We start from the raw sequence: 57,172 nt of genomic DNA on the forward strand, positions 1-57,172 counted from the left end.
TATAAATGGTTGATCACAAGGAACGCCTTGGCTAACGATGTGCGGGAGCTATATGGAAGTTAAGCGGCGTACAATATTATTCGAAAAAGCCTGTGCAAATGCGATCACGGCTGTCCAACTCTTTCCCTGCTTCATAGGAGAAGGTGCGCCTTAACCTATTATAGGCAAGCCTTGGACAGGCGTGAGGCTAGCTAAAAACCGCTATCCCCTTGTGCATGATGTAATATCTACTCACCTGCGGCAGTTTCAATCCAGGTTTGAAACGATGCTTTTATTGATATACTGGTTAAAAGATAATTTTCTTCTGCTGTTATTATTTAATAGGTGGTGTTGTCGGATAATATATCTATGCTGCTGTGTATCTTGTTCTTTTTATGTGTATCTTGTTCTTTTTATGTGTATCTTGTTCTTTTTATGTGTATCTTGTTCTTTTTATGTGTATCTTGTTCTTTTTATGTGAATTTTGTTATTTTGTTGGGCGTTTAATATTAGGCCGGAAGATGAGCTTTTGTGGGCGCTTTAAGATCCAAGGTAGCCATATAGCGCAAGGACAGCGTATTAAGGAAGAGCAAATAAGGATATTTGTGGTACACAAGGAAGCATGAACAGGATGTTCGTGGTGTAGGATTATGGAGGAACTAATCATCCCCGGCCAGCAATGGCCGGGGTTTTTTTAATACTCTTTTGAAAAGATTGCTCGCTAATTAAGGTGTGGGTAACAGCAGCGGCATAATAAAATAAACAAACAGCGTAATCGCAATAGCGCTTACGAGGTTCATGGCAAATCCCGCTTTGGCCATTTGTTTAATAGAAATACGCCCTGTGGAAAATACAGCGGCGTTAGGCGGGGTGGATATCGGCAACATAAAGGCGCACGTAGTGGCGAGAGCAACCGCCACCATTAATCCGAGCGGATTGCCGGTCGTGATGGCTGCAGCCATGCCCGCAGTAATGGGCAGTGCCATATTTGCCGTTGCAGTATTAGAAATGATTTCCGTCAAGAACAGCATTAACAGCACCATAATTAGCAGTAGCCAGAAGTAATTGACGCCATCCAGTAACTGCAGTTGCTCGCTGATCCAACCGGTCAAATCGCTGGCGATGAACGCAGCAGCGAGCGTCATACCCCCGCCCCAAAGTATAAACAAGCCCCACGGCAAGCCCTTCATATCGTCCCAAACCAGCAGGGCGCGTTTTTCGTTGTGGGCAGGAATGACAAACAACGCAATGGCGGCGGTTACCGCAATAATCGTATCGTTAATAGGCAGATCAAAAAACGGTGCCAGCCAGCCGCGTAATGCCCAGGCCAGTGCCGTTGCCACAAATACGCCCAAGACACGCTTCTCTTCCTGGCTCATGGGTCCAAGGGCCGCAAGCTCCTGAGCTACAAAATCAATTTCAAGCGGCGTATTGGGTATTTTGGTGTATATCCGCGTGAGATAGACGTACAAAATCGCCAGTAAGATCAGCGTGAGTGGCAGCGCGAAAATCATCCACTGCAAGAAGCTGATTTCTACCCCTTCAAAAAACTGCGGGATCATGGCCACTACGATGGCATTGGGCACTGAGCCGATAATGGTTGCCAGCCCGCCAATCGAGGCTGAATAAGCAACGGTTAGCAGCAAAATACGTGCAAAGCTATCGCGATGATGGCGTTCAAACTGGTCGCGTTCGTCTAATTCATTGGTTAGCGCGACGGCAATAGGCAGCATCATAAGCGCTGTGGCGGCGTTGGATATCCACATGGATAAAAACGCCGAGGCAATCAAAACGCCTAATACGATGCTGCGCAGGCTGTTGCCAATGCGGTTGACGATAGACAGGGCGATGCGTCGGTGCAGGTTCCAGCGCTCAATGGCAATGGCCAGAATAAACCCACCCATGTACATGTAAATAACCGGGTTGGCGTAGCCCACAACGGCTTCGTCCAACACCATCACACCGCTAAGCGGCAGTACCAACATGGGTAGAAAAGAAGTAACAGGGATAGGAACCGGCTCTGTCACCCACCAGGCGCCCATCCATACGGTTAATGCCAGCACCGTGCGGGGGGCTGGATCAATCAGCGTGTCTGGCAGCAGTACCTGTATCAGTACAAAAAGAAGTGGTCCCGCTAACAGTGGTACCCAGTGGCGCCAATTTGACAATGACATTCCCATACTCGTCTCCTGACGCTATTGCATGAATTTATTGATAGTTTGCTAACAATAAGAAGCGGGCATGCTACCACTTTCGTTTATACGCCGTTGGTTGTAGATTTTTAGACTTTGGTATAAGGATGTGGAGTGTCTGCCAGCGTTGCTTTCACTCAGCGTGGTAATCAATAGCAAATTGAGAGGGTGCAAGGGTTGGGGCGTTATTTGGCGGGAAGCATAAAAAGTAACATGTCGTATTGTTAGAGTTATTGGCGTTTAACTTTTTATTTGGCTCTTATTGTGCGTGAAGATTAACTATCTTTAAGTATAAGTAGCGCGTAATGCCGGGGCCTACGTTGGCTATTGGCAACCATCTTTTAGAGATTAAGGGCTTTTAAACTTTTTCTATCTCAGGTTAATGTATTTGACACATTTAAGGTTCAAGGTAGGTAGCACCACACGGAAACGTGGTTAGGAAGAACAAGCAAGGAGTGCTTGTGGTCGCCAGGGATGCACGAACAGGACGTTCGCGAGGAAAGATTACAGAGGAACCGATAAAGCCCCAGGCTGTGATGCCTGGGGCTTTCTTATTGCAACGTGCTAATAAAACGTACTAATGAAAATGAACAGCGCGGTTATTTGTCCTCGTTGTTCTCAGGTTTTGCATGCCCCTGGTGGCTAAGTGCGCTTGCTTGGTCAAGGCGCGGATGGTTATCCAAAAATTCACGCTCAAGGTTGGGCAGTTTGTCCAGCGCTTGTAAGGTATGCGTGAGCGCATGGATAGCGGCCAGTACGTCCTGGGTGTTTCCAGTTTCCGAAATGGTGTGCATATTGCGGATCGGAAAACCGATGGAGGTCGCGGCGCTATCGATAGAGGCCAGCACGCCTGCCATGCCGTCGGTGCCTGTATCGACGCCCACCATATCGCGCTGCATCGGAATATCCTGCTCTTTGGCGGCGCTGGCGATGATGCGGTTTAACTGCTCACTGGCAATCGAACCTACCGACATGGTAAAGCCTTTGCCCATTTCCAGCGGCTGCATGCGTTTATCGCCGATACCCGGCGCGGCTACGTAGTCGTGGTTAACGTCCACGCCAATCAGCGCATCGGGTTTTAGCTCACCAGCCATTACCCGGCTACCAAAGCGGCCAATCTCTTCGTAGCTTGCAATCGCAAACATAATGCGCACGTTGTCAGTGCCGCCTGCCTCGGCGATTAACCGCGCTACTTCAGCCGTTACAAAACAGCCCAGGCCGTTGTCCAGGTAGGCGCCGTAGAAGGTGTCGGGGCTGAAGCCGGGGCGGATAGGGCGGTCAAAAATAATCGAGTCACCCGGACGCACGCCTAAATTAAGCACTTGCTGCTTTTTGTTCTCGCCGTGAATTTGCAGGTCCAGGTAGATCTGCTCTTTCTTAATGCCTTTGTCGCCGGTGCGCGCTGCTGGGTCGGAAAAGTGAATGGCGCCGAGTGCTTCAACGGTGCCACCCTCAATCGAGCGGTAGCTGCCCGGTTTTTCGGGGTCTTCGCTGAACAGCTTCACTTCATGGCCGATCAGCACGGAAGGTAAAAAGGAGTCGGTGTTGATCCAGATTTTACCGTCTTCGCCGATAGAGCGTACCTGCATACGGATCTTGTCCGCATGGCCGATAATCATGACCTTGAACATATCATCGCGGTTAGGGTGGGTATCCAGCACCACGCCTGCGTTGCCCTTGAACTGATGAAGGTGCCAGCTTTTGGGGGCAAATGTCTCAAAGTAGGGCTTTAAGACGCCATAGGTCATGGCCCCTTCAAGGCCAACCGGGCTAGGTGCGGCCAGGATGTCGCGCATCAGCTTGAACTGCGCTTCGGGCATCGGCTGTGTCCAGGGCTTGGCGTTATCGCTCATTAAAACTCTCCATGGGGTTATCTGTGTAACTAGTCTGCCAGATTCATCAGGCTCTTCCACCATTAGACGATGTGGGCCGCGCCGTGTACACGTAATATGCAGGCTAATTAACTAGAAACAACGGTTAAGCCAAAACAGCGACAGGAGAGAGCATGAGTGCGGCATCGCTACGCGTTCAGCGCTATAGAGTATTGTTGGCGGGCGTTTGCAGTCAGCTTTTGTGTGTTGGCATTGCCCGCTTTGCCTATACGCCATTGCTGCCGATCATGCAGCAGCACACCTGGATGGGCGACGCGGATGGTGGCTGGCTAGCGGCGCTTAATTACGCGGGCTATATGCTGGGCGCGGTGCTGGCCGCCTCGATTCGCAGTATTTACATCAAAGACACGCTTTACCGTATTGGCCTGGTGCTGGCGGTGCTGACAACCGTGGGCATGGCTCTTACGGAGAACTTCTGGCTATGGGCGGCGCTGCGTTTTTTGGCGGGGCTTTCCAGCAGTGCGGCCATGCTTTTGGCGTCTGGGCTGATCCTTCACTGGTTGATGAACCATCACCAGCGGGGAGAGCTGGGGATTCATTTTGCGGGGCTGGGGTTAGGCATTGTACTGGCTGCTGTGGCGGTAGAGTTAATGCTGGCGTTCTCGCTTGACTGGCAAAGCCAGTGGTGGATTTTTGGCGTATTGGGCGCGGTGCTGTTGGTACCTGCCTGGCGATGTCTGCCACGCCCGGTAAAGCCGGTTGCAGGTGCGCATCAAAAAGCATTGCCGGCTGCCAAGCCGCCTTCGCGTACCTTTATGCGCTTAATGTTGCCCGCCTATTTTTGTGCCGGGTACGGCTATGTGATTAACGCCACGTTTATTGTCACCATCGTTGAGCGTGAACCGCTGCTTGCGGGCGCGGGTAACTGGACGTTTGCTGTGGTCGGTTTAGCGGCCGCACCTGCCGTTATGCTGTGGGATTTGGTGGCGCGGAGGCTTGGCTATTTGGGGGCGCTGGTGGTGGCCATGTCGATCCAGGCCGTGGGGATTGTATTGCCTGCTATCTCCTCAAACCTGGTGGTTGTGCTGCTCAGCGCGGTGCTATACGGCGGTACTTTTCTAGGCTGCGTGAGTTTGGTGCTGACCATGGCTGGTAGGCTTTACCCGGCAAGCCCTGCGCGCTTAATGGGCCAAATGACGCTGGCGTATGGCGCCGCGCAGATCTTTGCACCCGCCTTAACCGGCGTGCTGGCTGAGGCTTCGGGCCACTATACCGTGGGCCTTTGGCTGGCCGGTGGCTTTGTCATGTTGGGGGCGGTGCTATTGGTGTGGCTGCGATGCGTGGACCAAACTGCTCAGCGGCTGGATGCCGAGGCGAAAGCGCTGTCTGTAATGCGCTAATTGAAGCGCTAAATGATGAGCGAATGGGGCAGGCCAGGAAGAAGCCAGGGGCGTCAGGCGGTCGTTTTCAGAAAAGAGTTAACGAGTTTTGTGCTTTTGAGCCGAAATCCTCTAGGATAAACGCTTTTTTTACACCAGAAGGATAGTCATGGCGTCTTCCGAGCAACCACGCATCCAGTGGCTGGGCCGCTGGGGGTTCGTGCTCGCCGCTACCGGTTCGGCGGTAGGGCTGGGCAACATCTGGAAATTCCCGTATATCACCGGCGAGTATGGCGGTGGCGCGTTTGTGCTTGTCTATCTGGCGTGCATTTTTGCGGTGGGCGTGCCGGTAATGATGAGCGAAATCGCTTTCGGGCGGCGCGGGCGCGGTAGCCCCATTGATGCGATTCGTCGAGTGGTTAACGAGTCCGGTCGCTCATCGGCGTGGTCGCTGCTTGGCTGGATGGCCATGCTGTGCGGCTTTTTGATTCTGTCGTTCTACGTGGTCGTGGCAGGCTGGTCGTTTTCTTATCTGTGGAAGATGTTAACCGGTGGTCTGGTGGGCACCAGCGTTGACGACATGGCCGCCGTGTTTGGGGAAAACAACGCCAACCCGCTCAGCCTAGGCTTCTGGAGCACGCTTGTTACGCTGGTGACCATGATTATTGTGGGCAAAGGCGTTCAGGAGGGGATCGAGAAAAACGTCAGTTGGATGATGCCAGGCCTGGTCATCATGCTGATACTGCTGATTGTGTACGGCGTGTTTTCCGGTGGCTTTGGTGACGCAGTACGCTTTTTGTTCTCCTTTAAGGCGGGGAGCCTCTCGAGTGAAGGGATGTTGGCCGCGCTTGGCCATGCGTTCTTTACCTTATCGCTTGCCTCGGGTGCCATTCTTACCTACGGAAGCTACCTGCCCAAAGGCGCCTCCATTGGGCGCACCACCATTAGCGTCGCCATTGCAGACACGGCCGTTGCCTTGATGGCGGGGCTGGCGATCTTCCCGGTAATTTTTGCCAATGGCATGGACCCAGGTGAAGGCCCCGGGCTTATCTTTATGAGCTTGCCGCTGGCGTTCCAGGCCATGCCGCTGGGTACGCTGTTTGGGATTCTGTTTTTCGCCATGCTCTCCATGGCCGCGCTGACATCGTCCATTTCGATGGTCGAGGCGACCGTTTCCTGGCTCTGCGACAACAAAGGGTTCTCACGCCGCAGTGCTGCGTGGAGCACGGGGATTGTTCTTTGGTTGATTAGTACCGCTGCCATGCTCTCCTTTAACCTGGGCGCTGATTGGACGTTGGCAGGCAAGACCTTCTTTGACTGGCTGGACTACATCACTTCACGCTGGATGATGCCGTTGGGTGGGTTAGGCACCGTCATACTGGCAGGCTTTGTCCTAAAGAGTGAAACGTTCCGCGACGAGCTGGGGCTATCGCCTCTGCCCTATACGCTATGGCTTGCCATGGTGCGTTATGTCAGCCCGCTGGGTATTTTGGTTATTTTCGCTGATGCGTTAGGGCTGTTTACCGTTACTTTTTCAGTTCATTGGCCGTGGTTGTTAGCTATCCTGCTGATCATGATGGCGCTGGGCGAGTGGTTGAGTCCTCGTCTGCGTCAGGCGTTAACGACACGCTAACGGATTCTCCCCAGCCAACGCTGCTGCTGAGCAATGAGTGACGGCTCATCCAGCGGCGTTTGGCAGGTGATTTGAGTCTCTTCCTGAGATCGTAGTTGAAATCACAGCGGTTACTTGCGTAAAGCAGATTGCTTGATAGCACCAGGATGGGTGCCTGCCTTCATCAACTCGTCCCAGCGTGTGGTGTAGCGGCCTGAGCGGTGCCCGCAGCGTAGCTGCCAAGCGGCATCGGCATCCGTTATACCAAAGCTGATGGTGCCTTGCCCCATACGCTGATTGATATTGTCCAGGGTGGCCATTAAGTAAGGGTATCGGTTCCGCGGCGGTTGATGTAGCAACGAGAGCTGGTGCTGCTCGGCATCAACCAGATCCAGCAGCATCACACCTGCCTTCATAAACCGGTAGCCTGGCCGGTAAACCTGTTCAACCCCTTGGTGAACGGCCTCAAGAATTGTGCGCGTATCATCGCTGGGTGAGGGCAGGGGCACCATGGTGTGAGGAAAATACTGGGGTTGGTCTCGGCGGTGGCGGTTGGTGTTTAAAAAAATCATCACGGCTCGCGTTAGGCTGTGCTGCTGACGGAGTTTTTCGGCGCTGCGCTGGGCATGTTGGCGTAACGCGTTATGTACTTCTGTTTTACTGCCGGTTGATTGGCCGAATGAGCGCGACGTCATAATGCGGTGGCGCGGTTGATCCAGCGCATTCATCTGCAGGCAGGGCGTACCGCGCAGCTCCAGCGCCGTGCGGGCCAGCACTACCGAAAAATGTTTGCGCAGTAGCCGAAGGTCAGCCTCACGTAAGTCCCAAGCGGTATTAATATTACTGATCGCTAACCGCTCAGCAATCCGGCGCCCAACGCCCCATACGCTGCCCACCGGTGTCTGTTTAAGCAAGGCGATCGTTGCCGCATCTTTTCCCGTTAGCAGGCACACGCCTTGATAGTGAGTCGCCTGCTTGGCCAGGTGGTTGGCAAGCTTCGCCAGTGTATGCGTAGGGGCCAGCCCGACGCATACCGGCAGGCCTAAATGACGCCGAATCCGCCGACGCAGCCATTCGCCCAGGGTTTGGCACTGCTGGTTGCTGAACGCCTCCAGGTAAATAAACATTTCATCAATGGAGTACGGCGACACGGCTGGGCAGGTATCGCGCAGTAGCTGGCACAGCCTGGCCGACATATCGCCATACAGCTCATAGTTGGATGACTTGAGGTAAATGTCACCACGCTTACGCAGGCTTTCGAGCTTAAACGATGGCATGCCCATGGGGATGTCCATGGCTTTCATCTCGGCAGAGCGGGCGATGATACAGCCGTCGTTGTTCGACATAACGCCCACCGGCTTGCCTTCCAGCGCAGGATCAAACACACGCTCACAACTGACGTAAAAGTTGTTGGCATCGACCAGGCCGATCATCGGACATACTCATGAATGACAGCACGCACTACTCCCCAGAGCTGGCACTCGGTGCCTTCCAAAGGAAGCGGCGGGTAGTGAGGATGCGCAGAGCAGAGATGCGGCGTATTTTGGTAGAGGGCGTAGCGCTTAATCAGCACTTCCTCTTCAAACATGGCAACCAGAATGTGCCCTAGCCGAGGCTTAATGCTGCGGTCAACGACCAGCAGGTCGCCATCAAAAATCCCCCAGCCTTCCATACTGTCACCAGCGGCGGAAAGGTAGAACGTCTGGGTAGGGTTTTTAATTAACCGCGTGTTGAGGTCGAGCGTACGCGGTTCGTAATCCTGCGCTGGTGATGGAAAGCCGCTAAAGCCCGCACGGCCTTGTAACGATGAAAAAGGCAACGGCTGAGACGTTAACGGCAAGGTGGGCACGAGCGTCGATGGAGGCAACGACATCGTCGGCATCCTCACTGAATATAGTGTGTATGTATATACAGTATTTATTCGTGAGGTTTAAATTGCAAGCGTTGAGCGGCGATTAGGCAAGCCTAGCGCGCTAGCCACAACCCCACGACGATGGCACTAACAACAGCAATAAAAAAAACAAGGTTACGGGCGCGTGTATCGCGGCGTGGTTTCATGGCAGCACCATTAGCAAGGGTTGGGGAAAAGCGGCGGAAGAATTGCGCCTGGCATGGTAACGTTTGTTACTGATACCGTCATCCAGACATTGCCTGAAAGCTGAATTCAGGAACATTAAAGGCGTCGCGTTATTTGCCAACGAGATGACCACTTCATCAGGAAAACAATGTATGCGTGAACCGACACTCCAGCACGCGTCTCGACACACTGCGCAACCGCTGGTGCTTGCGCAAGGGCGCTTGGCCGCACTGGGCTGGGGCCGCGTGGATGCACCTGTCTGGCTGGCGCTACACGGCTGGCTGGATAACGCGGCAAGCTTTAGCCGCTTGGCTCCGCTTTTGGCAGATGCGCTGGATATCCGCGTGGTAGCCATTGATTTTCGTGGCCATGGACACTCCCAGCATGCCGCTTTCGGAAGCGACTATGCGTTGTGGGATTACTGCCACGACGTGCTTGATGCGCTGGACGCGCTAGGTATTGAACAGGCTTCTTTACTGGCCCACTCCATGGGCGCGGCGGTTGCCTGCCTACTGGCCGCCGCCATGCCAGAGCGTATTGCCCGGTTAACCTTGATTGACGGGCTGGGGGCGTTGAATACGCCTGCGGAAGAAACTGCCAGCCAGTTGCGCAAAGGGCTTATTGCCCATCGTCGCCCGCTTTCCCGCCCACCACGCTATGCTGATATCGAAAGTGCGGTTGCCGCGCGGGTAGCCGGTGGCGTCACCACGCTGGATAGTGTAGCGGCGATGCCGTTGGTTGAGCGTAATACGCAAGCAACTGCCGATGGCTATCTACAAATGTGTACGGATAGTCGACTGCTAAAACCCTCTCTGGTGCGCTTTACCCCTGAGCAGGTGCTGGCTCTGTTAGCGTGTATTCAGGCGCCGGTACTACTGATTGAAGGCGAGCAGGGTATTTTAGGAAAGCGTGCCTGGGCCGAGCAGGCGCGCTTGGCGGTTAATGATCTGACCCGCCATGTGTTGCCTGGCGGGCATCATCTACATTTAGAATCTAAAGCGGTTGCCGCTGTGGCGGAACTCGCCACCGCCCACTGGGAGGCAGCCGTGTAAAGCGGTTATACGGTCGGCTCAAGAGCAATAGGAATAGCCAATGAATCAACTGACGCACGCGGGTAGCGGGAAAAAAGTGGCTTTGGTGTTGGGCAGTGGCGGGGCGCGCGGTTATGCCCATATCGGTGTCATTGAAGCCCTGGAAGCACGAGGCTTTGAGATTATTTCAGTGGCGGGATGCTCCATGGGCGCGCTGATTGGTGGCATTTACGCTTCTGGCAAACTGCCCGAGTATCGCGAGTGGGTCTGTAATCTCGATTATTTGGACGTACTAAAGCTGGTGGATGTGACCTGGAGCCCGATGGGTGCCATGCGTGCCAATAAGGTGATGAGCAAGTTGGAAGCGTTGGTAGGCGATGTGCTCATTGAGGATTTGCCTATTCCGGTGACAACGGTGGCGACTGACCTAGTTCGCCAGCGCGAAGTGTGGTTTCAAAATGGCCCGTTACTGCGCGCCATTCGTGCCTCTATCGCCATTCCTGGCGTCATTACGCCGGTCAATGTTGGTGATCAGGTGCTGGTCGATGGCGGGCTGCTTAATCCGCTGCCTATCATGCCGGTTATTTCTGCCCACGAAGCAGACCTGGTGATTGCGATTAACGTAACGGCACATAGCCCGCAGCCGGTATCGTTGGAAGAGCTCCTGCCTCGTGAGCACGAGGAAAATGACAGCCGAACGGCGCAAGAGCGTGACCGTGATGAAAAGATTGGCGGCTGGATGAGCGACGTGCGCCAAGCCACCCTGCGTTTATGGGAGGGACTTGGCAGCAGTGAAGAGGACAGCGGCGTGGAAGCTGGCGCTGAAGAGAGCGTTGAGACGCGAGGCAAGCGCGAGTGGAGCAAGCTCGATATGATTTTAGAGTCGTTTGATATTACCCAAGCGGCCCTGGCAAAATACAAAATTGCCGGTTATCCGCCCGATATATTGATCGAGATTCCCAAGACAGTATGCAGTACGTATGAGTTTCATCGCGCCAAAGACTTGATCCGCCTGGGGCGGCACTTGGCCGATGAGGCGCTGGAGCGGCGCATGCCCAGCATTGCCTCGGATGCGACAGAGTGAGGCAGCGAGCCACTGGAAAAGTGCCAGTAGAGCAGTGAAGAGAGCGGTTGAGCGGCGTTACGCCCCGCGCTTACGCAGCAATATATAGACTGCTCCGGTGCCGCCATCAATATCAATGGCCGAGCAAAAGGCCAGCACCCCCGGCCATTCGCGTAACCAGGTATTGGTGTGACTCTTAAGCACCGGAAAATCTGAAGTGGTGCCCCACGCCTTGCCGTGAACCACCAGCACGCAGCGCAGCCCTTGGCTTGATGCATCGCGCAAGAAGCTTTCAAGCTCCGCGCGGGCTTCTTCAAGCGTGTAGCCGTGCAGGTCAAGCCCCGCCTGCCACTCGGTTTGGCCACGCTTTAACTGGCTGAAGGTACGCCAGGGTAAATCGGGCACGCTAAACTCAAGGTACTCAGACGGGCGCACGGCCTCGACCCGGCCATCCGATGTGCGGCCGCTGGCTTGTACTGTGCTGTTTTGAACCGCCGCATTACGCCGCGCCTGTTGGGCTTCATCATTGCGCTTGGGCTTGCCGGGGTCGGCTTGATTATGTGCAATACGGCGTACGCCTGCTGCTTGCAGCGCCTGGCGAAAAGCGCTGATATCGTCATCGTTGGGCAGGTGGCGTCGCGTCATATCAAGCTCAAAGTGTGAAAAGGAAGAAAGAGTAAAACAAGAAAGCATATAAACTGCCGACAGTATAGCGAGCTGAGCGGCGCTGTGAACCGGGCGGCGTCAAAGGTACAATCTTTACAGGTACAATCTTTTCTTTATCAATGAGTGTAGCCGCATGTGGCTGCATGTATGGTTTTCGTTTATCAGGAGTCGCTGTGACCACGCACCTCAATGCTGAGACCTCTCACTCAACCCTTTCGTTGCCGGATACGGCGTTGGTGAGCGATCTTTTTACACTACGCGACTATCTGCGCTGGGTATCCAGCGAGTTCTATCTGGCCGGACTGCACTATGGCCACGGCACCGAGTCTGCCTGGGATGAAGCCGTTGCGCTCTGCCTGGGGGCACTTCATCTGCCCTGGAACGTCGACCCCGCCGTTTTGGAAGCACGGCTTTTGCCTGTTGAGCGCCAGCGTATTATCGCCCTGACCCGGAAGCGGGTAGCCAGCCGCCAGCCATTGCCGTACCTGCTGGGCGAGGCCTTTTTTGCAGGTCACCCCTTCAATGTTGATGAGCGAGTGCTGATTCCGCGTTCGCCGATTGCCGAACTGATCGAAGACGGTTTTTCGGCCTGGTTCCAGGAAGAGCCGCCGGAGAGCGTGCTGGATTTATGCACCGGCTCTGGTTGTATCGGCATTGCAACCGGCCTTTATTTGCCTACCTGCGAAGTGACGCTTGCCGATATTAGCCAGGATGCACTGGCCGTCGCCCGAGAAAACATTACCCGCCATGACGTGGGTGACCGGATACGGGCGGTCGCCTCGGATGTGTTTGACGGGCTGGAAGGCCAGCGCTTTGACCTGATTGTTTCCAACCCGCCCTACGTCGATGCGCGCGATTTGGCTACCATGCCCGCCGAGTTCCGCCATGAGCCCGCACTGGCACTGGGTGCCGGTAAAGATGGCCTGGATATTGTGCGGCGTATTTTGCGCGAGGCGCGCAGCCATTTGAGCGATACAGGTTGGCTGATTGTCGAAGTGGGCAATTCTGACCGCCATGTGGAGGCTGCGTTTCCCGACGTGCCTTTCCTGTGGCTTGACTTCGAGCGCGGCGGCCAAGGCGTATTTGCTTTGAGCGCCGATGAACTCGACGCCCATGCGGCGTCTTTTGCGTAAGGAATGAACGCCCATGTCTGGCAATAGTTTTGGCAAGCTGTTTACCGTTACCACCTTTGGAGAGAGCCATGGCATTGCGCTGGGCGCCATTGTCGATGGTTGCCCGCCGGGGCTTGCGCTGTGTGAAGAGGATTTACAGCGCGACCTGGACCGTCGTCGCCCAGGTAGCTCTCGCCACACCACGCAGCGCAAAGAGCCTGATCAGGTGAGGATTTTATCGGGCGTGTTTGAGGGAAAAACCACCGGCACCTCGATTGGCCTACTGATCGAGAATACCGACCAGCGCTCCAAGGACTACTCGAAAATCAAGGAGCAGTTCCGCCCCGCCCATGCGGACTACACGTACCACCATAAATATGGCCACCGTGACTATCGGGGTGGCGGCCGCTCAAGCGCCCGCGAAACGGCCATGCGGGTAGCCGCGGGTGCTATCGCCAAGAAGTACCTGGCCGCCCAAGGCGTACAAATTCGTGGCTATATGAGCCAGCTGGGCCCCATAAAAATTGAGTTTAAGCAGTGGGAGGCCGTCGAGCAGAATGCGTTTTTCTGCCCCGATCCCGCCAAAGTAGCCGAGCTTGAAGCGTATATGGATCAGCTGCGCCGTGACCAGGATTCCGTCGGTGCCGAGATTACCGTGGTCGCTGAGGGCGTTCCGGTCGGGCTGGGTGAGCCGGTGTTTGATCGCCTGGATGCTGAGCTGGCGCACGGTTTGATGAGTATTAATGCGGTAAAAGGTATTGAGATTGGTGCGGGTTTTGAATCCGTTGCCCAGCGCGGTAGCGAGCACCGAGACGAGATGACGCCGGAAGGCTTCTTGTCCAATCATGCCGGTGGCATATTGGGCGGTATTTCCAGTGGGCAACCGATTGTGGCCAGGCTGGCGCTTAAGCCGACCTCCAGCATTACGACACCTGGGCGTTCCATTGATGTTAACGGCCAGCCGGTCGAGGTGATTACCAAAGGTCGCCACGACCCTTGTGTGGGGATTCGCGCCACGCCGATTGCCGAAGCCATGATGGCGATTACATTGCTTGACCACTGGCTGCGCCAGCGTGGGCAAAACGGTGAGGTTAGCGTTGATACACCCCGTTTAGCACAGCGTTAAAGCGGCGTACGGCTTGGCGTAACGCTGCTACACTCAAGGAAGATGGCTGAGGAGTAACCCATGAAGATTAACGTTGAGTTTGATCTGACCCCGGATGAATTTCGTCAAGCATTGGGGCTTCCTGATGTAGAGGCATTCCAGCAAAGCCTGCTGGAAAATATTCAGCGGCAAATGGAGTCGGGTGCAGAAGGGTATGACCCCATGAGTTTGATGCGCCCCTTTTTGCAGCAGCCCATGATGCAGCAGGGGCTTTCTCAAGGGTTGGCCAACTTTGGAACTTACCAACAGATGATGTTGGATATGTTGCGCCAGGCAGGCAATGCCAGCGGTACCGCCTCTGATGATCAAGCGGCGGACAATGATGCGTCGAGCAGCGGGGGAGCGCCTAATGCCAAAGCAACGGCGTCCTCGCGTTCGCGTGGTAAAGGAAAAACCGAGTAATGTGGCGAGGTGCGTAACGGCCAGTTAATGAGCGCCGTCATCCAGGGCTCTTGAAAACAGTGTTATTGAAAACAGGGTTCTTGAAAACAGGGTTCTTGAAAACAGTGTTATTGCAAAGCACCCGGTCAAGGATTACTCTTTTTGCAGTGCAGCAAATCACTTCGTAGGGGGGGCGCGAAAGCGCCCACACTCTGAAACGGAAGAGGATTAGACACTATGCAAGACGATATGATGGACGCTTTTAACGCCCAGACCCGCCAAATGTTTGAGCCCATGCGCAAGATTAACTCGCTGATGCTCAACAACATGGAAAAAATGACCCAGTATCAACTGGAAGCCATGAAGCGCTATAGCCAAATGGGCACCGAGCGCATCCGCAGTGCCACCAGCATTCAAGATGCAGAAAGCCTGCGTGATTTCGGCACCCAGCAGGCTGAAATCATGAACGAGCTTTCCCAGCAAATGCAGGAAGACGCCCGTGCTATGGGCGAGATGAGCCTGCAGTTCAAAACGGAAATGGAAAAACTCTTCAGTGATGCCGGGCAGCAAATGACCGAGCAGGCGACCGCCGCCGCAAAAGGCCAACAGCCTGGTGCTTCTGGATCCGCCTCGAGCCAGTCTTCACGGAAAAAATAAGAAGTCGGCTAACTCACGGCGCCTCTAGGCGCCGTATTGTTATAAGGGGATTCAGTATGCAGGGGTGGAAACGACCATTGCACGACATGTTTCAGCAGGGAGTGTCTCAAGAAGACATTGAGGCATGGAATACGCAACTGAAAGAGGCCGCTGAGCAGTACCAGGGGCTTATGCAGGATCTGCTGGCACGCATGGCCCCAAGCGAGGCGGCCGACTCGGTATATAGCGATATGCGTAAAAGCTTCGAGGCGGGTGCGCAGGCATTAATGAATAACCCAACCTTGCTGTGGCAAACCCAAGCGCGCCTGCTGCAAGATCAGTGGCTGCTATGGCAGCAAAGCATGCGTGCTTTGTCTGGTGAGCAGGTCACACCGCTGATTACCCCCTCCAAAAGCGACCGGCGCTTTAAAGACGATGCCTGGACGCAAGACCCTCACTATGCGGCGATCATGCAGCAGTACCTGCTGTTTTCGCAGGTAGTAGAAGAACTGATCGAAAGCCTTGAAGGCATGGATGACCTCCAGAAACGAAATCTGGGGTTTTATGCCCGTCAGCTCGTCAATGCCATGTCGCCCACCAATTTCGTTTCTACTAACCCTGAGGTGATGCGGCGAACGCTGCAAACTCGTGGGCAAAATCTGGTAGAAGGGTTATCTCGGCTGCGTGAAGACCTTGCCAACTCAGCGGAAGGCATCAATGTGTGTATGACCGAGCGCAATGCGTTTGGCATCGGGGAAAACATCGCGGTTACCCCCGGGGCAGTCGTGTATGAAAACGAGTTAATTCAACTGATTCAGTACACGCCCACCACTGAGAAGACCTTTAAAACGCCGCTGTTAATCGTGCCGCCCTGGATCAACAAGTATTACATCCTTGACCTGCGCCAGGACAATTCCATGGTCAAGTGGATGGTGGACCAGGGCCACACCGTATTTTTAATTTCATGGCGCAATCCTGGTCCTGAACAGCGTGACATTACCTGGGCCGATTACATGCAAATGGGGCTGATCAGCGCGATTAGCGCCATTGAGGATGCCTGTGGTGAGAAGTCGGTCAACCTGGTGAGCTACTGCGTGGGCGGCACCCTGACGGCTTCGACCGTTGCTTATCTAACAAGTACCCGCAAGGGGCGAAAGGTGAAGTCGGTCACCTACATGGCCACGCTGCAGGATTTTCGTGACCCCGGCGATATCGGCGTTTTCCTGAACGAAGCCGTGGTGCAAGGGCTTGAGCAAACCATGCAGCTAAAGGGCTACCTGGATGGTCGCTCGATGGCTTACACCTTTAACCTGCTGCGTGAAAATGATCTTTTCTGGTCGTTTTATATCAATAACTACCTGAAAGGAGAGATGCCCGCCGCCTTTGACCTTCTCCACTGGAATACGGATGGCACGAATCTACCGGCGGGCACGCATGCCTGGTATTTACGCCACATGTATCTTGAAAACCGTTTGGTCGCGCCGGGGGGTATTGAGCTTGATGGCGTAAAAATTGATTTACGCAAAATCTCCACCCCCAGTTATTTCGTGTCGACCAAAGAGGACCATATCGCCAAGTGGAACAGCACCTATTATGGGGCGTTGCTGCCTAAAGGCCCCGTCACGTTTGTATTAGGTGGCTCGGGGCATATCGCCGGTATCGTTAATCCACCGCAAAAGAACAAGTACGGTTATTGGAGTAACGACGCTCAGCCAGAAAGCCATGAAGCGTGGCTTGAAACAGCGGCGTTTAATGAGGGTTCCTGGTGGCCGCACTGGCAGGCATGGATGACACAAAATGGTTATGCGGATACCCAGAAAATGGTGCCCTCGCGCACACCCGGCGACGGTAAGCTTGAGGTGATTGAGTCAGCACCAGGGCGCTATGTCAAAATGACCATTCCTGACGTGCTAAGCGAACAGGGCAGCCTATAAAGGCTGCTCCGATTATCCGGGTATTCTACAAAAAAACTATCCTTCTCATGTTTAAGCGAGGTGCTAACAATGCCGCCCACTACCCGTTACTCATTAGCCCCCGCGTTTAGCGCACAACACCGTCCTAATAACCATGGCGCTTGCTGCTGTGGTTCACCCGTCTTACAGCACTTTCATGAGCGCGTTATGGCAGAGATTGCTCGCCGCGAAATGCTGGGTGGGCCGGCAGCGGTCATGGCGCTGTTTGCAGGTGTACATACGCCACACGTGGTTGACCAGCCCTCAAAAGCGCATGACGGCCCTGTGCTACTCACCAACTTAACGCTTTTTGATGGAAGTGGTGGCCCGTTGCGCGATGGCGTATCCGTTAAGGTAGAGGATGGGCGGGTCAGCGCTATTCTTGAAGGTAATGCTGGCGCCGAGTCCGGGGACGTTATCGACTGTGATGGGCGCGTGTTGATGCCTGGCTTAATCGATGCGCATTGGCACTCCACGCTAGCCGCTATTACACAGATGGAAGCCATGAGCGCGGATATTGGTTATATCCATTTGGTCGCCGCAAAAGAGGCCGAGCGAACGCTGATGCGAGGGGTTACGTCGGTCAGAGATGTGGGAGGGCCGTCATTTGCACTGAAGAGAGCCATTGACGAAGGCATCGTGAACGGACCGCGGATATTTCCCGCAGGCGCCATGATTTCCCAGACATCCGGGCACGGTGATTTCCGAATGCGGCACGAATTGCCTCGTGGTAGTACAACCCCGCTAAGTTACACGGAGCAGCAAGGGGTCGCCATGATTGCTGACGGTGAAGCTGAAGTGCTTAGGCGCACGCGTGAGCAGTTGATGCTGGGGGCTTCTCAAATAAAGCTGATTGCGGGTGGTGGCGTCGCGTCATTTTATGATCCGCTCGACAGTACGCAGTTTAGCGAGCGCGAGCTTCGCGCAGCGGTTGAGGCAGCCGGTGACTGGGGCACGTATGTCATGGTTCATGTCTACACCTCCCGGGGTATTCAGCGTGCCCTGCGGGCAGGCGTACGCTCAATTGAACATGGTCAGTTGGCAGATGAAGAGACCGTTCGAATGATGGCCGGTGAAGATGTGTGGTGGAGCCTTCAGCCTTTTCTGCAGGATGAAGATTCCAACGTTTACCCGGATGCGGCACGCCGAGAGTCTCAGCGGCAAGTTGCCGAAGGAACGGTTCGCGCGTATGAAATGGCCCAGCGATTTAACGTTAAAACTGGCTGGGGAACGGATATTCTCTTTAATCCTCAAAATACCCCCAACCAGCTGCATCACTTGGCTAAGCTAACGCGTTTCTACGACCCGTTGACCGCATTGGCAATGGCGACGGGGCGTAACGGGGAACTACTTTCTCTCTCGGGGCCGCGTAACCCGTATCCGGGAGTGCTTGGGCGTATTGAGCCTGGTGCGCTAGCCGACCTGCTGGTCGTTGATGGTGATCCAAGCAAAGATCTTGATTTTCTTAAAGATCCAGAGCGTAACTTGCGCATGATTATGAAAGCTGGGCGTGTTTATAAAGATTGTTTGCAGCAATAGCTTGGCAAGATCGTTTATAAATATCGATTTTAAGTGCTTGATCGGTTGTTTGTTTATGTTGAATCAATCAAGCACTGACCGCTTTTCCGGCCATTAATAGAAGTGTTGGTTTTAGGACAACCTTGCTGGTTTAAATGTTTTTAACGCGGTAGGTGGGATTTCAGTAGGCCCCACGTCTATTTCCGGGCTTAAGGAGATAGACGTTGAACTCTTTTTAGGGGCTATTTGCAACCGCTGTTCCCATGCTTCTGGCGCCCTCTGTGTGGCAAACACAAACCGCGACTTAGCCGCGTTCTCGCCTAATATCGGCAGGCCGAGGGTGCTGTCATAATGTCGCAGGAGGGTTGTAGAACACCTGGATGGCGCTATGGTAGCCAAAGATTTATAACGACATACGATAGGCCAGTACGTGCGAGCTTGGCGCGTGTGCCGTTTAACCGTGTTTATTTAAAGGGAGCATCGAAGTAATGGCGAACAAGGCATTGAATGTCATGGCCCAACGAGTGACTCAGCGGCTGGCGTTAAGCGTGTTAGCACTGCTATTAACGGCAGGCGTTGCGCAGGCGCAGACGCTTGAAGTAAGCAATGCTCGGTTAAGCCTGCTGCCTGGTAACACGCCCGGTGCGGGTTACTTTGAGCTTTATAATACGGGCGATGAAACCGTCACGCTGGTGGGCGCTCAAAGCCCTGCCTTTGATAGTGTTGAAATACATGTTAGCTCCGAGCACGACGGTATGGCCCATATGCACGAGCTTACATCGCTTGAAATTGCTTCAGGCGAGCGTTTTGAGTTTGCTCCTAAAGGTCATCATCTGATGTTTATGCGCCGCGTTGAGCCCTTAAACGTAGGTGATGACGTTGACGTGGTGCTTGAGTTTAGCGATGAACAGCAACTGCCCGTTACCTTTAATGTTGTCTCTCCAGCATCGATGTAAAGGCCAGGAATAGGAACCCTATATGTACAAGTTGTTGTTCGCCGCGTTGGCGTCTCTTTTACTGGCTGGTTGTAGTGATCAGAGCTGGCGTACCACCGACGTTGCCGACATTATGCCGTCGCTTGATTTTTCACTGGTGGATGATAACGGCGACAGCGTCCAGGCGGATGAATATCTGGGTAAGCCAGCGCTTGTCTATTTTGGCTACACGTTTTGCCCCGATGTTTGCCCCATTACCCTGGCAAGATTAGGCGATGCGATCAGACAGCTGGATGATGAGACGCGCGACGAGGTTCAGGTGCTGTTTATTTCGGTCGACCCGGCGCGTGACACGCCCGAGGTGCTAAAGCGCTATACCAATGCCTTTGGCCCTGAGTTCACTGGCTTGACCGGCGATAAAGCCGACATTGATGCGATCACCAACCGTTACCGCGTTGCTTACGAATACGGTGAAGAGAATGAGAATGGTGACTACCTGGTAACACACTCCAGCGCTGTTTTTGCCTTTGATCGAGAGGGGAATGCACAGTTCCTGGTGCGGGATAGCCACCCGATAACGGATGTTCAGGCGGATATCACACGGCTGATAGAAAAAAGCTAACGCCGCTTGGAGTAGCCCCAGGGAGCTAAACAGGTAGTAGACGTAGGTAGAAAAAGTCTGTAGCAAAAAAGGGGCGACTGATGATCAGTCGCCCCTTTTTATGTGCCGTTTACTTGGCTAATACCTGGCAACGAAAGCGATTTAGCAGACGGCAGAGAGGCCGCAGCGCGACTTGTACAGACGAGAGTTAATATCCAGTTCGATATTCTCACTGTCTTTATCATAGAAAAAGGAGGCATAGCCATTGTCAGAAGAGGTTGTGCGATAGAGGCCGCAGATGCCATAACCATACTGCACTTCCTGCAGCTGCGAGAGCTCAATATCATGGGATGTCCCCAGCTTATTTGCCAGAGCGTGTTGAATGTCATCGCCAACATGGCTGTCAGACATAACCTGGCCACCGAAGATAGCGCCCGCCAGCACGACAGTAAGCGCCAGCGGCATCACGACAAGTAGTAAAAAAGGACGAGATTTCAACATAGCGGTATTCCTATGCCAGCTAGAATCAAAAAAGTGCCCTATTGTAGCGTGTCATGTTGAAGGTTCCTATCGACCGCGACAACGTGTCAAGCGAAGGCCTGGTAGCAGCATTAGCCCCGCTAGTAGCCATGCTGGCCAGCTCCCGGTGCGGGTGAAAGGTGTTAACCCCTCCATCGCATAGAACTCACCCACTAACGCTGTCGTTTCAAACTGGGGCGCTTGAGCAACGATGCTTCCGTGGGCATCAATAATCGCTGTAACGCCGTTACTGGTGGCGCGTATTACATAGCGACCATTTTCAAGTGCTCTAAGCCGTGCCATTTGCAAATGCTGGAAAGGGCCAATGGAGGCGCCAAACCAGGTGTCGTTGGAAACCGTCAGCAGCACATCGCTGTCCTGAGCGCGACGCGCCACAAGCTGCGGATAGATGATTTCATAACAGATCGCGTTGCCCAGGCGAATGCCGGAGGCCTGCATGGGCGTCTGATGCGATGCGCCTTTGGTAAAGCTCGACATCGGCAGGTCAAAAAAGTCGATAGCACCGCGCAGCACGCTTTCAAGCGGTAGGTATTCGCCAAAGGGCACCAGGTGCTCTTTTTGATAACTGCCTTCAACGTTGCCAATGCCCACCACGCTGTTGTAGTAGCGGTTAGCCTCATCCAATTGAACGATGCCTGTCACCAAGGCAACGCCTGGCGGAAGGTTAGCCTGAACGCGCTCCAGGACCGGACGTGCCTGAGTTTCCATCATGGGAAGTGCGGTTTCTGGCCAGATAATTATGTCAGTTTCATCGGCGACTTCAGCGGTCAGTCGGCTGTAGGTATTCGCTGCGATGCGCTGGCCGTCTGGCGTCCATTTTAGCAACTGCGGGAGGTTGCCCTGAAGTAAAGCAACCCGAGTCGGTGTGCTGGAAGGGGTGGTCCACAGTGCAGGCAAGGCCAGCGGTATCAGCCAGATCGCCAGTAACGGGGCCAGTGCCCACCACTGGCGGCGCAGAAGCACGTTAGCCGCCAGTGTGCCGCTAAGCACCACCAGCAGGGAAAGCAGGTAAACACCGCCAATTGGTGCCCAGCTTGCCAAGGGGGAATCGACATAGCCTGAGCCCATTAGTAGCCAAGGGAAGCCTGTGAACAGGTAGGTGCGCAGCACTTCACCCAGCACCCAGGCACCGGCAAACGTTAGCCATGCCAATCGCGGGGTGGTAAAGCGCCGGTAAAGCCAGAAAGTGCCCGCATAAAAAAGGGCCAGTACGGCGACAAAAAGTGCGGTCAGCAACACTGCCAGCGGCACGCCGGTATAGCCGTAATCATGAATGGAGATATAGACCCATGAGGCGCCGCTGGCAAAGAGTGCAATGCCATAGAGCCAGCCTTTAAGCGCTGCCTGGGCAGGCGTTAAGGTATGAATCCCTACGTAAAGCAGGGCAATCGCTACCGGGCCAAGCCACCATAGTTCAAATGGTGAAGCGGTTAGCGTGGTAAAGCCGCCCGCAACCAGGGCCAGTAACAGTTGAAGCATAAAGGCGGGTGTTGGCCCCATGAAATATCCTGTCAATACGTGGTTAATCGGTAAGCTGCTAGTCGTTTTTTTGAGGTTCGAGGCTTTCGCCATCGCTTTCACGATAGGCCTCTAATAAGCGGATGCGCCGGTTATCTGCATTCAGGATGACAAAGTGCCAGCCGCCGAAGCGAGTATGCTCGCTGCGCCCGGGCAAATGACCAAATTGCTGCATCACCAGGCCGCCCACGGTATCGAATTCATCATCAGAGAATTCGGTGCCAAAGCGTTCGTTAAAGTCTTCGATGGGGGTGAGGGCGCGAATAGCAAAGTGGCCGTTTTCCAGCGTACGGATATCGTCCTCTTCGTCGGTATCGTGCTCGTCTTCAATATCACCCACGATTTGTTCCAGAATGTCTTCAATCGTAATAATGCCGGCAGTACCGCCATACTCATCTACCACAATGGCCATGTGGTTGTGCGTATCACGAAACTCTTTGAGCAGGCTGTTAAGTCGTTTCGACTCTGGAATAAACATGGCCGGACGGAGAACATCTTCCAGTTTGAAGGCGTCCCGGCTTTCCTGGGTTTGCGACAGTAAAGGAAGCAAGTCTTTTACCAGCAATATCCCTTTAACATCATCCAGATTCTCGCCAATCACAGGATAGCGGGAGTGACCGGTTTCCTGGATAAGCGGTAAATAGCCATCACGCGTTTGGTCCAGCGTTATGGCTGATACCTGAGAGCGGGGTATTAATACTTCTCGAACCTGTCGATCGCTAATTTCAAGCGCACCTTCAATAATCATGATGGCGTCCTGATCCAGCTTCAGTTTCCCAGCGGTATGGCGTAAAAACGTCATCAGTTCAGCGCGTGAACTGGGTTCGTCGGTATCTCCGGTAAGGGCGCCAAAGAGTTTCTCGAGCCAGGATTTTTGATTAGGATTGCTCGATCGGTCTTCGCTCATGCGTCAAATCTCTTGTTTACGGGGCAGACAGGTGTCGTAACGTGCCTAAATCTAGTATCAACAAAAAACAGGGTGCCAACAAGGCGGTGTCCCCCTGGTACAGGGCGCTATGTTGCACTATGCCTCTTGCCTTGCATCAATGAACGGTTTCTTCCCTGCGCGTTGTCAGTGTCAGTGTCATGGCACATGGTAAGGGTCAGAGATGCCCAGCTCAGCAAGCAGCGTACGCTCTAGCTGCTCCATCTCTTCTGCCTCTTCATCTTCAATATGGTCATAACCCATTAAATGAAGCGTGCCATGAACGACCATGTGCGCATAGTGATGCGCTAACGGCTTCTGTTGCTCGCCCGCCTCTTTTACCACAACGGCATGACAAATAATCAAATCGCCGAGCAGCGGTAGCGTGAGCCCCGGCGGGTTTTCAAATGGGAACGATAGCACATTGGTGGGCTTGTCTTTGCCGCGATAATCGCGGTTTAAGGCTTGGCTTTCTTGCTCGTCCACAAAGCGGATCGTAAGCTCTTGGCGCTCATCATCCGGGTGATGAGAAAACACACAGCCCACCCAGAGGGTGAGCTGTTCAAGCGTGGGCAGCAGCGGTTCATCAATAGCGGCCTGTCGATCAATCACGATATTGTTCAACGTGATGTATCTCCCCATCGTTCCTGAGGCTGTTCGCGCCCCTGAAGGCGTGCCTCGCGCTCTTGCTGGCGTACTTCACGGCGGGCACGCTCTTCCACTTCCTGCTGCGACTCGAATTCGTCGTAGGCTTCGATAATGCGCTGCACCAAGGGGTGGCGTACGACATCCTTGGCGGCAAAGTGGGTAACGCCGATGCCTGGCGTATCTTTCAGTACGTCAAGTACCTGGGACAAGCCAGAGCGCTGCCCACGAGGAAGGTCGACCTGGGTGATATCCCCGGTGATCACGGCCGTTGAGCCAAAACCGATCCGGGTCAGGAACATTTTCATCTGCTCCGGCGTGGTGTTCTGGCTTTCGTCCAAAATGATGTACGAATTATTCAGCGTGCGACCGCGCATATAGGCCAGCGGCGCTATTTCAATCACTTGGCGCTCGATGAGCTTGGCCACTTGTTCAAAACCGATCATCTCGTACAGCGCGTCGTACAGCGGGCGCAGGTACGGGTCGATCTTTTGGGCTAGATCACCAGGCAAAAAGCCGAGTTTTTCACCCGCTTCAACCGCTGGGCGTACCAGTAAGATGCGGCGCACTTCCTGTTGGTTAAGCGCTTCAACCGCTGCTGCTACCGCCAGATACGTTTTGCCGGTGCCGGCTGGCCCGATGCCGAAGTTAATATCGTGCTCGCGGATGCTGGTGACGTAGCGCTGCTGGTTCAAGCCGCGCGGCTTGATCATGGTGCGCGGCGTGCGCATTACCACGTCATCGGGGCTGCCTTCTCCGTCCTGCTCGTCTTCTAGTGCTTCCAGGCCAGACTCTTGCAGGAACAGGTGCACGGTATCTGCCGAAAGATCATCCACCGCCGTTTCGCGGTAGAGGTGCTCAAGCACGTTAGCCGCCGCTTTGATGCGGTTGGCAGCACCGGCCAGCTGAAACATATTGCCCCGGTTGCGCAAAGTCACGTCCAAGCGGCTCTCAATCAGCTTTAGATGCTCGTCCTGCTGGCCACTTAGGCTGGCAAGCCGCTGTGGGTCATTGGGTTCAAGGCTTAGGGTGATAATGCGATTGGCCTGAGGTGATGGCTGGCTCAAGAGTAGGAAATCCGTCAGTTAATGTGTGTAGACACCCAGCTTACTGCCCCAACCGGGGTTGGGGCAATTACCTAAGATAAGATAGCGGTCAGTAACGCTCGGGGGAGGCGAGCTCGCCGCGCAGCGAGTTGGGGAATGCCTCAGTGATCTCAACATCCACAAAGTAGCCGATTAGCTCGGTAGGGTTAGCCGCACGGAAGTTAACCACGCGGTTATTCTCCGTGCGCCCAGAGAGTTGGCCGGGGTCTTTAGGTGAAAAGCCGGTGACCAGAATGCGCTGGGTAGACCCCACCATGCGGCGGCTGATCTGGGCCACATTCTGCAGAATGCGCTCTTGCAGAATCGCCAGACGCTGCTTCTTGACGCTTTCCGGGGTGTCATCCGGCAGGCCTGAGGCGGGGGTGCCCGGGCGCGCCGAGTACACAAAACTAAACGAGTGATCGAAACCAATCCGGTGGATCAGATTCATCGTGGCTTCAAAGTCTTCCTCGGTTTCACCTGGGAAGCCGATAATGAAGTCTGATGAGAAGCTGATATCCGGACGGTTAGCGCGCACGCGCTCCATCTTCTCAATGTACTCTTCGGCAGTATGGCCACGCTTCATGGCGCTGAGAATCCGGTCGGAACCCGATTGCACCGGCAGGTGCAGGTGGCTGACCAGTTCCGGGATGTCTGCAAATGCATCCACCAGGCTGTCGGTGAACTCAACCGGATGCGAGGTGGTAAAGCGTATGCGGTCAATGCCATCTACTGCAGCGATGCAGGCAATCAGCTCGGCAAGATCAATTTCATCACCGTCGTCGTTGTCGCCTCGGTAGGCGTTAACGTTTTGGCCCAGAAGGTTGACTTCGCGTACCCCTTGATCGGCCAAGTGGATAACTTCATCCATCACCTTCTCAAACGGACGCGAGACCTCTTCTCCGCGGGTATAGGGCACCACGCAGAAGGTGCAGTATTTGGAGCAGCCTTCCATGATCGAGACAAAGGCCGTGGCGCCATCTGACTTGGGCTGGGGCAGGTGATCAAACTTCTCGATTTCCGGGAACGTTACGTCTACGGCGGCAATTTGATTGTTGCTGCGCGCATCCAGCATGGAGGGCACACGGTGCAGCGTCTGCGGGCCGAAAATCATATCCACGAAGGGCGCACGCTTACGCAGTGCATCGCCTTCCTGGCTTGCCACGCAGCCGCCTACGCCAATTACCAGGTCCGGGTTGGCGTCTTTTAGCTTTTTCCAGCGCCCCAGCTGATGAAACACTTTCTCCTGAGCCTTCTCACGAATTGAACAGGTGTTAAGAAGGATGACATCGGCTTCCTTCTCATTGTCGGTGAGTTCAAGCTGGTGAGATTCACCGAGTAGATCCGCCATACGGGAGGAGTCGTACTCGTTCATTTGGCAGCCGTGCGTTTTGATGAAGAGCTTCTTCGCCATCGGTACCTGTCGTCTATGGGTCGTCGGGGGACGAGGAATGAATGGGGTATCGTTTTAGCAGCGTAGGCTACTGTTGAATAATCCTATTATACGGGCACAAGAAACCGGGGGCTAGCATTCCCCAATAATCGATACTTGACCTTAGTCTCTAAATCAGTATACTACGCACCGTGTTTGAGAAGTTCCTCGATAGCTCAGTTGGTAGAGCAAATGACTGTTAATCATTGGGTCACAGGTTCGAGTCCTGTTCGAGGAGCCAACACTTTACAGGTTGGTTCTGCTTAAAACACAATAGCTTAAGATGTTCCTCGATAGCTCAGTTGGTAGAGCAAATGACTGTTAATCATTGGGTCACAGGTTCGAGTCCTGTTCGAGGAGCCAAGCTGACTATTTTACTACCTGTTTCGGCATAGCCTGCTATAGGTAGCGCGTTATTCCTCGATAGCTCAGTTGGTAGAGCAAATGACTGTTAATCATTGGGTCACAGGTTCGAGTCCTGTTCGAGGAGCCATCTACTTGCCTTTTTAGATTCACAGGGTGCTTCCTTTGTGCCTGGTTCTGAAAAGCGTACTTCGGTCTGTTTTCTAGCTCCCCTGATTTTTATTACCTCTTCAAACCTTTATTACCTCTTTAAGCCTTTATCTTCTCCAGGTCGTTATTAACCCCTGTAAAAGTATTGGCCCCGCTGCCTAACGGTATTGGGTTGATTTCGCGTATCTGGCGGGTCAGAAGTCATGCGTAAAAAAACGCCGACCTAAAAGGTCGGCGTCATACAGCGATCAATGGTTATTTAGCGTGTCGTCATTCGCTGGGCTTGTTGAAATTGCGCGTAATCCAGCAGGATTTCTGCGGCTTCTAGTACGGGAGCGCGATCAGCGGGCATGCCTTCATCCTCTCCGTTTTTGTCAGCATCGTCACTGGGTTCGCTGCTTTCCAGGCGTGCATCCATCCACTCGTCTAGTTCTGGCAGTTTGAGTGCCCGGCGACGCTGGTTCTCTAGCGAAAGCTGCTCGGCCTCTTGGGCCTCAAGCTCACGCTGGCGCTGCTCGCGGTTCAGGCTCACGCTGGTGTGCTGCTCACGTAGCTGGCGGGCCAGCGTGGACTGGCGCTCAACATAGCGGAAGTTGGGGTTCTCTTTGGCGCGCGCTGCGTGTTGGGTGTTCAGTGCGTCTATAAAGGCTTCCGGCGTTCCATAGCGACGATACTGAACATCTTGAACAGTATCCCAGCCAAGGGCGTTATCCAGGCTGCTTTCACCGATCCGTTCTGGGTCGATTAAGCTCGGGAAGCTAATGTCAGGCTCAACCCCACGGTTTTGCGTGCTTTTACCGGTGATGCGGTAAAACTTGGCGCGGGTCAGCTTGATCTGCCCATGGCTTAGGTCGTTCAGCGTTTGTACGGTACCTTTGCCAAAGGTTGATGAGCCTACTACCAGGCCGCGACCATAATCCTGAATAGCGCCTGCAAAGATTTCCGAGGCAGAGGCGGAAAGGCGGTTGACCAGCACGGTCAGCGGACCATCGTAGAGTGTGCCTGCGCTGGTATCGCCATAGAGCTGAATGCGCCCTTGAGCGTCACGTACCTGTACGGTGGGGCCTCGGTCAATAAACAAGCCAATCAGCGAGTTAGCCTCTTGAAGCGCGCCGCCGCCGTTATTACGCAGATCCAGCACAATGCCTTCTACGCCTTGCTCTTTTAGGCGCTCGACTTCACGGGCGACATCGCGTGTGGTGCTGCGATACTCCTCTTCGCCCGCCTGCCAGGCGTCAAAATCAACATAGAAAGTAGGAATGTTAATGACCCCAATGGGATGGGATTCACCGTCTCGCTCAACGTTGATCACTTCGCCATGGGCCGCTTGGTCTTCAAGGCTTACCGTATCGCGGGTGATCTCGACAATATGCGAGCGGGTCATGTCCACCGCTTGGGCGGGCACGATATCCAGGCGGACGACGGAGCCTTTGGGGCCACGAATCAAGTCAACGACGTTGTCCAAGCGCATGCCCACAACGTTGACCATTTCGCCCTCTTCCTGGCCAACCGCAATAATGCGGTCGGCTGGTTCCAGGACATCTGCACGGTCAGCAGGGCCGCCGGGCACCAGACTTGCTACTTTCACGTATTCGCCATCGGCCTGCAGTAGCGCGCCAATGCCTTCCAGCGAGAGGCTCATCTGGATGTCAAAAGATTCGCTTTGGCGTGGTGAGAGGTAGCCGGTATGTGGATCAATCGTGCTGGTGACCGCTGCCATTATCAAGCCGAAGACATCTTCTGATTCGGTTTGGCGTAGGCGACTAAGCTGGCCTTCATAGCGCTGGCGCAGGTTATCGACTATCTGCTCGTCATCCTGGTCGGTAAGTGCGAGCGTTAGCGCGTCATTTTTTAACCGCTTGCGCCATAGCTCATCAAGTTCGCTCTCGCGGGTGGCCCAGGGAGCATTTTCGCGATCAACTTCCAGGCGCTCATCGCTATCAAAGCTAAACGATAGGCCTTCATCAAGACGTGCAAGCAGCCATTCAACCCGCGCAATATTACGCTCGCTTAGCTGGTTATAAAGCGCGTAAGCATCATCCAAATCGCCGTTAAAGAGTGCTTCAGCCATATCATTTTCATAATGGCGGTAGGGCTCTATATCGCGATTCAGTAAATAAGCGCGTTGACCATCGAGGATATCCAGGTAGCGTTGGAAGGCCTCCTGTGACCACTGCTCATCAAACGTTATGTTGGCGTAGTGGCCGTAGCGGAGCGCATCCGCAATTTCTACTGCCGCTTGGCGTTGTTCGTCGGTCGGCGCAATTTGCGCCATAACTGCCGGGCTGGTAACGACCAGCATCACGGCAAGGGCGACCGAGCGCGAAAGCGTTGCAAACAAGCTCATCAGTCAAGCTCTCCCGGATTTGTGTACACTCATTCTTCCCTAGACCTGCTTGTGACCTATGTGTTGCATAGGCCAGGGGGCATTGTAGCAGGTCGTTTGCTCTATGAGACTCAATCATTACTGTTATGAGGATTTCCATGTCCGAAGCTTTCAACGCCGATCGGCTAACGCGGTTATGTGATTTTCTGCGCCAGTCGCCCACGCCTTGGCATGCAACGAAGGCAATGGCCGAACGCTTGGAGAAAGCAGGTTTTCAGCGCCTCCACGAGACAGCTAATTGGCAGCTGGCGCCTGGGCAGCGCTATTACGTTACGCGCAATGATTCTTCCATTATCGCCTTTCAGTTGCCAAGCGATACGCTTAAAAGCTTGCGTATGCTGGGCGCGCATACGGATAGCCCCGGATTGCGCTTAAAGCCCAACGCCACTCAGCACTCGGCAGGTTGGTTGCAGCTTGGCGTGCAGGTGTATGGGGGCGTACTGTTGGCGCCCTGGTTTGACCGTGATTTAGGATTAGCCGGGCGCGTACATGTGCGCCATGCGGACGGGCGGCTGGAAAGCCTGCTGCTGAATGTTGACCGGCCTATTGCGATGGTGCCGAACCTGGCCATCCATCTGGATCGCGACGTGAATTCGGGCCGTGCTATTAATCCGCAAACGCAAATGGCGCCGGTACTACTGCAAAGCGATAGCACCAAGCTTTCTGAATTGCTGGCCGCTTGGCTTGAGGAGCAGCACGGTGTGCGCTCCGCTGAGGTGGTGGATTTTGAACTGGGTTTTTACGATGTGCAGCCGCCTTCGCTCGTAGGGGTTAAGCAAGAGCTCATCGCTAGTGCGCGGCTGGACAATCTGCTCTCCTGTTTTATTGGCATGGAGGCCTTGCTCGAAAGTGATGGTAGCCAGGGGGCGTTGTTAGTGGCGAACGATCACGAAGAGGTGGGTAGTGCGAGCGCTTGTGGTGCGCAGGGGCCGTTCCTGGGCGATGTGCTTAAGCGCATCAATGCGCAGGTAGGAGAGGGCAGCGAGGAGTCGCTGATTCAGTTGATTCAGTCATCGCTGATGATTTCCTGTGACAATGCGCATGCGTTGCATCCTAACTTTCGCGATAAGCATGATGAGCAGCATGGCCCCGCCATTAACGGCGGCCCGGTTATCAAGGTGAATGCCAGCCAGCGCTACGCCACCAATAGCGTAACCGGTGCGCTATTTCGTGATGTGTGTCGCGAAGCCGACGTGCCGGTACAGTCGTTTGTGACGCGGGCGGATATGGGTTGCGGTAGTACCATTGGGCCGATTACGGCGACGGAGCTTGGCGTGCCTACGCTGGATATCGGCGTGCCACAGTGGGCCATGCACTCTATCCGTGAAACGGCGGGTACGCGTGACGTGGAATACCTAACCCGAGCATTGAAAGTGTTTCTGAATCGGCCGACGCTTGGTTGATGCGCACTAGATAACGCCCAACAACGAAAAAGGCCCGCTGACTAAGTCAGCGGGCCTTTTGCTATTCGGTGTTGGTGGCTACGCCCTGATTTGAACAGGGGACCCCATCATTATGAGTGATGTGCTCTAACCAGCTGAGCTACGTAGCCTTTCAACGGGGGCGTATATTAACAGCTTTTTTCCGCTCGTCAATATTTTAACGTAATAAGCGCGATGCCCAGGTAGTTACTCGTTGTCTTTTTGAGGTTGTTTGTCTGGTGGCGTTACATTGGGTAGGGAGTGGCTGTTCCCTGATGGCTTGTCAGTGAACTTGTGAGGGGGCTTGGGAGAGTGCTTGGGAGAGTGCTCGTAATCGTGCCCGGAAAGGCTGGGACGGTCAGTTGCCTTGTGCCAAATGCGATGTAAACCACGCTGTATATCGTCGAAAACCTCTTGAGAGATTAAGCGGTCTTTTACCATTTCTTCCATGCTTTCAGCACTTCGTCGCAACGCATAAAGGCGTAACATGCGCTGCTCAAGTTGGTAGGCGTGACGACCAAACTTTGCTTCCGTCTCACGTATTGCTTGGTCGACAGCGCTGATCCTTATATTGAGCACCTCATCAAGTAATTCAGCCATGCGCTGACCGAATAGCGGGGTTAGCCGCTGTGTCGTGTAATGGCGCAACTCTTCTAGTACCGCCCTGTGGCAAATTAATAGCTCAAAACGGTTAGATAGCAGACGTGTCAGCGGCCAGCGAATCCTCATATGCTGGTGAAGAAAGGTGCACAGCTTAATCCAGCGAGTGTGTGAGGTTATTTTCCGTGTTTCTCTGTTATAACCCAAGCGGCCCTCTGAGCGAGCCGCATCAATGGTTCTGCCGCTGGCGCGCATCATCGTATCCAGGTTATGGATGCTGGTGACGCCGTTTCCGTAGCGCGGAATAAGATCGCGCTCTCGAACAGCCAGCGTCACCAGCGCAATTGCCATACGGTCTCGCTCAGGTAGCGCTTGGTCAAGCGCGAAAGGGGCCGTCTCGATGGCCATATCACGACGAAATTTAGCAATGACATCATCGGTGATGGAGGGGTCAATGTTGAAGTTCTGCGCTGTGCGTTGTACCGCGCTTTCAACCTCAATGGTCGAAAGATGAATAGCCTGTTGCTGAAGCGCTTTATCGTAAGGGTTTAGCTGATCAAGCTTTAACTTGCGAATGACCGCCTGAAGACTGGTTCCATTAACCAGTAGGCTGAATAGTACAAAGCCGGTGGCCAGGATAGCAACAAAATGGCGAACGTCTGCTGAAAGCGCTGTTTGCTCTGCAACGCCGAGCGCAAGTACGAGTGTGACCGCGCCACGTAGTCCTCCCCAGGTGATAGCCAGCTTATAGCTTGCGCTGATCGGGGTTGAAAGCTTGAGTCGATTCAACAGCGGCAGAAAGCCAAATAGAACGAGGAGGCGTGCCAGTAAGGTCGCCAGAATAATCGTTACGAGTAACGGTAGCCACGCAAGAGTCATCCCTTCCAGCATTTTTGGCACTTGCAGCATGGCGAGCAAAAACACCATGGCACCCGCGACGGAGGCAATTTGCACCCAGAGAAGTTGCAGGTATTCCCAATTGGCGGGCGACGTCCGCGTTCTGCCTAAACCGTTGAGCACCAGGCCTGCGGCTACGACGGCGACAACCCCCGAAACACCGAAACTTTCGCCCAGCAGGTAGGTGGGGTATGGCAGAGAAAGCGTGATGGCTATCTGCGCTTTGCCATCGTTACCGATAAGAGCGAGTGCCTCTGCACCGATACGCCCGATGATAGCGCCAAGGATCAAACCGCCGCCCAGGGATAACGCTAGCATTCCGGCCACCTGTAGCGCAGTGGTAGCGACATGGTCGGTAAGTGAGGCGAGTAGCACGCTGACAATCGCGATTGCGGCCGCATCATTTAGCAGGCTCTCGCCTTCCACTAGACGGATTAGCCGTGGAGGTGCTCCAACGTTACGGAAAATGGCAATGACGGCGGATGGGTCAGTTGTCGCGATGACGGCGCCAAGTAACAGCCCAACAGGCAGCGCTGCTGCGCCTAGCAGCCATATAGACAGGCCCACCATACCTGTAGCAACGAAAACAGCCACTACCGCAAGGAGTAAAATAGGCGCTGCATCAGGCACCATTTCACGAACATCGACACTAAGCGCTGCCTGGAACAACAGCGGGGGGAGAAAAATCCACAGATAAATTTCAGCAGGCAAGGATGCTGATAAGAGAGGATCAAAGAGATCTATGGCAGGCCATAATGTCGACAGGGTCGCGTAAGAGAGCCCCAGGGTGATGCCTGTTAACGCCAGCAGCGTTGCTTCAGGAAACGCCGTACGCGCAGAGAGCCGTTGCACCAGCGCAATGATCATAAGCATCAGGCTGCCAAGTAACAGCACTTTGTACAGTGTTTCCATAGGTATCAGCTTCCGGTTGAATAAGCTCGGATGCCTCAGTATTAGTCGGCTGGGCGTAGGATGCCACTGAAAAATTAAGAAAAAAGGGGTAGGGGCGTTGCCTGAAGGTGGCAGATGAAGAGACAAATTGCCATGGGCGCAGGAGTGCGCCCATGGCAGGAGCTAGCAGGTTACGGGGTGGTCAATTAAACGTTAAACCGGAAGTGCACCACATCACCATCTTTCACAATGTACTCTTTGCCTTCCAGACGCCATTTGCCCGCATCTTTAGCACCTTGCTCACCGCCCAGTGAGACAAAATCGTCATAGGCGATCACTTCTGCGCGGATAAAGCCTTTCTGGAAGTCAGTATGGATAGCGCCAGCAGACTCTGGGGCCGTAGCGCCCTGTTTTACTGTCCATGCGCGGACTTCTTTTACGCCTGCAGTGAAGTAGGTTTGCAGGCCCAGTAGGGCATAACCTGCGCGAATAACGCGGTCAAGGCCGGGCTCTTCCATGCCCATCTCACCCAGGAACATGGCGCGTTCTTCATCTTCCAGCTCAGCGATTTCAGCTTCCAGCTGGTTGCAGACGGGCACTACGACGGCGCCTTCTTCGGCAGCTATTTCTTTAACGATATCCAGGTAAGGGTTGTTCTCAAACCCGTCTTCATTGACGTTAGCGATGTACATGGTGGGCTTTAGGGTTAAAAAACCAAAGCTTTTCACCTGACGCTTTTCGTCCTCATCCAGACCAAAACTGCGCAATGGGTGGCCTTCGGCCAGGTGTGGCTCAATCTTGTCGAGGATGGCTTTGGTTGCGATGGCCTCCTTATCGCCGCCTTTGACCGAACGCAAGAGCCTCTGGCTGGCCTTCTCAACGGTATCCAGGTCCGCCAGGGCAAGCTCAAGGTTAATCGTTTCGATGTCGGCGCGAGGGTCAACCTGGTTGGCAACATGGATAACGTTGTCGTTATCAAAGCAGCGCACCACGTGGGCAATCGCTTGGGTTTCGCGAATGTTGGCAAGAAATTTATTGCCCAGACCTTCACCCTTGGAGGCTCCTGCCACGAGGCCTGCGATATCGACAAACTCCATGGTCGTGGGCAGGACTCGTTCAGGTTTGACGATCGCAGCCAGCTTGTCCAAACGTGGGTCAGGCATGGGAACGATGCCTACGTTGGGTTCTATCGTACAAAACGGGAAGTTTTCCGCATCAATGCCTGATTTTGTCAACGCATTGAAGAGCGTGGATTTACCTACGTTGGGTAGGCCGACGATACCGCAGTTAAAGCCCATAAGTTCATTCCTGGCCGCTAGGCGCGCGCTAACGAAAGGATGTGTTCAGCGCGGGTCTAAAGTGAAAAAAAATCGATAGTAACTATTTTACGCTATGCAGGCGATTCATGGCTTTCGCCCAATCGCCATCAAGTACAAGCGGGAGTGTGGCTTCGCACTCGTTAAGCACATGATCAATGGCCGCCTGCTCGTCTTTGCCGGGCCGACCAAGCACGTAGTGGGTGACCTGACGTGCCTCACCTGGGTGGCCGATGCCTATGCGTAGACGGTGGAACTGCTTTTGGTTGCCAAGTGCGCTGATGATATCGCGCAGGCCGTTATGACCACCGTGGCCACCGCCTGTTTTATAGCGCGCCTGCCCCGGGGGGAGGTCTAGCTCATCATGAGCGACCAGTAAATTCTCGGGGGCAAGTTTAAAAAACTGGGTAAGCGCTGCCACAGAGGCGCCGCTTCGGTTCATGAAGGTGGTAGGGTTGAGCAGATGAAGCTCATGGTCGCCCACGCGGGCCTTGGCATACAGGCCGAGGAACTTCTTTTCCGGGCGCAGTTCGGTATGGGCGCTGCGCGCAATGGCATCGACCAGCCAGAAACCCGCATTGTGCCGGGTGGTATCATACTCGGCGCCGGGGTTGCCTAGTCCTATCAGGGCCGTTACCTGACTCATTGACCTACCTCCAAAAAAATCCGGGCGTATTCTTGACGTCGTGCGTCATTGGCGGCTTGAGGTGCAGTTGCAAAAAGGCAAGTCGCAAAAAAAAATCAAGCGCCGAAGCGCTTGATCTTATCATTCCCGGGCCATACGAGCATGGCCCGGGCCAGGTACGTATTCAGCCATTAAGGCGATGCGCACCCTTATCGGCCTTACTCAGCGCTGGTGCCTTCTTCGCCTTCGTCTGCTTCTTCGTCATTACGTACTTTAACTTTCGTAATGCTGAGAATGGCGTGGTTGTGCTCCTCACCGTGAGACAGGTCAACGGAGGAAACGCCCTTCGGCAGTGTCAGGTCAGACAGGTGCAGGATCGTGCCCAGCTCAACCTCGGAAATATCAACTTCCAGGTAGTCAGGCAGGTCTTTCGGTAGGCAGCTGATGGCAACTTCGTTAGCCAGTACGTGCAGTTCGCCGCCCTGGTCTTTGATGCCCACACACTTTTCTTCGCTGATTACGTGAAGCGGTACGTTCATGGTGATTTCATGAGTAGCGTCAACACGCAGGAAGTCAGCGTGAGTCAGAAGCGGCTTGTAGGGGTGACGCTGAAGGTCACGTACCACTACTTGCTCTTCTTTACCATCGATAACCAGCTTGATTACTGAGGAGAAGAAGACTTCGTCTTCAATCGCTTTGTAGAAAGCAGTTTTTTCTACAGAGATTGATTGCGCGCCTTTTTCACCGCCGTAAACAACGGCCGGTACTTGTTGGTTCGCACGACGCAGGCGGCGGCTCGCACCTTTCCCCAGGTCGTTACGAACGCTGGCTTTCAGGATAAAATCAGACATGTAATTTGCCTCTTGGTTTAAGTAAGAAAACGCCGCTGTCCGCGACCAGACGACGACGTTTCCAAGGCCCCAGAAGGGGGCTATATCGTTAGGCGATCAATGGAACATCGCGCTAACAGATTCTTCGTTGCTAACCCGACGGATCGCTTCTGCAATCAAACCGGCAACGCTCAACTGACGAATTTTTCCACTGCGACGCGCATGGTCAGCAAGCGGAATAGTGTCGGCCACGACAACTTCGTCCAGTACAGAGTTGGTGATGTTGTCAACGGCAGGGCCGGACAAGATCGGATGTGTCGCATAGGCCACTACGCGTGCAGCGCCATGATCTTTCAGCGCTTCACCGGCTTTGCAAAGCGTACCAGCGGTGTCGATCATGTCGTCAACGACTACGCAAGTACGGCCTTCAATTTCACCGATGATGTGCATCACCTGAGCCTGATTGGCTTGGGGGCGACGCTTGTCGATAATCGCAAGGTCAGCATTCAGCTGTTTGGCGATAGCACGAGCACGAACGACACCGCCTACGTCGGGTGAAACCACGACCAAGTCAGCGTAGTTTTGGCGCTCGATATCATCCAGAAGAATCGGCGAACCGTAGACGTTGTCTACCGGGACATCGAAGAAACCCTGGATTTGGTCGGCGTGCAGGTCCATCGTCATTACGCGATCAACACCCGCTTTTACCATCATGTCCGCCACCACTTTAGCGGAAATAGGGACACGAGCAGAGCGTACGCGGCGATCCTGACGGGCATAGCCGAAATACGGCACGACCGCCGTAATCCGCGCCGCTGAGGCACGACGCAGAGCATCAACCATCAGGATCAGCTCCATCAGGTTGTCATTCGTCGGTGCACAGGTGGACTGGAGGATAAACACGTCCTTACCGCGCACGTTCTCATTGATCTCGACTGCGATTTCGCCGTCGCTAAATTGACCAACCGTGGCATTACCCATGCGGCTGTCCAAGCTCTCGGCAATCTTTTGAGCGAGTTCGGGATTGGCGTTCCCGGTGAAAACCATCAATTTTGACACGCGCAGCCACCTTTGCAGTGTTTGGAATCAGGGGAGAAAACGCAGATCATGTCAGGTTGGCTGGGGTACCAGGATTCGAACCTGGGAATGCCGATACCAAAAACCGGTGCCTTACCACTTGGCGATACCCCAGCAATAACCTAATGCGATGACCGGGCGCTTTCAGCAGCCCAGAGCATCTTGTAGGGGAGAGGTGTTCAGGCCGCATGCGACCCATGTCGGCCAGCGTTGACCTGCCAATTCAGCGACTGTACGTGCGGTTTGTTCAGACGCAAACGTCGCAAACAGACAAGCGCCAGTACCAGTCAGCCGAACAGGTGCATACTGCGCGAGCCAATCAAGCGCTTCCGCCACCAGCGGATAGCGTTTTTTTACGATGGCCTCGCAGTCGTTACGCCATTCAGACGCTCCCCCCTGCAGTGCGCGCGCCATAGTAATGGGGCGGCTGTCGCGTGTCAATTCCGGGTCCTGGAAGATTAGGGGGGTTGAGACGCTCACTTTCGGGTGAATAATCACAAACCAGGGCGTATCCAAGGTCACGGAGGTCAGCTTTTCACCAACCCCTTCAGCCCAGGCGCTGTGCCCATAAATAAAGACCGGTACATCGGCGCCAAGCTGTAAGCCCAGCTTGGCTAATGCCTCCATTGAAAGTCCTAATTGCCACAGCTTGTTTAACCCCAGTAATACGGTGGCAGCATTCGAGCTGCCCCCGCCCAGCCCGCCTCCCATGGGAAGCTTCTTCTCAATGGTTAGCGTAGCCCCCGGCATAGCTTTTGGTGACGTGCCTGCTGAGCGCTGAAGCAGGCGGGCTGCGCGAACCATCAAGTTGTCATCGTGAGCCACACCGTTTATCGGAGTGGCGAGCGTGATATCGCTGTCTTCGCGCAGGGTGAGTGTGAGCTGATCACTGATGTCAACGATTTGAAATAGGGTTTGCAATTCGTGGTAGCCGTCGTCGCGACGGCCCACAATGTGCAGCATGCGATTGAGCTTCGCAGGTGCGGGTAGTGTTAAAGAAGCAGGCATTAACGCTCTCACGTGACTTGAATTAGGCGCGACAACTCAACGGGCGCATACAGCGTTATTGAGAGCGCCACTGGTTAACGACCAGGGTGATGCGTACATCGTCATAGTTCATCACCAAGCGGCGAGGTAGCCACATACCTTCAACCTCTTCCCAGTCGCGGTAATCAATTTCCCAGCCATCCTGCTGCATGTGCTGCGGGAAGCCCAGCTCGTCGGTTTCCAACTGATAGCTTGCATGTTCACCGGGCAGGCCGCGCACCCAGTCAGGCATGGCGCTAACCGGAAGTGACCAGCCTAACTGCTCTTCCATCAGTGCTTCCGGTGTTTCTGCTTCAAAGCGGCCATCACCCGTGGTTAGCGAGAAGCGACCTTCACGACCTTCAAGTACGCTGCGGCCCCCACCAAACGGCCCGCTGATCAGCATGCGAAAGTAGTGGGGGTGTTGGCTCCAGTCCAGGTTGGCGCTCTGATTCTCTTGTGGTGTGCGAAGGCCTGCCTTGCCGATCAACGTCCAGGAATCAAAGGCTTCAACATCCGCTTGCTGGCGTTCCCATTGACCTGCTTGGCGGCCACCTTCTTCCATCGGGCCTTGCGTCGCGCACCCGGCAAGCAGCAGTAACACTATGCTGGCAAGCAAGAGGCGAGGGGCGCGAGCGGTGCTGGTAAAGCGCATAAAAGTGGGCAGTGTGTTCAACATAACAGGCTCCATGTCAATGTGTTGAAAGGGTAATGACAGCGTCTTAATGGCGTATCAAGCATAAAGAGACGCGCCAGCCCCGTTAGGGAGCGCCTGACGGGGTGAGTTCAGGATGACGTTCAAGTAACTCGTCAACCTGGGGGTGGTGCGTTGTGCTATCAAGCGCCCGTTGGATTAACATGCGAGCCTCATCGCTACGACCAAGGGCATGTAAGACTTCGGCCAAATGAGCGGCCACTTCCTGGTCGGGCATCTGGTTATAGGCACTTTCAAGCCAGACAAGCGCTTCTTCATTTTGGCCCAGCCGGAAATATACCCAGCCCATGCTATCAAGTATCGCTGGGTTGCTGGGGTCTTCTTCGTAGGCGCGCTCAATCAGCTCGCGGGCTTCTTCCATGTGTCCTGGCAGGTTAAGGTCTGCCAAGGTATAGCCCAGTGCATTTAAGGCATTTGCGTTGTTGGGTTCAACACGCAAAAGCTGACGTAAATCTTGCTCCATGCCTGGGAAGTTGCCACTCTGCCAGGAGCGCATGGCGCGTAAATAAAGCAGGTTAACGTCATCCGGTGTGCGCGCCAATTCGCGGTCAAGTAACGCTAATGCTTCATCGGGCGCGTTCAGTTCGTCCAGCAGTTGCACTTCAAGGGCGACCAGGTCGTCAAAGTAATTTTCATAGCGCATTCGCTCAATGCGTAAAAAAGCCCGCGCATCCATTACACGGTCATCATCAATCAACATGCGAGCGGCTGCCGCACGGGCGGGTAAAAACTCGTCTCCCTCGCCTACCTGGCGGTAGTAAAGCAGTGCGTTATCGGTATCGCCCTGGGACTGCGTAATAGCGCCCAGCAGGTAGTAGGCAAGATCGGGAACGTTGTCCTGACTTGTGAGTGGCTGCAGCAGGCGGTAAGCAGGCTCGCTGTAGCCTTCCTCAAGGTAGAGTTGCGTTAGGGCCAAGCGTAAGCGCTGGTTTCCGTCATGGCTTTCCAGTAGCGCATCCGTTTGTGCTTCTGCAGCGGCAATATTATTCAAACGAATTTCGGCTTGAGCCAGCAGCAGCGTAAACCGTACGTCATCGGGGGCAATGCTGGCGCCGTGTTGCGCGGCTCGCCTGGCTGTGTGTAGATCGCCAGCTTCGAGCGCCAGTTGTGCTTGGGCAAGCCAAAGCATCGCCGATTCTGGCGCTTGCTTTGCAACGTCGTCCAGATACGCTTGCGCTTGGCGGGTATTGCCAAGCACTGATTCAAGTAGCGCAGTGGCAAGTAAAGCATCGCTATGATACTCAAGCTGCTCTGCACTGGGCTGAGCCAAGTGGGCGCGCATTGATTGGGCCAGTAAGTTGAGCGGTGCGCTCCCTTCCGTGATAGCGATGTCGACGAAGGCCGCAAGCTCGCCATTGCCGCCTGCTTGAGTGATCGCTAGCCGCTGTTCAAGGCTGTCCAGCCAGTCACCGCGCTGCAAAGAGATCGCGGCCAGTAGCTGGTTGGGTGATTCTGCCGAGGGGGCCAGCTCACGCCAACGCAGTGCGGATGCCTCCATTAACGCTACATCGTCACCAAACCGAGCCGCAAAAGTGGCGCGTTCAGCCAGCGCCGGAGCGCTATAGCGTTGCGATGCCTCCAGGTAACCTTGGCTGGCAGAGCGGTAATCGCCACGTTGGCCCGCTAATTCCGCCGTAAGCAGCGTACGTAGACCATCGGCGTCCAGGCCTCGGGTAATAGGTGGGGCCGACTGCATGGGGTCAGAAGCTATCAGGTCTGGCAAGCCGCCTTTATAAGAGGGTGCTGACTGGCAGCCGCTCAGGAATACCACGGTGGCGGCCAAGGGAAGTAGGGATGAACCCAATTGTAGTGAGCGAAGGGGCATGCGTCTCTCATTTTAGTGGCCGAGCGTTCAGCATAGCGGCTTGGCTGGCTGCGGCAAAGTGATGTACGCCAGATGTTAGTCTGCTGTGATAGAATAGTCGGCCTTGAAAGGCTGGTAGATAAGCGCAATTGAGTAATGATCAGCCGTTGCCCAGACTTGCGCTAATTAAGCGTAAGACGTAAACCATTGAGACTTCAAGACCGATAGCAACGTGATGACCGAACCACTAGCGAAGACGCATACCGTATGACGCTTCTTGCCTTGGGAATCAATCACCGTACTGCCAGTGTGGCCGTACGCGAGCAGGTAGCCTTCACTCCGACGCAGTTAGAACACGCGCTGGAGCAACTGCGTGGTCTGTCACATATTAGCGAAGCAGCGGTGCTCTCCACCTGCAACCGCACTGAACTATATTGCGTAACGGACGCTGCTGGCGAGCAAGCCGTGCTTGAGTGGCTAGGGCGTTTTCATAACTTGAGTGTTGAGGAGCTGACCCGCTGCGCGTACCACTATTTAGACAACGACGCTGCGCGCCATTTAATGCGTGTGGCCGTTGGTCTGGATTCGATGGTCTTGGGGGAGCCGCAAATACTTGGGCAATTGAAAGATGCCTATCAACAGGCGCGCCAAATGCAGGGGTTAGGCGGCGAGCTTGAGCGTCTTTTTCAACATACCTTTGCAATTGCCAAGCAGGTACGTACTGAAACCGGGATTGGCAAAAATCCGGTTTCGGTGGCCTATGCTGCGGTGAGTATGGCTAGCCGAATTTTTGATGATTTTAGTCGTTCGCGGGCGTTGTTAATCGGTGCGGGTGAAACCATCGAGCTGGTCGCGCGTCATCTACATGAAGCCGGTGTACGTCAATTAACTGTGGCTAACCGCACACGTGAGCGTGCTGAGCTTGTCTCCTCGCGATTGGGCGGTAAGGCGATTACGCTGTCTGAAATTCCGGCCGCGCTGGAAGAAGCCGATATCGTTATCTCTTCCACCGCATCCCCCCTGCCGATTTTAGGTAAGGGGATGGTTGAAAGCGCACTTAAAAAGCGTCGCCACCGCCCGGTTTTTATGGTGGATATCGCCGTGCCGCGGGATATTGAATCTGAAGTAGGCGAGCTTGCCGATGTATTCCTTTATACGGTCGATGATCTGGAAGAGGTGATCGAAGAGAATCGTCGCTATCGCCAAGTAGCTGCTGATCAGGCCGAGTCACTGATTGAACACGGTGTCAGTAGTTGGCAGCATGAAAAACGTATTCGTAACGGTGGCGAGTTGATTCGCGATTACCGTCAGCACGCCGAAACCCTGCGCGATCAATCGCGCGATCAGGCGTTGGAGCGCTTGGCGCGCGGTGAAGACCCAACCAAAGTGATTGAACGGCTGGCTCACCAACTGGCTAATCGCTTAATGCACCAGCCCACGCAAGCAATACGCGATGCCGCCTCGCAAGAGCAGCATGACTTGCTGGAGGCCGCGCCACGCTTACTATTGCCTGTTAAACCCGCCTTTGAAAAGCCCGCGCCCACGGCTAACCGCCAGAAGGATAATACGCCCGCATGAAAGATACCTTGCGCCAACGCCTCGATAGCTTTACCGAACGTTTTGAAGAGCTGGCGATGCTGCTGTCTGACCCTGAGGTCATTAATAATCAGCAGCGTTTTCGCGACTATTCACGTGAGTACGCCGAGCTGGATGAGCTGGTAGCGGCTTGGCAGCGCTATCGCAGCGTTGAAAACGATATTGAGGCAGCCCAGCAGCTTAGCCGGGACGATGATCCTGATATGCGTGAGCTTGCCGAGATGGAAGTCAGTGAAGGGCGCGAGCAGCTAGACCTACTGGATACTGAGCTAAAGCGTTTGCTGGTGCCTAAAGACCCCGATGATGGCCGAGGCGTGTTTTTGGAAGTACGTGCCGGTACCGGTGGTGATGAAGCCGCGATTTTTGCAGGTGATCTATTTCGTATGTACTCACGCTATGCGGAAAAACGTGGCTGGCGCGTCGAAGTAGTGAGTACCAACCATGGCGAGCAGGGCGGCTATAAAGAGATTATTTCCCGCGTTAAGGGGGATAGCGTCTATGCGCGTTTGAAATTTGAGTCGGGTGCTCACCGGGTGCAACGCGTTCCTGCTACTGAATCTCAAGGGCGTATTCATACGTCGGCATGTACCGTGGCGGTGATGCCTGAAGTTGATGATGTTGGCGATATCGATATTAATTCATCGGATTTACGCGTCGATACCTACCGTTCAAGTGGAGCCGGTGGCCAGCACGTTAACACCACCGACTCAGCGATTCGTATTACCCACATACCGACAGGCGTAGTGGTTGAGTGCCAGGAAGAGCGTAGTCAGCATAAAAACCGGGCCAAGGCGATGTCGCTGCTTGCCGCGAAATTGAAGCGTAATGCGGTCGATAGCCAACGTCAGGAGCAGGCGGATGCCCGTCGCTCGCTGGTAGGCTCTGGTGATCGTAGCGAACGTATCCGTACCTACAACTTCCCTCAGGGGCGAATTACCGATCATCGTATCAACCTGACGCTTTATAAGCTCAATGAAGTGGTGAGCGGCGAGCAGTTGGATGAGGTCATTGAGCCCTTGATCCACGAGTATCAAGCCGAACAGCTATCGGCGCTTCAGGACACGTAATGACGTTTGATGCGCTTCTACAGGCCACGGCAGAGCGCTTAAAAGCCGCCGGCTCAGCCTCGCCGCGCCTGGATGCCGATGTCCTGCTTGCCCACGTAATTCAACGGGACCGCACATGGCTGTATACCTGGGGCGACCGTGCTTGTTCCGGGTGGGAGCATGCGCGCTTTGATGCACTGGTGGCGGCGCGTGTTCAGGGGCAGCCAGTGGCCTACCTGACCGGTGAGCGAGAGTTTTGGGGGTTGCGGTTGGTCACTTCAAAAGAGACGCTAATACCGCGGCCGGATACCGAAACGCTGGTAGAAACAGCGCTCAACCACGTTGCCTCTCCCGTCGGGCGCTTGCTGGATTTAGGTACGGGCACCGGAGCCATTGCACTGGCTTTTGCCAGTGAGCAGCCTGGTTGGCAGGTGGTTGGTGTCGACCTTCGCTCAGAAGCGGTTTCTTTGGCACAGCGAAACGCAGCCGCGTTAGGGATCGATAACGTAGCGTTCATGCAAAGCAATTGGTTTGCTGCCTTTGAGCAGGATGCGACACCCGTAGAGCGGTTTGATCTTATTGTGAGTAATCCGCCGTATATTGCCGCTGACGATCCGCATTTGCACCAAGGGGATGTGCGCTTTGAGCCGCTGAGTGCGCTGGTGGCAGGGGGCGATGGGCTGGCCGATTTGATACATTTAGTGGTCACGGCGCGGCGCTACTTAACAGCCTCAGGATGGCTGTTGCTAGAGCATGGCTATCGTCAGGCAGCCTCAGTGCGCGCAGCGCTGGTGGATGCGGGTTATCAAAACGTTGAAAGTGTTTGCGACCTCGGTGGGCATGAGCGTATTACCCTTGGGCGCTACTAGCTCGTCTGGCTTATCTGTAGTGGATCCTGCTATGAAACCTAAAAATAGAACGCTAGACCGTATCGACCTTAAAATTCTGCGCTGCCTGCAGGAAAATGCACGTATTTCCTATGTTGATTTGGCATCAGAGGTTGGTTTATCCACAACTCCTTGTTTGGAGCGTGTCAAGCGCCTGGAGCGCGCGGGCATTATTCGTGGCTACCAAGCGATTCTTGACCCCCAGGCGCTAAAAGCCAATTTACTGGTCTTTGTTGAAATTAGCCTGGAAACTCAATCGCCAGCCGTATTTGATGAATTTCGTCGAGCCGTTGAAAAGCTGCCGCAAATCCAGGAGTGCCATCTGGTCTCTGGTCAATTTGATTACATCTTGAAATGCCGCATTCCAGAAATGGCCGCCTACCGTCAGCTATTAGGAGACGTGGTGCTTACGCTCCCCGGCGTCAAAGAGTCTAAAAGTTACGTGGTGATGGAAGAGGTGAAAGAAAGCTTTAGCCTGCATGTACCCGACGTTGAGCACTTTGAGGACAAATAAGTCGATGATGGATGATCAGACACTGCTGCGCTACAGCCGCCACATTATGCTGCCTGAAGTGGATATTGAAGGGCAGGAGCGCTTGCGTAGTGCCCATGCTCTGATCATCGGTGCGGGAGGGTTGGGCTCGCCGGCGGCACTTTACCTGGCCGCTGCGGGTGTCGGGCAGATAACGATTGTAGATGCTGATCATGTCGAGTTATCTAACCTTCAGCGTCAAATTGCTCATCAGCAGGCAAGCATTGGGCAGAACAAGGCGGTTTCTGCCAAGGCCAGTATGCAGGCACTAAACCCGGATTGTCGTATTACAGCACTTGAAACACATGCGGAGGGTGGAGCCCTGGAGCAGCTCGTTGCTGCTGCCGATGTGGTGCTGGATTGTACGGATCGTTTTTCCAGCCGCTATGCCATCAATGCTGCCACGCAAAAGGTAGGTGTTCCGTTGGTGTCAGGTGCTGCCATTCGCTTTTCTGGTCAGCTTGCGGTGTTTAGCCCCCGTGACCCAAACTGCCCCTGCTATGCTTGCCTTTACCCGCCGGACGATATGGGTGATGAGGCACTTGGCTGCGCTGAAAGTGGTGTGATGGCGCCGTTGGTGGGGTTAATCGGATGTTTTCAAGCCGTTGAGGCGTTCAAATTGCTAAGCGGCGCCGGGCAAACCCACCAAGGGCTTGCAACCTTTGATGGCCTACGAGGCCAGTGGCGCCACTTCAACGTACCGCGTGATCCGGCTTGCACTGTGTGCAGTGTGATACCTAAACAGGACGATGTTTCGTAGAAGAGGCATTAGTTGGTTCATCTGCAAGCGTTGTCCTGCTCAGAATCCCTTTTTTTGATGAGTTGCTGCGACTATCTGGTTGCTGGGTTAAAGACAAAGAAATCCGGCCTCCGGGGGGAGAGAGCCGGATTTTCTTGGAGCCTTCGGTATCGGCAAGCCTTGGCCGAATAACATTACGTAGGGCAGCGGTTATGACGTCACGGTCTTATACGTCAAAGGGATAGGGGAGGCGGGTAGTGGAAAACCACTACCCGCTTTTTGGTGTTGGTGCTTGGCGATTAGTTACGGATCAGGTAATCAAACGCGCCAAGTGAGGCTTTTGCGCCTTCGCCCATGGCAATAATAATCTGCTTGTAAGGCACCGTGGTAACATCACCCGCGGCAAATACGCCGGGTAGCGAGGTCATGCCGTGAGAGTCGACGATGATCTCCCCACGCGGCGTCATTTCGATGGGCGAGCCTTTCAGCCACTCGGTATTTGGCACCAGGCCAATCTGGACAAAGATGCCTTCCAGCGCGATGTTTGTAGTCTCATCTGTGTTGCGGTCTTTGTAGGTCAGGCCATTAACGCGGCTGCCGTCACCGGTTACTTCGGTGGTTTGAGCATTTAAGATAATGTCCACGTTGGGCAGGCTCTTAAGTTTTTTCTGCAGTACTGCATCGGCACGCATTTCACCCATAAATTCGAAAAGGGTGACGTGAGCAACGATGCCCGCCAAGTCAATGGCAGCTTCAACGCCAGAGTTGCCGCCGCCAATAACCGCGACGCGCTTGCCTTTAAATAGCGGGCCGTCGCAGTGCGGGCAGTAAGCAACGCCTTTGTTGCGGTATTGCTGCTCGCCGGGGACATTCATTTCGCGCCAACGGGCTCCGGTCGCCAGAACCAGTGTTTTGCTCTTGAGTTTTGCACCTGACTCAAAGGTCACTTCGTGCAAGCCACCTTCGGCCTCAGCGGCTTTAAAGGCAGTTGCCGTTTGCAAGTTCATTACATCAACGTCGTAATCCTTGACGTGCTCTTCAAGCGCGCTAACAAGCTTGGGACCTTCTGTATGAGTGACCGAAATAAAGTTTTCGATACTCATGGTATCCGCTACCTGGCCACCAAAACGCTCAGCCGCAACACCGGTATTAATGCCTTTGCGGGCAGAATAAATGGCAGCCGCAGCACCCGCGGGGCCACCGCCGATCACCAGCGTATCGAATGCGGCTTTGGTGCTTAGCTTTTTGGCTTCGCGGTCGGCGGCGCCCGTGTCCACTTTGGCTAGAATTTGCTCAAGGGTCATGCGGCCCTGATCGAACGGCTTACCGTTTAGATAAATACTGGGCACTGACATAATTTCACGCTCTTCAACTTCGTCCTGGAAGAGCGCCCCATCAATCGCCACATGGCGGACGTTGGGGTTAAAGATCGCCATCAGGTTTAACGCCTGAACCACATCGGGGCAGTTCTGGCAGGACAGCGAGTAGTAGGTCTCAAAGAGCATGTCGCCTTCGAGCGCTTTAATCTGGTTAAGCACCTCGTCAGAGGTTTTCGGTGGGTGTCCGCCTACTTGCAGCAGTGCCAGAACCAGCGACGTAAACTCGTGGCCCATGGGAATGCCGGCAAATACTACACCCGTCTCTTCACCTGTGCGGTTGATCGCAAAAGAGGGTGTGCGGCTATCCTGACCATCCGTTTTCAGGGTGATCATGTCACTCAGCCCGTTGATATCTTCCAGCAGGCCGTGAAGTTCACGTGACTTGTCACCGTCATCAAGGGACGCAACGATCTCGAACGGTTGAGTCACTTTTTCCAAGTAAGCTTTCAACTGATTTTTTAAATTAGCGTCCAACATGACAGTGAATTCCTCGTAATCTGTAAAAGGTGTTCTCAACCCTTAGCCACATTTAGCCCGCGCTTGTGAAAATCACAGCGAAGATCGGTATAAAAGGGAGAACAAATAGCGCGATGTAAAGAGAACACCCGGGTGAAAAAAGCCCGGGTGTTAGGCTGCCATCTGGTTAAGCCGTTATCGTAAGCGGCGCTTCAAGAGCGGTTAAGATAACGAAGATGGCAGCACTCGCCGTTTAGATTTTGCCAACGAGGTCTAAAGAGGGCGCGAGTGTTTCTTCGCCTTCTTTCCATTTGGCCGGGCATACTTCGTTGGGGTTTTCACGAACATACTGGGCAGCTTTAACTTTGCGCAGTAGCTCTTCGGCATTACGACCGATGTTGCCCGCATTGATTTCAACGATCTGAACTTTACCGTCGGGATCGATAACAAACGTGCCGCGTTCTGCAAGGCCTGCTTCTTCAATCAGGACTTCAAAGTTACGCGAGATTTGCAGCGTGGGATCAGCCAGCATTGGGTACTGAAGCTTGCCGATCGTTTCGGAGCTATCGTGCCATGCTTTATGGGTGAAGTGGGTATCGGTTGAAACGCTGTAAATTTCAACGCCCAGCTTTTTGAAGGCTTCGTAGTTGTCGGCTAGGTCGCCAAGCTCTGTTGGGCAAACAAACGTAAAGTCAGCCGGATAGAAGAAGAATACAGACCATTTTCCCTTCAGGTCAGCTTCGGTGACATCAATAAATTCGCCATCTAGATAGGCGGTAGCTTTAAACGGTTTTACTTCAGTGTTGATCAAGGACATCCAGATTATCTCCGTGTCTTGTGAATAAAGGTGAAAATGTTGAGGACTATAGTAGGGGTATTTTCCTGATAGCTAAAATTGAAAAACACCATTTGGCGTATAGTCTTTTACTATTATGCAGCAGCCTATCTACGCTCCGCAGACCTTGAAGTGGGGGCAGGCCCACTATAATGCAAGAATCTTTCACATTGACTTGCGATAGAGACCGCTGCGACGCAAAATTCGCACGTTCAGTAGAAAAGCCTATGCTAACGGCGAGTGGCTGATGGCTGGCGTTAATCTAGATGGTACTGTTTTGAAGAGCTGTTTTTGAATAACCGTTGCTGAATAACTGTTTTTGGATAATGAGGAGCACGAAATGGGGAACATTCACAAACTTTCCGGGGCCGTTGCGGCCGTTTCTTTAGCCGCAGCGGCGACAGTCGCCCATGCCGATGAGGTACGGGTATATAACTGGTCAGATTATATAGCACCGGAAACGCTTGAAAAATTCACCGAGCGTACCGGCATTGATGTTACCTACGATGTTTATGATAGTAATGAGACGCTTGACGCTGCCTTGCTGGCAGGCCGTTCGGGGTATGACGTAGTGGTGCCTTCTACGCACTTCTTTACGCGTCAACGCCAAGCGGGCGTTTATCAAGCACTTGATAAAGAGCAGTTACCTAACCTGGAAAATCTCAATACCGAGTTGATGGAAAATTTAGACGCGATTGACCCTGATGGCGACTACTCAGTGCCTTACATGTGGGGCACTAACGGTATTGGCTACAATGTTGACCGCGTGAAAGAAATCCTGGGCGATGATGCGCCGGTCGATAGTTGGGCAATGCTATTTGACCCTGAAATTACCTCCGCGTTAAAAAAGGCGGGTTGCGGTATTTCAATGCTGGATACGGGGGAGGAAATGCTGCCCGCGGCCATGGCTTACCTGGGCCTGAACCCGCTAAGCGAAAACGCGGAAGACTTTGAAGCCGCCGGTGAAGTGATTAGCGCCGTGCGCGATGATATTACCTATTTCCACTCTTCACGCTACGTATCCGACTTGGCCAATGGCGATATTTGTGTGGCAGGCGGATATTCAGGCGATGTATTCCAGGCTGCTGAGCGTGCCGAGGAAGCAGGGCGTGATTTTGACATTGGCTATAGCATTCCTAAAGAAGGCGCCGCCTTGTGGTTTGATGTTATGGCGGTCCCGGCGGACGCACCCAATGCTGAAAACGCCCATGCCTTTATTAACTTTATCCTGGACCCGGAAATTGCCGCAGAAATTACCGATTACGTCAGCTACGCCAACCCCAATGCGGCGGCCGATGCTTACCTTCCGGAAGAAATTCTGAATGACCCGGCGATCTATCCCGAAGCCGAGGTTATGCAAAACCTGTATGTGGCGCTTGACATGCCACAGCCGGTACAACGTATCCGTACACGTGTGTGGAACCGTGTAAAGTCTGACCGTTAAGCTAACCTCATCCGACAGCGAGCCAGGCCTTTTGCCTGTCTCGCTGTTCATCTTTTAATGCCCGGTTTTCCGGGTCTTTTGATGGGAGTGGCGAATGGTCACTACGCCCCTGTCGGACGGAAATTCGGCGAGCGAACCCTCGGCAAACGAACCTTCAGTGAACGAGGCGGCAGCGTCTGGCTTGGCGATACAACGCCCACAAGGCAAGACACCGCGGTTTGCAGAAGACATCGTGCTAGAAGTTAAAGGCTTATGTAAGCGCTTTGACGAGGCCTTGGCGGTAGATAATGTAAATTTACAGGTGAAGCGTGGTGAGATTTTTGCGCTTTTAGGCGGGTCGGGTTCGGGGAAGTCGACGCTGTTGCGTATGCTTGCCGGGTTTGAAACTCCCACGGACGGGCATATTTTGCTGGGCGGTCAAGACATTACTGCGATCCCGCCCTACAAGCGCCCGATTAACATGATGTTTCAATCCTATGCGCTATTTCCACACATGACGGTGGCGCAAAATATTGCCTTTGGGCTAAAACAGGACAAGCTTGCCAAGGCGGAAGTAGATGCGCGCGTGGCGCAAATGCTGAAACTGGTGCATATGGAGCGCTTTGCCAAGCGCAAGCCGCATCAGCTTTCCGGTGGCCAGCGTCAACGGGTGGCGCTGGCGCGCTCCCTCGCCAAGCGACCAAAACTGTTGCTGCTTGATGAGCCCATGGGCGCGCTGGATAAAAAGCTGCGTACTGAAATGCAGTTGGAAGTGGTCGAGATCATTGAGCAGGTAGGCGTGACCTGCATTATGGTGACCCACGATCAGGAAGAGGCCATGACCATGGCGGATCGTGTCGCCATTATGGCCGATGGCTGGATTGAGCAGGTCGGCTCGCCGGTCGATGTATACGAAAGCCCAGCCAGCCGTATGGTGGCGGAATTTGTCGGTACGGTGAACCTGTTTGAAGGCGAGATTGTGGAAGATGCCGCTGACCACTGCCAAATCGTATCGCCTGAGCTTGAGCGCCCCATTTATATCGACCACGGCATCACAACTCAAGCGGTTGATCGGCGGGTATGGGCCGCGCTGCGTCCGGAAAAAATCTGGCTAACGCGTGAAAAACCCTCGTCTGACTACAATTGGGCAGAGGGTAAAGTCCACGATATCGCCTACCTGGGTGGTTTTTCGCTTTACTACGTACGCACCGCCTCGGGTCAGTTGATTAAGGTCAGCATGGCGAATACCGAACGGCGAGGTGACCGGCCAACCTGGGAAGACAGTGTGTATGTCTACTGGGAAGACCACAGTGCCATCGTGTTGAACCGCTAATGGCCCTTTCTGGCTACTTGGGAGATTGCTTGCGATGATGCCATCTCAACTCACTGCCCTGTTCAAACGCTTACAGTTAGGGCGTCGGGCGGTGATTGCCTTGCCGCTTGTATGGCTACTGCTGTTTTTTTTGCTGCCCTTTGCCCTAGTACTGAAGATCAGTTTGTCGGAAGGTGTTGTGGCGATCCCTCCTTATGGGCCGCTGCTTGAGTATACCAACCAGACCCTGCATATCTTTCTAAACGTGGGCAACTATCTGTTTTTGCTCTCCGATTCGCTGTATGCAGCTGCCTATTGGGGGTCTGTAAAAACGGCGTTTATCTCAACCGTGGCCTGTTTGTTGATCGGCTACCCGATGGCATACGCCATGGCTCGTGCCCCAGCACGCTGGCAGCTTCTGTTGTTGTTGCTGGTAATGTTGCCCTCCTGGACCTCGTTTTTGATTCGCGTGTATGCCTGGATGGGGATTTTAAGTAACAGCGGTCTTATCAATAATCTACTGATAGGGCTGGGTCTGATCGATACGCCTTTACGAATGATGAACACGCAGTTTGCCGTGGTGATAGGTATTGTCTATGCCTATCTTCCCTTTATGGTGCTGCCGCTTTATGCCCATCTAGCCCGGCTGGATAATTCACTACTGGAGGCCGCTTCGGACCTTGGGTCACGTAAACTCAATACTTTTATCAAGGTAACGCTGCCCCTTTCGATGGGGGGAATTATTGCGGGGTCAATGCTGGTATTTATCCCGGCCGTGGGCGAGTTTGTTATTCCCGAGCTATTGGGCGGCCCGGATACGCTGATGATTGGTAAGGTACTTTGGGAGGAGTTTTTCCTTAATCGCGATTGGCCTGTTGCCTCGGCGCTGGCAATGGTGATGTTACTGCTGCTGCTAATACCGATTGTTTGGTTTCACCGTTACCAGTCTCGGGGGCTTGAAGAATGAGCGTAGTACGACGGCGGCCGCATTTTTCAACCGTGATGCTGATACTCGGCCTGGTGTTTCTTTATCTGCCGATGGCGGTGTTGGTGGTGTACTCCTTCAACTCTTCCAGGCTCGTTACCGTGTGGGCGGGTTTTTCAACCCAGTGGTACGGGGCGCTGTTCCAGGACCAACAAATTCTTTCGGCAGTATGGACGAGTCTAAAAATCGCGTTTTTTGCCGCGAGCATGGCGGTATGTTTGGGAACGGTCGCGGCGTTTGTAATGACGCGCTTTGGTCACTTCCGTGGAAAAACGGCACTTTCCAGCATGGTAACGGCACCCCTTGTCATGCCCGAGGTCATTACCGGGCTGTCGCTGCTACTGTTATTTGTTCAAATGGCACAGCTGACAGGCTGGCCCGCCGACCGCGGTGTAGGCACTATCTGGATTGCGCATACCACCTTTTGCAGCGCTTACGTTGCCATTGTAGTGGCGGCACGGCTGCGCGAGTTGGATAGCTCGATAGAAGAGGCGGCAATGGATTTAGGTTCACCACCGCTTAAAACGTTCTTTTTTATCACGCTACCCATTATTGCCCCTGCGCTGGCGGCGGGCTGGCTGCTCGCCTTCACTCTGTCGTTGGATGACCTGGTCATCGCAAGCTTCGTGTCAGGCCCTGGCGCCAATACGTTACCCATGGTGGTGTTTTCATCTGTTCGCATGGGCGTATCGCCTAAAATTAACGCGCTGGCGACGCTGATTATTTTGACGGTATCGCTGGTGACGTTTTGGGCGTGGTACCTGATGCGTCGTAGCGAAGCCAAGCGGCAAATAAATTAGCAACAAGGAGGCGCTTGGCTAGAAAACGTCATCGTCTCGGCCGGTTAACACGGCTTCAAGTTCGCCGGTCATGGGCGAGATGATGATTTCAAGCTGAATAGGCGCACAGCATTGATGGCAATCTTCCCACGTGGCGTGGCTGCCTTGAGATGTATCGATGACAAACGTCAGAGGCGCATCGCAATAGGGGCAGTTAAAATCGTGGTTTACCAGGGCATCATCGTGCATAAGCAGCTACCTTTAAAAGTTTGGAGCTTGGCGGCAGTGTAGCAGTCTGCGCGAAGCCGGGCATGGCGGTGATGAATCAGGTAGGATATACGCGGTTTTCCACGGACTGTTTTTCAACGTGCTAAAGAGAGAAACGATGATGTTACGAAACATGGTAGTAGCGGCCACTTTGGCCTTCCCGATGGTCGCCTTGGCGGAAACACCGAATGTTACCCCAGGCGAGTGGGAGTTCGTCAGCGTGACCAGCATCAGTGGCGACATGGATATTCCGGATCAAACGGAAACCGAGCGTCAATGTATTACTCAGGATGACCTTGAAGGCGCCGAGTTTGGGTTTATTGAAGAAGAAGATGGCTGCGAGCTTCTCAACCAGGAAATGAGTGCTGATGGTCTCTCTTACAGCATGGTATGTCGCGCAGAGGGTGGTGAAGCCAATATCGATGGCGATATGAGCTTTATGGGCGAGCAAATCAGCGGCAGCGTTGATATTCTCACTCAGTCGCCAATGGGCGAGCTGACCATGAATACCGCTATTGAAGGTCAGCGTGTAGGTGAGTGTGAATAATCACTTGCGTTGATGCCTGAAAAGGGCGCCTCTTTTTGAAGAGGCGCCCTTTTTTTGACCGATAGCCTTTCTTTACCTCTAGAGAGAAAAGCAGCAACACGTCGCTAACCGGCGGAGTCGGAAATTTCCTCTTCCAGACGCCGTTTAACCGCACCGGGGGAGCCGGTATGGCGTGCCAAAAGGTCGTATGCAACCGGCACTACAAACAGCGTGAACAGTGTCGCCGCACCAACGCCTGCCATTATCACCGTGCCAATCACCAGGCGGGATTCAGCGCCTGGCCCGCTTGAAATAATCAGTGGTATGGCACCGGCCATGGTGGTGATTGCGGTCATCAAAATAGGTCGTAGCCGGGTGACGGAGGCTTGAATGAGCGCTGTACGAAAGGCTTTGCCCTCATCACGTAGCTGGTTGGCAAACTCGACGATCAAAATACCATTTTTAGCAGCTAGACCAATCAATAGTACCAGGCCAACCTGACTATAAATGTTAAGCGACTGCCCGCTTAGCAAAAGCGCCAATAGGGCGCCGCTCATCGCGAGCGGTACGGTCAACATAATGACCAAGGGGTGGATAAGGCTTTCAAACTGTGCGGCTAGCACTAGAAATACCACGATAGCGCCTAATATCAGCAGAAAGGTGGTCGCGCCACTTGCCTGCTGAAAATCACGTGAAGGGCCTGCCACGTTGGTTTGTGCTTCTTCGGGCAACAGCGTGTCGGCGGTAGCTTGTAGATATGCAAGCGCCTCCCCAAGCGGGTAGCCGTCAGCCAGGTTGGCCTCGATGGTAATGGCTCGAATACGGTCAAAGCGGTTTAACGTGCTGGCGCCAGCAACGTCGGTAAGCGTCACAAGGCTTGCGAGAGGGATTAGTTCACCAGAGCGTGCCGAGCGTACCTGTATATTATCCAGGGCGCGGGGGCTGTTCTGCCGATCGCGATCACCTTCGATAATCACGTCGTACTCTTCGCCGTTATCCACGTAGCGGGTAACGTTGCGACCGCCTAACAGCACTTCAAGCGTACGGCCTATTTCGGTAATCGTTACGCCCAATGCTGCTGCTCGCTCATAGTTAATCTCGACACTGAGCTGTGGCTGGGTCTCGTTATAGTTGCTTTCAAGCGCCGTAATGCGTGGGTTATCCTCCCGCACATAGTCCATCAGCAGGGTGCGCCAGCGAGCGAGTTCTGCGTAATTACCGCCGCCAATCACAAACTGCACAGGCTTTTGTGTGCGTTGGCCAAAGCCCTGGCGCATAACGGGGAATGCCTGAACGCCGGGCAGCGGCCTTAGCAGCGCTCGCACGTCATCCATTACTTCCCATGCGCTGCGGCGGCTGCCCCAATCGGCCATATTGATGATGACAAAACCGCCGTTAAAATTCTCGATATTGCCAAAGCCGCGTGGCGCACGTACGACCACACGTTCAAGCTCACCCGTTTCTATCAGGGGAGCCAGTCGTGCTTCGATTTCATCCATGTAGTCCATCATGTAATCGAAGGTAGCGCCTTCAGGGCCATTCACCAATACGATAAAGTTGCCACGATCCTCTTGTGGGGTGTACTCATTGGGTAGCTCGGTGGTTAGCCATGCCGTCATGGCGATCAACAGCGCAAATACCCCGACAACTATCCAACTGCGTGCAAGTAGCCACTCAAGGATACGCTGGTAACGTCGCTGAGTAATACCCAGTAGCCACTGGACACCTTTACCCACGGCGCTGTCGTGCATGCCGGGTTTAAGAATCTTGGACGCCATCATGGGGGTTAAGGTAAGCGCCAGGAGTGTCGAGAAAACAACGGCTGCCGCCATCGTGAGGGCAAACTCGGAAAAGAGCCGACCAATGTCGCCCTGCAGCATGCTTAACGGAACAAATACCGCGACCAACACCAGCGTGGTGGCAATAACCGCAAACGCGATCTGGCGTGTTCCTCTAAAAGCGGCTACCAGCGGCGTTTCACCATAGTCGTGCATGCGGCGATTGATATTTTCCAGTACCACAATGGCATCATCAACAATCAAACCAATCGCCAACACCAGCGCCAGCAGAGTGAGCAAGTTGATTGAAAAGTTCATTACGGCAAGCGCGGTAAAAGCCCCAATGACCGCAATAGGAACGGTAACGGCAGGCACCAGCGTGGTCCGCAGATTACCGAGGAATAAAAAGATCACTACGACGACCAGGCCCATGGCAATAAACAGGGTCATCACGACTTGTTTAATGGCACCGGAAACAAAGACCGAGGCATCATGGGTTAGGCCAAGCGTCATGCCCTCGGGTAGCGTTTCTTGAAGACGTTCCAACTCATGCCGCACTGCACTTGAAAGCTCAACGACATTGGCGGTCGACTGCATAACGATGCCAAGCCCGACCATCGGAATACCATTGGCGCGAAATACGGAGCGATCTTCAACCGAGCCGACCTCAACCCGGGCAACGTCGTCCAGTCGTACTAGATAGCCATTATCATATTGATTTAGAGCCAGGCGTTTAAAGTCATCGGCGGTTGCAAAGCTGCGCGGGAGGCGAACGATAAACTGGCGGTCTTGTGATTCGATGGAGCCTGCCGGTAGCTCAACGTTTTCGGCGCGCAGGGCATCTTCAATATCGCCGACGGTCAGGCCGCGAGCGGCAAGCGCATTGCGGTCCAGCCATACACGCATGGCGTAATCCCGGCCACCGCCGATACGAACGCGGGCAACGCCCGGTTGCACAGACAGGCTGTCAACCAGAAAGCGGTTGGCGTAATCCGTAAGCTCGGTAATTGAGTAGTCGGCGCCCGAGAGGCTTAGCCATACCACGATCTCTTCGCTGCTATCAGCCTTGGTGACTTCCGGAGCGTCGGCATCGTCGGGCAGGTTACGCAAGGCACCCGAAATTCGGTCACGGATATCATTCGCCGCCGCGTTGATATCCATTTCAATGCCAAACTCAATTTCAATGCGCGATCGGCCATCTTCGCTACGGGAAGTAATTAACTCAATGCCCTCGACGCCTGCAATTCGGTCTTCCAATACTTGGGTAATGCGCGTTTCGACGACATCGGCGGACGCACCCGGGTAGCGGGTATCAATACTGACGATGGGAGGATCCACGGTGGGATACTCTTGCAGAGGAAGCCGATTAAGCGCCAGTAAGCCAAAGGCAATGATCAGCGCGGCGATGACCATGGCAAGCACGGGTCGCTGTACGGAAATGTCCGATAGACGCATTAGCGATCGGCCTCCAATAAGGCGCGAATACTCGTTTCATCGTCCACGATGCCCAGTAAACGCACTTCCAGCCCGTCTCTTGCCAGTTGCAAGCCGTGAACCACCACCAGGTCGCCTGCTTCAACGCCTTCAAGAATTTCTACCTGCCCGTAGCGCCGCTCACCTATCACTACGCTGTGCCTTTCAAGGCGCGGGGTAGGGCCACTTTGGTCAATCACCATGACATAGTGTTGGTCGCCACTGGGTTCGAGTGCCGCTTCGGGCAGCACGATGGCATCGCGTACGCGCTGTTGAACGACCACTTCCATCAACATACCCGGCCGAAGGCGCATATCGGGGTTTTCAAGCACGGCTCGCACGTTAACGCTTCGCGAGATAGGGTCAATGCGTGTATCGATACTGGCAATGTCGCCAGTAAAACTATCGTCGGGGTAGGCGGCTGTCGTAGCACTGAGCGGTAGCCCGATTGAAAGGCGGCTTAGAAAGCGTTCAGGAACGCTAAAATCAAGCTTCATCACATCCAGCTTGTCGAGCGTTACCAATTCCATGCCGGGCGTTACCAGTGTGCCGGTACTAAGGCTACGCAACCCCACGCGGCCGCTGAACGGCGCTTTGATTTGGTAGTTGGTAAGCCGCGCTTCGATAACCTGTGTATTGGCTTGCGCTTGGCGAAGCTGTGCTTGAAAGTCTTCCAGGTCCGCCCGAGCGGCCAGGTTGCGTTCCTGTAGCTGGATGGTACGACCAAGCGTGTTACTTCGTTCGTCACTGATGGCTTGAGCTGAGCGCAACTGGGCTTGCTC

The 57,172-nt window shown here is 54.1% G+C and carries 48 protein-coding genes and 5 tRNA genes (1 of these 53 cut by a window edge); 26 read left to right on the plus strand and 27 right to left on the minus strand.

Annotated features, from left to right (window positions below):
• Positions 1 to 704: 704 nt before the first annotated feature.
• Entirely contained in the window at positions 705 to 2,153 is a 1,449-nt protein-coding gene (locus ACT3RQ_RS12000) for an SLC13 family permease (RefSeq protein ID WP_444639454.1), read from the minus strand.
• A gap of 617 nt (positions 2,154 to 2,770) precedes the next feature.
• The gene (locus tag ACT3RQ_RS12005; protein WP_441679057.1) at positions 2,771 to 4,024 is read right to left on the minus strand and encodes a M20/M25/M40 family metallo-hydrolase; all 1,254 of its coding nucleotides are present in this window, start codon (positions 4,022 to 4,024) and stop codon (positions 2,771 to 2,773) included.
• A gap of 152 nt (positions 4,025 to 4,176) precedes the next feature.
• Here ACT3RQ_RS12005 and ACT3RQ_RS12010 point away from each other — a divergent pair, with 152 nt between their 5' ends.
• Together ACT3RQ_RS12010 and ACT3RQ_RS12015 are read left to right on the plus strand one after the other, a co-directional pair.
• A complete protein-coding gene (locus ACT3RQ_RS12010) occupies positions 4,177 to 5,403 on the plus strand; it encodes a YbfB/YjiJ family MFS transporter (protein ID WP_444639455.1) in 1,227 nt (408 codons plus the stop codon).
• Between the two features lie 148 nt (positions 5,404 to 5,551).
• The gene (locus tag ACT3RQ_RS12015) at positions 5,552 to 7,015 is read left to right on the plus strand and encodes a sodium-dependent transporter (protein ID WP_172117150.1); all 1,464 of its coding nucleotides are present in this window, start codon (positions 5,552 to 5,554) and stop codon (positions 7,013 to 7,015) included.
• A 110-nt stretch (positions 7,016 to 7,125) separates the two neighbouring features.
• Here ACT3RQ_RS12015 and ACT3RQ_RS12020 read toward each other — a convergent pair whose 3' ends face one another.
• Together ACT3RQ_RS12020 and ACT3RQ_RS12025 are read right to left on the minus strand one after the other, a co-directional pair.
• Positions 7,126 to 8,427, minus strand: a complete 1,302-nt coding sequence (locus ACT3RQ_RS12020) for a Y-family DNA polymerase (protein WP_444639456.1) — start codon at positions 8,425 to 8,427, stop codon at positions 7,126 to 7,128.
• Complete coding sequence (locus tag ACT3RQ_RS12025) at positions 8,424 to 8,867, minus strand: LexA family protein (RefSeq protein WP_087106828.1); 444 nt, start codon at positions 8,865 to 8,867, stop codon at positions 8,424 to 8,426. The genes ACT3RQ_RS12020 and ACT3RQ_RS12025 overlap by 4 nt, the downstream gene beginning before the upstream one ends.
• Positions 8,868 to 9,223: 356 nt before the next feature.
• Here ACT3RQ_RS12025 and ACT3RQ_RS12030 point away from each other — a divergent pair, with 356 nt between their 5' ends.
• Positions 9,224 to 10,123, plus strand: coding sequence for an alpha/beta fold hydrolase (locus ACT3RQ_RS12030; protein WP_444639457.1), 900 nt, complete (start codon positions 9,224 to 9,226; stop codon positions 10,121 to 10,123).
• Between the two features lie 40 nt (positions 10,124 to 10,163).
• A complete protein-coding gene (locus ACT3RQ_RS12035; protein ID WP_193053085.1) occupies positions 10,164 to 11,186 on the plus strand; it encodes a patatin-like phospholipase family protein in 1,023 nt (340 codons plus the stop codon).
• 57 nt (positions 11,187 to 11,243) lie between these two features.
• Here the strand turns inward: ACT3RQ_RS12035 and ACT3RQ_RS12040 are convergent, their stop codons facing one another.
• Complete coding sequence (locus ACT3RQ_RS12040; protein ID WP_087106822.1) at positions 11,244 to 11,810, minus strand: Smr/MutS family protein; 567 nt, start codon at positions 11,808 to 11,810, stop codon at positions 11,244 to 11,246.
• Positions 11,811 to 12,004: 194 nt separating this feature from the next.
• Between ACT3RQ_RS12040 and prmB the strand changes: the two genes are divergently transcribed.
• The 8 genes from prmB (at position 12,005) to ACT3RQ_RS12080 (ending at position 20,152) form a co-directional block, all read left to right on the plus strand.
• Entirely contained in the window at positions 12,005 to 12,964 is a 960-nt protein-coding gene (gene prmB, locus ACT3RQ_RS12045) for a 50S ribosomal protein L3 N(5)-glutamine methyltransferase (RefSeq protein ID WP_444639458.1), read from the plus strand.
• Between the two features lie 13 nt (positions 12,965 to 12,977).
• Entirely contained in the window at positions 12,978 to 14,069 is a 1,092-nt protein-coding gene (aroC, locus tag ACT3RQ_RS12050) for a chorismate synthase (RefSeq protein WP_172117145.1), read from the plus strand.
• Between the two features lie 60 nt (positions 14,070 to 14,129).
• On the plus strand, positions 14,130 to 14,510 hold the full coding sequence (locus tag ACT3RQ_RS12055) for a hypothetical protein (protein ID WP_444639459.1): 381 nt from the start codon (positions 14,130 to 14,132) through the stop codon (positions 14,508 to 14,510).
• A 216-nt stretch (positions 14,511 to 14,726) separates the two neighbouring features.
• Complete coding sequence (locus tag ACT3RQ_RS12060; protein ID WP_172117143.1) at positions 14,727 to 15,146, plus strand: phasin family protein; 420 nt, start codon at positions 14,727 to 14,729, stop codon at positions 15,144 to 15,146.
• 86 nt (positions 15,147 to 15,232) lie between these two features.
• Positions 15,233 to 17,059: a class I poly(R)-hydroxyalkanoic acid synthase gene (gene phaC, locus ACT3RQ_RS12065; RefSeq protein ID WP_444680608.1), complete on the plus strand. Its 1,827-nt coding sequence runs from the start codon at positions 15,233 to 15,235 to the stop codon at positions 17,057 to 17,059.
• A 69-nt stretch (positions 17,060 to 17,128) separates the two neighbouring features.
• The gene (locus ACT3RQ_RS12070) at positions 17,129 to 18,616 is read left to right on the plus strand and encodes an amidohydrolase family protein (protein WP_444639461.1); all 1,488 of its coding nucleotides are present in this window, start codon (positions 17,129 to 17,131) and stop codon (positions 18,614 to 18,616) included.
• Positions 18,617 to 19,083: 467 nt separating this feature from the next.
• Positions 19,084 to 19,551: a copper chaperone PCu(A)C gene (locus ACT3RQ_RS12075; RefSeq protein WP_444639462.1), complete on the plus strand. Its 468-nt coding sequence runs from the start codon at positions 19,084 to 19,086 to the stop codon at positions 19,549 to 19,551.
• 22 nt (positions 19,552 to 19,573) lie between these two features.
• Complete coding sequence (locus ACT3RQ_RS12080; RefSeq protein WP_444639463.1) at positions 19,574 to 20,152, plus strand: SCO family protein; 579 nt, start codon at positions 19,574 to 19,576, stop codon at positions 20,150 to 20,152.
• Between the two features lie 141 nt (positions 20,153 to 20,293).
• Here ACT3RQ_RS12080 and ACT3RQ_RS12085 read toward each other — a convergent pair whose 3' ends face one another.
• From ACT3RQ_RS12085 to miaB, 6 genes are all read right to left on the minus strand, one after another.
• Complete coding sequence (locus ACT3RQ_RS12085) at positions 20,294 to 20,632, minus strand: hypothetical protein (RefSeq protein WP_444639464.1); 339 nt, start codon at positions 20,630 to 20,632, stop codon at positions 20,294 to 20,296.
• Positions 20,633 to 20,698: 66 nt separating this feature from the next.
• Positions 20,699 to 22,171: an apolipoprotein N-acyltransferase gene (lnt, locus tag ACT3RQ_RS12090; RefSeq protein WP_444639465.1), complete on the minus strand. Its 1,473-nt coding sequence runs from the start codon at positions 22,169 to 22,171 to the stop codon at positions 20,699 to 20,701.
• A gap of 37 nt (positions 22,172 to 22,208) precedes the next feature.
• Positions 22,209 to 23,096 (minus strand): HlyC/CorC family transporter, encoded by an 888-nt coding sequence (locus ACT3RQ_RS12095; protein WP_193053079.1) that lies wholly within the window; start codon positions 23,094 to 23,096, stop codon positions 22,209 to 22,211.
• Between the two features lie 177 nt (positions 23,097 to 23,273).
• Entirely contained in the window at positions 23,274 to 23,738 is a 465-nt protein-coding gene (gene ybeY / locus ACT3RQ_RS12100) for an rRNA maturation RNase YbeY (protein WP_444639466.1), read from the minus strand.
• Entirely contained in the window at positions 23,735 to 24,826 is a 1,092-nt protein-coding gene (locus ACT3RQ_RS12105; RefSeq protein WP_444639467.1) for a PhoH family protein, read from the minus strand. The genes ybeY and ACT3RQ_RS12105 overlap by 4 nt, the downstream gene beginning before the upstream one ends.
• Before the next feature lie 88 nt (positions 24,827 to 24,914).
• Positions 24,915 to 26,258 carry a tRNA (N6-isopentenyl adenosine(37)-C2)-methylthiotransferase MiaB gene (miaB, locus tag ACT3RQ_RS12110; RefSeq protein ID WP_444627430.1) on the minus strand — a complete coding sequence of 448 codons (1,344 nt, stop codon included), beginning with the start codon at positions 26,256 to 26,258 and terminating at the stop codon, positions 24,915 to 24,917.
• 183 nt (positions 26,259 to 26,441) lie between these two features.
• On the opposite strand from miaB, the gene ACT3RQ_RS12115 reads away from it, so the two are divergent.
• From ACT3RQ_RS12115 to ACT3RQ_RS12125, 3 genes are all read left to right on the plus strand, one after another.
• Positions 26,442 to 26,517, plus strand: a tRNA-Asn gene (locus tag ACT3RQ_RS12115).
• Positions 26,518 to 26,563: 46 nt separating this feature from the next.
• Positions 26,564 to 26,639, plus strand: a tRNA-Asn gene (locus ACT3RQ_RS12120).
• Between the two features lie 54 nt (positions 26,640 to 26,693).
• Positions 26,694 to 26,769, plus strand: a tRNA-Asn gene (locus ACT3RQ_RS12125).
• Positions 26,770 to 27,048: 279 nt separating this feature from the next.
• On the opposite strand, the gene ACT3RQ_RS12130 is transcribed toward ACT3RQ_RS12125, so the two are convergent.
• Entirely contained in the window at positions 27,049 to 29,136 is a 2,088-nt protein-coding gene (locus ACT3RQ_RS12130) for a carboxy terminal-processing peptidase (RefSeq protein WP_444639468.1), read from the minus strand.
• Positions 29,137 to 29,273: 137 nt separating this feature from the next.
• Between ACT3RQ_RS12130 and ACT3RQ_RS12135 the strand changes: the two genes are divergently transcribed.
• The gene (locus ACT3RQ_RS12135; protein ID WP_444627431.1) at positions 29,274 to 30,578 is read left to right on the plus strand and encodes a M18 family aminopeptidase; all 1,305 of its coding nucleotides are present in this window, start codon (positions 29,274 to 29,276) and stop codon (positions 30,576 to 30,578) included.
• Between the two features lie 72 nt (positions 30,579 to 30,650).
• Here ACT3RQ_RS12135 and ACT3RQ_RS12140 read toward each other — a convergent pair.
• The 10 genes from ACT3RQ_RS12140 to ACT3RQ_RS12185 form a co-directional block, all read right to left on the minus strand.
• Positions 30,651 to 30,727 (minus strand) — tRNA-Met (locus ACT3RQ_RS12140).
• Between the two features lie 76 nt (positions 30,728 to 30,803).
• A complete protein-coding gene (locus tag ACT3RQ_RS12145; RefSeq protein ID WP_444639469.1) occupies positions 30,804 to 33,005 on the minus strand; it encodes a cation:proton antiporter in 2,202 nt (733 codons plus the stop codon).
• Between the two features lie 185 nt (positions 33,006 to 33,190).
• Complete coding sequence (gene ychF, locus ACT3RQ_RS12150; protein WP_172117130.1) at positions 33,191 to 34,282, minus strand: redox-regulated ATPase YchF; 1,092 nt, start codon at positions 34,280 to 34,282, stop codon at positions 33,191 to 33,193.
• Positions 34,283 to 34,364: 82 nt separating this feature from the next.
• Positions 34,365 to 34,946: an aminoacyl-tRNA hydrolase gene (gene pth, locus ACT3RQ_RS12155; protein ID WP_193054974.1), complete on the minus strand. Its 582-nt coding sequence runs from the start codon at positions 34,944 to 34,946 to the stop codon at positions 34,365 to 34,367.
• Between the two features lie 197 nt (positions 34,947 to 35,143).
• Positions 35,144 to 35,776 carry a 50S ribosomal protein L25/general stress protein Ctc gene (locus ACT3RQ_RS12160; RefSeq protein WP_172117128.1) on the minus strand — a complete coding sequence of 211 codons (633 nt, stop codon included), beginning with the start codon at positions 35,774 to 35,776 and terminating at the stop codon, positions 35,144 to 35,146.
• Positions 35,777 to 35,872: 96 nt separating this feature from the next.
• Positions 35,873 to 36,814 carry a ribose-phosphate pyrophosphokinase gene (locus tag ACT3RQ_RS12165; protein WP_172117127.1) on the minus strand — a complete coding sequence of 314 codons (942 nt, stop codon included), beginning with the start codon at positions 36,812 to 36,814 and terminating at the stop codon, positions 35,873 to 35,875.
• Between the two features lie 57 nt (positions 36,815 to 36,871).
• A tRNA-Gln gene (locus tag ACT3RQ_RS12170) sits at positions 36,872 to 36,946 on the minus strand.
• 30 nt (positions 36,947 to 36,976) lie between these two features.
• Positions 36,977 to 37,840, minus strand: a complete 864-nt coding sequence (gene ispE, locus ACT3RQ_RS12175; RefSeq protein ID WP_444639470.1) for a 4-(cytidine 5'-diphospho)-2-C-methyl-D-erythritol kinase — start codon at positions 37,838 to 37,840, stop codon at positions 36,977 to 36,979.
• A 55-nt stretch (positions 37,841 to 37,895) separates the two neighbouring features.
• Complete coding sequence (gene lolB, locus ACT3RQ_RS12180; protein WP_444639471.1) at positions 37,896 to 38,537, minus strand: lipoprotein insertase outer membrane protein LolB; 642 nt, start codon at positions 38,535 to 38,537, stop codon at positions 37,896 to 37,898.
• 82 nt (positions 38,538 to 38,619) lie between these two features.
• Positions 38,620 to 40,398 (minus strand): tetratricopeptide repeat protein, encoded by a 1,779-nt coding sequence (locus ACT3RQ_RS12185; RefSeq protein WP_444639472.1) that lies wholly within the window; start codon positions 40,396 to 40,398, stop codon positions 38,620 to 38,622.
• Positions 40,399 to 40,644: 246 nt separating this feature from the next.
• Between ACT3RQ_RS12185 and hemA the strand changes: the two genes are divergently transcribed.
• Genes hemA through ACT3RQ_RS12210 form a run of 5 tightly spaced genes read left to right on the plus strand, consistent with a single transcriptional unit; the run spans position 40,645 to position 45,198 of the window.
• Positions 40,645 to 41,955: a glutamyl-tRNA reductase gene (gene hemA, locus ACT3RQ_RS12190; RefSeq protein WP_172117123.1), complete on the plus strand. Its 1,311-nt coding sequence runs from the start codon at positions 40,645 to 40,647 to the stop codon at positions 41,953 to 41,955.
• Positions 41,952 to 43,040: a peptide chain release factor 1 gene (gene prfA / locus ACT3RQ_RS12195; RefSeq protein ID WP_172117122.1), complete on the plus strand. Its 1,089-nt coding sequence runs from the start codon at positions 41,952 to 41,954 to the stop codon at positions 43,038 to 43,040. The genes hemA and prfA overlap by 4 nt, the downstream gene beginning before the upstream one ends.
• Complete coding sequence (gene prmC / locus ACT3RQ_RS12200; RefSeq protein WP_444639473.1) at positions 43,040 to 43,888, plus strand: peptide chain release factor N(5)-glutamine methyltransferase; 849 nt, start codon at positions 43,040 to 43,042, stop codon at positions 43,886 to 43,888. The genes prfA and prmC overlap by 1 nt, the downstream gene beginning before the upstream one ends.
• Positions 43,889 to 43,919: 31 nt before the next feature.
• Positions 43,920 to 44,420 (plus strand): Lrp/AsnC ligand binding domain-containing protein, encoded by a 501-nt coding sequence (locus ACT3RQ_RS12205; RefSeq protein WP_087106768.1) that lies wholly within the window; start codon positions 43,920 to 43,922, stop codon positions 44,418 to 44,420.
• 4 nt (positions 44,421 to 44,424) lie between these two features.
• Positions 44,425 to 45,198, plus strand: a complete 774-nt coding sequence (locus tag ACT3RQ_RS12210; protein ID WP_444639474.1) for a HesA/MoeB/ThiF family protein — start codon at positions 44,425 to 44,427, stop codon at positions 45,196 to 45,198.
• Positions 45,199 to 45,476: 278 nt separating this feature from the next.
• Here ACT3RQ_RS12210 and ahpF read toward each other — a convergent pair whose 3' ends face one another.
• Together ahpF and ahpC are read right to left on the minus strand one after the other, a co-directional pair.
• Entirely contained in the window at positions 45,477 to 47,033 is a 1,557-nt protein-coding gene (ahpF, locus tag ACT3RQ_RS12215) for an alkyl hydroperoxide reductase subunit F (protein ID WP_444639475.1), read from the minus strand.
• A 232-nt stretch (positions 47,034 to 47,265) separates the two neighbouring features.
• On the minus strand, positions 47,266 to 47,829 hold the full coding sequence (gene ahpC, locus ACT3RQ_RS12220; protein WP_444639476.1) for an alkyl hydroperoxide reductase subunit C: 564 nt from the start codon (positions 47,827 to 47,829) through the stop codon (positions 47,266 to 47,268).
• A gap of 358 nt (positions 47,830 to 48,187) precedes the next feature.
• On the opposite strand from ahpC, the gene ACT3RQ_RS12225 reads away from it, so the two are divergent.
• The 4 genes from ACT3RQ_RS12225 to ACT3RQ_RS12240 all read left to right on the plus strand — a co-directional run bounded on the left by ACT3RQ_RS12225 (position 48,188) and on the right by ACT3RQ_RS12240 (position 52,367).
• Entirely contained in the window at positions 48,188 to 49,291 is a 1,104-nt protein-coding gene (locus tag ACT3RQ_RS12225; RefSeq protein WP_444639477.1) for a polyamine ABC transporter substrate-binding protein, read from the plus strand.
• A 94-nt stretch (positions 49,292 to 49,385) separates the two neighbouring features.
• Positions 49,386 to 50,603, plus strand: coding sequence for a polyamine ABC transporter ATP-binding protein (gene potA / locus ACT3RQ_RS12230; RefSeq protein WP_444639478.1), 1,218 nt, complete (start codon positions 49,386 to 49,388; stop codon positions 50,601 to 50,603).
• A gap of 34 nt (positions 50,604 to 50,637) precedes the next feature.
• Positions 50,638 to 51,549 (plus strand): ABC transporter permease subunit, encoded by a 912-nt coding sequence (locus ACT3RQ_RS12235; RefSeq protein ID WP_444639479.1) that lies wholly within the window; start codon positions 50,638 to 50,640, stop codon positions 51,547 to 51,549.
• Positions 51,546 to 52,367: an ABC transporter permease subunit gene (locus tag ACT3RQ_RS12240; protein WP_444639480.1), complete on the plus strand. Its 822-nt coding sequence runs from the start codon at positions 51,546 to 51,548 to the stop codon at positions 52,365 to 52,367. Before ACT3RQ_RS12235 ends, ACT3RQ_RS12240 begins: the two co-directional genes overlap by 4 nt.
• A gap of 18 nt (positions 52,368 to 52,385) precedes the next feature.
• Here ACT3RQ_RS12240 and ACT3RQ_RS12245 read toward each other — a convergent pair whose 3' ends face one another.
• Positions 52,386 to 52,595 (minus strand): CPXCG motif-containing cysteine-rich protein, encoded by a 210-nt coding sequence (locus ACT3RQ_RS12245; protein WP_087106752.1) that lies wholly within the window; start codon positions 52,593 to 52,595, stop codon positions 52,386 to 52,388.
• A 136-nt stretch (positions 52,596 to 52,731) separates the two neighbouring features.
• Here ACT3RQ_RS12245 and ACT3RQ_RS12250 point away from each other — a divergent pair, with 136 nt between their 5' ends.
• On the plus strand, positions 52,732 to 53,160 hold the full coding sequence (locus ACT3RQ_RS12250) for a DUF3617 domain-containing protein (RefSeq protein ID WP_172117113.1): 429 nt from the start codon (positions 52,732 to 52,734) through the stop codon (positions 53,158 to 53,160).
• A gap of 104 nt (positions 53,161 to 53,264) precedes the next feature.
• Here the strand turns inward: ACT3RQ_RS12250 and ACT3RQ_RS12255 are convergent, their stop codons facing one another.
• Both ACT3RQ_RS12255 and ACT3RQ_RS12260 read right to left on the minus strand, forming a co-directional pair.
• On the minus strand, positions 53,265 to 56,372 hold the full coding sequence (locus ACT3RQ_RS12255; RefSeq protein ID WP_444639481.1) for an efflux RND transporter permease subunit: 3,108 nt from the start codon (positions 56,370 to 56,372) through the stop codon (positions 53,265 to 53,267).
• Positions 56,372 to 57,172, minus strand: partial view of an efflux RND transporter periplasmic adaptor subunit gene (locus tag ACT3RQ_RS12260; RefSeq protein ID WP_441678811.1) — the 3' portion only. 279 nt of this gene lie beyond the right edge of the window; 801 of the gene's 1,080 nt are visible here — the last part of the coding sequence; its start codon lies off the right edge, out of view; it ends in the stop codon at positions 56,372 to 56,374. Before ACT3RQ_RS12260 ends, ACT3RQ_RS12255 begins: the two co-directional genes overlap by 1 nt.

The sequence above is a fragment of the Halomonas sp. AOP43-D1-4 genome (assembly GCF_052446175.1).
Classification (GTDB): domain Bacteria; phylum Pseudomonadota; class Gammaproteobacteria; order Pseudomonadales; family Halomonadaceae; genus Vreelandella; species Vreelandella citrativorans.

What these genes read in the sequence shown, in the direction of transcription:
- pth (WP_193054974.1), bottom strand. Translation starts at nt 34,946, where the DNA reads ATGAGTCAGGTAACGGCCCTGATAGGACTAGGCAACCCCGGCGCCGAG.
- ACT3RQ_RS12225 (WP_444639477.1), top strand. Translation starts at nt 48,188, where the DNA reads ATGGGGAACATTCACAAACTTTCCGGGGCCGTTGCGGCCGTTTCTTTA.
- ACT3RQ_RS12250 (WP_172117113.1), top strand. Translation starts at nt 52,732, where the DNA reads ATGATGTTACGAAACATGGTAGTAGCGGCCACTTTGGCCTTCCCGATG.
- hemA (WP_172117123.1), top strand. Translation starts at nt 40,645, where the DNA reads ATGACGCTTCTTGCCTTGGGAATCAATCACCGTACTGCCAGTGTGGCC.
- lnt (WP_444639465.1), bottom strand. Translation starts at nt 22,171, where the DNA reads ATGGGGCCAACACCCGCCTTTATGCTTCAACTGTTACTGGCCCTGGTT.
- aroC (WP_172117145.1), top strand. Translation starts at nt 12,978, where the DNA reads ATGTCTGGCAATAGTTTTGGCAAGCTGTTTACCGTTACCACCTTTGGA.
- ACT3RQ_RS12015 (WP_172117150.1), top strand. Translation starts at nt 5,552, where the DNA reads ATGGCGTCTTCCGAGCAACCACGCATCCAGTGGCTGGGCCGCTGGGGG.
- ACT3RQ_RS12075 (WP_444639462.1), top strand. Translation starts at nt 19,084, where the DNA reads ATGGCGAACAAGGCATTGAATGTCATGGCCCAACGAGTGACTCAGCGG.
- ACT3RQ_RS12235 (WP_444639479.1), top strand. Translation starts at nt 50,638, where the DNA reads ATGATGCCATCTCAACTCACTGCCCTGTTCAAACGCTTACAGTTAGGG.
- phaC (WP_444680608.1), top strand. Translation starts at nt 15,233, where the DNA reads ATGTTTCAGCAGGGAGTGTCTCAAGAAGACATTGAGGCATGGAATACG.
- ACT3RQ_RS12255 (WP_444639481.1), bottom strand. Translation starts at nt 56,372, where the DNA reads ATGCGTCTATCGGACATTTCCGTACAGCGACCCGTGCTTGCCATGGTC.
- ACT3RQ_RS12185 (WP_444639472.1), bottom strand. Translation starts at nt 40,398, where the DNA reads ATGCCCCTTCGCTCACTACAATTGGGTTCATCCCTACTTCCCTTGGCC.
- ACT3RQ_RS12080 (WP_444639463.1), top strand. Translation starts at nt 19,574, where the DNA reads ATGTACAAGTTGTTGTTCGCCGCGTTGGCGTCTCTTTTACTGGCTGGT.
- lolB (WP_444639471.1), bottom strand. Translation starts at nt 38,537, where the DNA reads ATGTTGAACACACTGCCCACTTTTATGCGCTTTACCAGCACCGCTCGC.
- ACT3RQ_RS12095 (WP_193053079.1), bottom strand. Translation starts at nt 23,096, where the DNA reads ATGAGCGAAGACCGATCGAGCAATCCTAATCAAAAATCCTGGCTCGAG.
- ACT3RQ_RS12130 (WP_444639468.1), bottom strand. Translation starts at nt 29,136, where the DNA reads ATGAGCTTGTTTGCAACGCTTTCGCGCTCGGTCGCCCTTGCCGTGATG.
- ACT3RQ_RS12060 (WP_172117143.1), top strand. Translation starts at nt 14,727, where the DNA reads ATGCAAGACGATATGATGGACGCTTTTAACGCCCAGACCCGCCAAATG.
- ACT3RQ_RS12070 (WP_444639461.1), top strand. Translation starts at nt 17,129, where the DNA reads ATGCCGCCCACTACCCGTTACTCATTAGCCCCCGCGTTTAGCGCACAA.
- ACT3RQ_RS12020 (WP_444639456.1), bottom strand. Translation starts at nt 8,427, where the DNA reads ATGATCGGCCTGGTCGATGCCAACAACTTTTACGTCAGTTGTGAGCGT.
- ACT3RQ_RS12010 (WP_444639455.1), top strand. Translation starts at nt 4,177, where the DNA reads ATGAGTGCGGCATCGCTACGCGTTCAGCGCTATAGAGTATTGTTGGCG.
- miaB (WP_444627430.1), bottom strand. Translation starts at nt 26,258, where the DNA reads ATGGCGAAGAAGCTCTTCATCAAAACGCACGGCTGCCAAATGAACGAG.
- prfA (WP_172117122.1), top strand. Translation starts at nt 41,952, where the DNA reads ATGAAAGATACCTTGCGCCAACGCCTCGATAGCTTTACCGAACGTTTT.
- ACT3RQ_RS12245 (WP_087106752.1), bottom strand. Translation starts at nt 52,595, where the DNA reads ATGCACGATGATGCCCTGGTAAACCACGATTTTAACTGCCCCTATTGC.
- ACT3RQ_RS12030 (WP_444639457.1), top strand. Translation starts at nt 9,224, where the DNA reads ATGCGTGAACCGACACTCCAGCACGCGTCTCGACACACTGCGCAACCG.
- ACT3RQ_RS12035 (WP_193053085.1), top strand. Translation starts at nt 10,164, where the DNA reads ATGAATCAACTGACGCACGCGGGTAGCGGGAAAAAAGTGGCTTTGGTG.
- ychF (WP_172117130.1), bottom strand. Translation starts at nt 34,282, where the DNA reads ATGGGCTTTAACTGCGGTATCGTCGGCCTACCCAACGTAGGTAAATCC.
- prmC (WP_444639473.1), top strand. Translation starts at nt 43,040, where the DNA reads ATGACGTTTGATGCGCTTCTACAGGCCACGGCAGAGCGCTTAAAAGCC.
- ispE (WP_444639470.1), bottom strand. Translation starts at nt 37,840, where the DNA reads ATGCCTGCTTCTTTAACACTACCCGCACCTGCGAAGCTCAATCGCATG.
- ACT3RQ_RS12160 (WP_172117128.1), bottom strand. Translation starts at nt 35,776, where the DNA reads ATGTCTGATTTTATCCTGAAAGCCAGCGTTCGTAACGACCTGGGGAAA.
- ACT3RQ_RS12005 (WP_441679057.1), bottom strand. Translation starts at nt 4,024, where the DNA reads ATGAGCGATAACGCCAAGCCCTGGACACAGCCGATGCCCGAAGCGCAG.
- ACT3RQ_RS12000 (WP_444639454.1), bottom strand. Translation starts at nt 2,153, where the DNA reads ATGTCATTGTCAAATTGGCGCCACTGGGTACCACTGTTAGCGGGACCA.
- ahpF (WP_444639475.1), bottom strand. Translation starts at nt 47,033, where the DNA reads ATGTTGGACGCTAATTTAAAAAATCAGTTGAAAGCTTACTTGGAAAAA.
- ACT3RQ_RS12085 (WP_444639464.1), bottom strand. Translation starts at nt 20,632, where the DNA reads ATGTTGAAATCTCGTCCTTTTTTACTACTTGTCGTGATGCCGCTGGCG.
- potA (WP_444639478.1), top strand. Translation starts at nt 49,386, where the DNA reads ATGGTCACTACGCCCCTGTCGGACGGAAATTCGGCGAGCGAACCCTCG.
- ACT3RQ_RS12145 (WP_444639469.1), bottom strand. Translation starts at nt 33,005, where the DNA reads ATGGAAACACTGTACAAAGTGCTGTTACTTGGCAGCCTGATGCTTATG.
- ACT3RQ_RS12040 (WP_087106822.1), bottom strand. Translation starts at nt 11,810, where the DNA reads ATGACGCGACGCCACCTGCCCAACGATGACGATATCAGCGCTTTTCGC.
- ahpC (WP_444639476.1), bottom strand. Translation starts at nt 47,829, where the DNA reads ATGTCCTTGATCAACACTGAAGTAAAACCGTTTAAAGCTACCGCCTAT.
- ACT3RQ_RS12025 (WP_087106828.1), bottom strand. Translation starts at nt 8,867, where the DNA reads ATGTCGTTGCCTCCATCGACGCTCGTGCCCACCTTGCCGTTAACGTCT.
- ACT3RQ_RS12240 (WP_444639480.1), top strand. Translation starts at nt 51,546, where the DNA reads ATGAGCGTAGTACGACGGCGGCCGCATTTTTCAACCGTGATGCTGATA.
- ACT3RQ_RS12210 (WP_444639474.1), top strand. Translation starts at nt 44,425, where the DNA reads ATGATGGATGATCAGACACTGCTGCGCTACAGCCGCCACATTATGCTG.
- ACT3RQ_RS12055 (WP_444639459.1), top strand. Translation starts at nt 14,130, where the DNA reads ATGAAGATTAACGTTGAGTTTGATCTGACCCCGGATGAATTTCGTCAA.
- ACT3RQ_RS12205 (WP_087106768.1), top strand. Translation starts at nt 43,920, where the DNA reads ATGAAACCTAAAAATAGAACGCTAGACCGTATCGACCTTAAAATTCTG.
- ACT3RQ_RS12135 (WP_444627431.1), top strand. Translation starts at nt 29,274, where the DNA reads ATGTCCGAAGCTTTCAACGCCGATCGGCTAACGCGGTTATGTGATTTT.